Source organism: Pseudoalteromonas sp. Of11M-6 (assembly GCF_022347905.1).
GTDB lineage: Bacteria > Pseudomonadota > Gammaproteobacteria > Enterobacterales > Alteromonadaceae > Pseudoalteromonas.
The window spans coordinates 1-57,671 of sequence record NZ_JAKRFW010000017.1 but is presented as its reverse complement, the minus strand read 5'-3'; the positions used below and the strand labels follow the sequence as shown (position 1 = coordinate 57,671).

The following is a 57,671-nucleotide window of genomic DNA, read 5'->3' as shown; positions in this document are numbered from 1 at the left end:
TAACTAAATGGCACATTATCGATAAGATATCCGACACGCAGCAGGTTACGTTTTTTAATCACATCGATATTCGTCAAAGACAACTCACCACTTTGGTATGCTTTAGGGACATAGCTAAGCACATGAGCAGGGACGGTATCTGAGATCACCATATTAGCAATGGCCTCATCGGCCGATTTAGTTTGTTTACCGAGGTAATTATTTGCCGTAAAACTCAACAACATAAATGCTGGGAGTAGTGCAGATAGTAGCGTTAAATAATAAACCGAGCGCACGCGTTTTAGGTGTAATTGTCTACGGTTGATGAAAATACATAAAAATACAAATGCGAAGATATATACCACAGTGGTCGGTGAAACCACCTTTGCGGTGAGTATTGACATCGATAGATATAACTGATAAGTATCAGCCGGGACACGCAAGGTATCGAGCAAATAGGGAATAGCGATATGTACGTTAGCAAAGTAACTTAGCATCGCCGACAAAGACACATTAGGAATTTGTTCGATGCCGATTTGGTTGCCGGTAAGCCATGCTGCAAAAGAGACAAAAATGAGGGTCGTAAGCTTTCCTAAACTCGGGAAGGTATAAGCGATAGGCACTAACACCTCAGCGATGTGATCAGAGCTTTCGTCGCTTTGCTTAATTTTGCGTAAATGATCTTTGATCCCCTCGGTGATCACTGGCAATACAATAAAAACGTTTCCGGTACTAAATGCGGTGATCCATGCATTGCGCATAACCATGATGAGGTCGCGGTATTTAACAGGGGTGAGTGCGGCAACAAGCATAGGGAGTAGTACTAACATCAAATACACGCCGACACATAAAACGACAACCCAGTATACTTGCAATTCAGACAATTCTTCTGCGCTCATCGTACCTGCGGTGCTTGCAGTCATCGCAAAAATGCCGATAGGGAAGATGGCAATGATCTTCTTGGAAATCACCGACAGACCTTGACCGACGACTTCTAACACATCCAGTAAACGGTTTTTCTTTTGATTAGAAATAAGTGCCATACCTAGCGCAATACAAAATATGACTAAGGCAGGTACATTACCTTCCGCCATAGAAGCAAATGGATTAGCGGGAATATAATGTTTGACGAAGTCTACTTCGGGAGCAGCGGCGACCAGTGCCGGGGAGAAAAAGGTCCCGGCATCATGCGCTGGTAATGTCATAATAAAGCACCAGATCACAGCAAGACCTACCACCCAAATGGAGACCATGACTAGCGCCGCTTTTGCAAGAATACTTTTAACCTGTTCGGGATTAAATTTGCCTAAACCCACGATAAGGCTGACGACAATATAGGGGAGAATGGTGATTTGCATCAGGTTTACAAAACCTGTACCGATAGGTTTTAAAAATGATAACCGTTCACCGAAAACTAAACCAGCAAAAATGCCAAGTATGAGCGCCCAAAGCATCCAGTTAATGTTTTTTAGAAAATTAAGCAATTTAGTCATGTGCTCAGTCGAAAAAAGAGCGGTATTTTAATTAGCTTAGCTTAAAACTTACTGAATGTTTGAGCGATTTGATTACAAATTATCGAGTGTTTACTCAAAGTTCATAATCATCCCCATTTTTGGCACGATAACAGGCTTTTCCTGCTGGTTGTTGCACCCCGTGATAAAAGCTCATCCATAGTTTTTGTAGCTGGGTTTTAGTCTTTTTACCAACCACAGACGCCAGTGGCGTTTCGACGATGATATCTTCGATATGGGCGCTATCAAATTGGCCGAGCATTCCGGTGCGATTGAAGGTAATTTCAATATGTAAGCCATCGTCCTGTTTTAGCAAAACAGCCTCAGGCGTTTCTCGGTGACCGCAAAGCGCGACGAATTGGCTACAATTTTTTAAACCACAATGGGTGCCGTTGGCAAAAAACGCAAGCAGGTGATTGTAGTAAACCACATAGTCTGTCACCTCCATGTGTGAGCCAAACTCTAAAGGACATTGTTCATCAAGATACTGTTTTGCCAGCATTGACTGTTGCGCTTTCGTATCGTCAATTGGTTGCTCTGTATGCGGTTGTAATTGCGCTGCCATGATCCACCTCACTTGTTCATGTTGTCATAAATTGGGAAATATATTCTGGTTGTTTCGTGTACATTTTGAGTGTAAGTTAAATATTCAAATAATTTCACAAAAAGAATTTCACAGTGTGAATTTCACAAAAATGGGGTGTGAAATCATGGCAAAAGTTGCAAGCTTAATTAGAAAGTCTCACTTTTTGGGTACTAAAATAAGAAATCTAAGAAAGCGTAACCATCTGACTTTAGAAGATTTATCGGCTCGATGTGTTAAGCAAGATCCAACCAGCGCGCCTTCCGTTTCCTACCTGTCAATGATTGAAAGAGGCCAGCGTACACCAAGCGAAGCGATGCTCGAAAACTTCTCTAATGTATTTCAAAAACCGATTGAGTGGTTTTTAGACAGTCAACCTGAAGCACCGGAGATAGCGCCAGATAAAGGCAATTTCGGTGGGATAATGGGGATGGCTTTAGAGCCCAACTTTCTATTTGCCAAAGAGATATTACAAATTGCGATTCCAGAAATGCTATCCCAAGCGGGGATCAGTGGTAGGCAGTTTGCGCACCTTTTGATCCGTGCCCACCAAGAACACCATCAAAACCACTTTCCTGATTTAGAGCGAGCAGCCGATGAAGTGGGAGGTAAAAATCTCTATCTCAGCTGTGATGATCTCATGGCAATTTTGATAGCAAAAGGTCGAAAAGTGGAGTGGTTTGAGCAATCATCGCCTGACGGAGAGGGGATGATCACTTCTTATTTCAAAGAGCCAAACATGGTGTTTATAAATCGCGCATTGCACGCACATTCCGCGAGAATGAAATACGATTTAGCCGTTCATATTGGCCATGCCGTACTTCACAATAGTGAAGGTTTAGAATGTGTACTCACTACTGGAGAAAGTCGTAAAAGTAACGATAACCCCGATCATGATACTCCAAATGCTCAGGATATTTTGAGCGCGTGGCAGGATTTTGAATCGAGCTTCTTTGCAGGGGCCTTATTGTGTCCCCGTACACCATTTCGGCAGTTACTCGAAAGCCGAGGTTACGATGTACGCGTCCATGAGCAACTTGGTATTTCTGCTTCCGTCGCAATGCGCAGAATGACATCGGTTTCACCTTATCCACATTGGCATTATTTTGATGCTTATCAAGCCGGTAAACTCAAGGCGGTGTATCGGGGCAATGGCATTCCCTTACCTTGGGGCAATATGCGTAGCGTTGCCGATCCGTGTCAGCACTGGGCCGTATTTCGTAAATTTCATGATGATAGCAATAGTGCCAGTGCTCAGCTTTCGATCCTGAACGTCAATGGCAAACCGCGTCTGTATTGCTGTGAGTCAGTAAAAATTGTTGATGTTGCGAATCGTCCAAGGGTGCTGTGCGCGGGTCTTGATCTCAATCCTGCTATTAATGCACAAGGGATTGATGCTGACGCCTTGATTGGAGAGTTACAAAAAGCTTGTATTAGCCATGGTGGCGCGAGCGTGGTGCCCTATCATATGAAAACCCAATTACTCCGTGTCGCCAAGATTTTAAATATCCAGTGGATTGAAAGAGGACTTGAGGGCTCAGTTCGGGTGATTTGTACTCGAGGAAAAAGCTGCCCGAGAAAGCCTAGTTGTTATGCGCTCTCCTCCGTTAGCAATTGATATTGAAATTCTACCGTGTAATGGGCGTATAGCGCTAAGGCATAATATCTAGATCTAGGTGATGTTATGCCTTAGCCATTATTAGATTTTACTTCTAATTAAATCTCTGACGAGCAATCTGGCAGGGTGGATTGCCTGATTTACTCGCTCGCTTAAAGGTCTTGCTTCGCCAAGTAGAGTTGCAACTAAATGCTCAGTAACCAGCGGAGCGCTGCACAGTCCTCGTGCGCCAAAACCGGTAACAATATGAATTCCTTGATAGGGTAGTGCTGGATTTCCAAAACCATAGTGTTTTCCCTTTCTTAAATTGGCAAAGGCCGAGCAAAAGTCATCGTTATGCTGGACTTGACCAAGCATAGGCAAATGATCGTTAAAACAACAACGTACAGCGGCTTTTGCCGAGGTGACTTCGCCAAGACTCGCGGCTAACTCCGTGTCTTTGTAAAAGCGTTCAAGCTGGGCACGGTTAGCTGCATCATCTTCAGCTTTTATCTCTCGGCTTTTGCTGTTTTTTTCAAATGTCGCGCCCATACAATGTTGCCCATCCATTGCAGGAGTAAAGTACCCTTTATGGCAAAGTACGGTATTGAGTTTTTGTGATTCTTCTCCTGCATCAACATGAGAGACCTGACCGCGGACGCCGTGTAAAGGAACATGTTTGGTTTGCTCGAATCGGTCAGAGTGCTCACCGCCACAGACAAATACATCTGAAAACGGCCCAAACGTATTATCTTCACTGTGTAACAGCCAGCCGCTCTCGGTTTTTTCGAGCTTTTGTATGTCAGTATTAAAATAAGTCGAAACTGCTTTTAACGCGTGAGCTGCATCAAACACTGCTTGCGTTACCTCTGCAGGGTTTAGCCAACCGGCCTCTGGAATATAGAGTCCACCGTAGGGCAGCATGGTGTTTGCGATAGCTGAAGCCTGCTTGGCGTCGACGGCATGAATTAAATCATGTGGCCAAGTTGCCTTTTCGGCTAGGTTTTGATGTTGCGCTCGTTTGGCCTCACTAACGGACTGCAAGAGTACGCCACACCAATCGTGTGCGAAGTGGTAGCCTGTATTTGCAATATGCTGATAAAGGCGCTTTGCATATAAAAAGCTGTGGGCGTAAAGCTCGCTCGATGGCGTGTGATCTGCTTGCAGGTTTGGATATAGCGCGCCTTGACGATTGTGAGAAGCGCCTTTGGCTAACGCGTCGTCTTGGCAAAAAAGTGTTGCGCCAAGATCACGTTTACTAAGGTGATACAACAAACAACTTGAGGCAATACCGCCGCCAATAATAGCGATACTCTCTAGCTTACGCGGTGTGGTGCTGTAATACGCTGGAGTATTGGAGTTTTTATTGGCACGGCTCAGCGTTCCGACCACCATTTCGCGTTTGCGACCAAACCCTTTGACTTTTTTGCACGCAAAGCCGGCGTCTTGTAGTCCCCTGCGGACAAAACCCGCTGCGGTAAATGTTGCTAAAGTAGCGCTATCCCGGCTCATATTGGCCATGGCATCAAATAAGCTTTGTTGCCACATATCTGGGTTTTTACTCGGAGCAAAGCCATCTAAAAACCACGCATCGACAAATCCGGCTTGTTCGAAACTTAGTTGTGGTAAATTATCGTGAATATCACCAAACCATAAATCTAAGGTCACTTGACCATTATCAAACTCTAGGCGATGGCATCCTTCAAGGGCCATCGGATATTGCTGGCAGAGTTTTTCGGCGAGCGGGGCAAGCGTAGGCCAAGCTTGTAGCGCTTTAACTAAATCATCGATATGGATTGGATATTTCTCAAATGAGACAAAGTGGAGTTGGTTAACGCATGCGTCTTTGCTACGCTGGTTGAAGTGATACCAAGCGTTGAGAAAGTTTAATCCAGTACCAAAACCAGTTTCTGCGATGACAAATCGGTCTTTGCCATGATTTTGTAACCGCTCGTCGATATGGTTCTGAGTATAAAAGACGTAATGTGACTCAGCTAACCCATCATCGTTGGAAAAATAGACATCGTCAAAACTATCGGCAACAGGGGTACCAGCATCGTTGAAGTGTATTTGAGCGTTTTTTATCATGAAAGACTCTATGTTCGACTATTTGGGAACTATTTTACTGTCTTTCGACTCAATAGTCTGGTTGCATTTTTAGTTATTTAGGTTCAGAGTACATGTGTACGCTGGAAAGCTGACCACTTGGCGCTAAAATTCAGCGTATACTACGCATAATTTGTAATATCGAAGGGAATAAACCCATGAGAAGAGCCGTTATTACGGGGATCGGTGTTGTTTCGAGCATCGGCAACAACAAGCAAGAAGTTTTAGAGTCATTAAAAGCAGGTAAGAGCGGTATTGCTTTTAACCAAGAATTTGCAGACTACAACCTACGTAGCCAAGTGTCTGGTAAAATAGATATCGACGTAAAATCTCTCGTTGACCGTAAGGCACATCGCTTTATGGGGGACGCGGCAGCGTTTTCCTATATCTCGATGGCGCAAGCAATTGAAGATTCAGGGCTATCAGAAGAGCAAGTATCAAACGAACGCACAGGCCTTATCGTAGGTTCTGGTGGTGGTTCGTCTAAGTACCAAGTTGAAGCAGCTGATATTCTGCGCGAAAAAGGCGTAAAGCGTGTAGGGCCTTATATGGTTCCACGCACCATGGCAAGCACGACTTCTGCGTGTTTGGCAACACCATTTAAAATTAAAGGTGTGAACTACTCAATCAGCTCTGCATGTGCAACATCAGCACACTGTATTGGTAATGCTGTTGAACAAATTCAACTAGGCAAACAAGATGTTATCTTTGCTGGTGGCGGTGAAGAGCTACACTGGACATTGGCGATGGAATTCGATGCCATGGGTGCGTTGTCAACTAAGTATAATGAAACGCCTGAGCGCGCATCACGTACGTACGATGCAAATCGTGATGGTTTCGTCATCTCTGGCGGTGGCGGTATTGTGGTAGTTGAAGAGCTAGAACACGCACTTGCTCGCGGCGCGCACATTTATGCTGAAATCGTTGGTTATGGTGCAACATCAGATGGTTACGATATGGTAGCACCATCAGGTGAAGGCGCTGTACGTTGTATGAAACAAGCGATGCAAGGTCTTGATGCACCGATTGACTACCTAAACACGCACGGTACCTCAACACCAGTTGGTGACGTGAAAGAGTTAGGTGCTATTCAAGAGTTGTTTGGCGATAATTCTCCGGCTATTAGTGCAACTAAAGCGATGACAGGCCACGCACTCGGTGCGGCTGGTGTGCATGAAGCGATTTACTCTTTGCTGATGCTAGATAATGACTTTATTGCACCATCAATTAACATTGATGAATTGGACGAACAAGCACAAGGTTTAGACATTGTCACAGAGCGCCGTGATGGACCGCTTAACACCGTGATGTCCAACAGCTTTGGCTTTGGTGGTACTAACGCAACACTTGTGATGCAAAAGTACAAAGGTTAAGCGCTTTACGCTTAACTTAATATCAAGCACAAAAAAGCAGGCTTAGCCTGCTTTTTTCGTTTTGTTCGTATATTAAAATAAATTAACGTACATTGTGTTTCATCAAACGTTCTTTATCACGTGACCAGTCACGGTCTTTAATATCAGCACGCTTATCGTGTTGCTTTTTACCCTTCGCAAGATAGAACTCGAGTTTTACCCAGCACTTTTTCCAGTACATTGCTGTGGCTATCAGAGAATAACCATCACGCTCGGTTGCACCGATAAGACGTGAGATTTCACGTTTATTTAGTAACAGTTTACGATAACGAAGCGGATCACATATCACATGTGTAGAAGCACTATTTAACGGTTGAATTTGACTGGCCAACAAATAGGCTTCGCCGTTTTTGATATGGATGTAAGTATCTGAGATATTGACTTTACCGGCGCGGATACTTTTTACTTCCCAGCCTTGTAATTCGATACCTGCTTCGAACTTTTCATGTAGTGAATACTCATGACGCGCTTTTTTATTTAGCGCTATGGTATTGCTATTTGATTTACTTGAATTTTTCTTTGCCATAATGGCTTAGTCTACCTATAAATCCTGTTTTAAGACAGCGCTTTTTCATTAATGTGACGTATTTTTACTTAGTCAGTGGCTGCAAACAAGATAAATCTGCAAAACCTTGGTAAAATCCTTGTATTAAGATTTGGAGTGTCTATGCCACAGATAGAAAAAAGTGCTTTGGTGATGTATAGCACCAAGGAAATGTTTGAATTGGTCAATGATGTTGACGCTTATCCCGCATTTCTACCGCATTGTTCAGATGCAAAAGTTATCAGCAATGATGAACAAGGGATGACCGCGAGCCTAGAAATTTCAAAAGCCGGCCTAAAAAAGTGGTTTACCACAAAAAATGAATTTGATGGCAACCGAGTAAAAATGTGTTTAGTTGATGGGCCATTTAAGTCTTTAAACGGCTACTGGGAGTTTACCGCGCTTGATGAACAGGCTTGTAAGGTGAGTTTAAAGTTAGAGTTTGAATTTGCGAGCAAATTAATTGAGATGGCGTTTGGCAAGCTATTCAATGAAGTGGCCAAGAATATGGTATCTGCGTTTACCCAGCGAGCCAAAATTGTTTACGGAGCGAGATGATGATAAAGGTTGAAGTGGTATTTGCATTGCCTGACAGCGCGACGTCATTGTCGGTTGATGTGCCTGAGGGGACGTCAGCTGAGCAAGCGGTACTACAGTCAGGGATATTAGAAAGATGCCCAGAGATAGATGCGAATGACTTGACGCTTGGGATCTGGAATCGCACAGTAAAATTACATCAAGTAGTGAGTGACGGTGACAGAATAGAGATCTATCGTCCATTAATCGCAGACCCAAAAGAGGCGCGCAGACGCCGTGCGGAAAAAGCAAAAGAAGAGGGCCGTGCAAGCAAAGTTACCGGTGGGCGACCTGTCTCTTTAGGAGATAAGGAATAATTAACCTGAGCTTCGGATAGTTAATGCCTTTCTAGCAGCCAGTTTTAGCGCTAACTGCGTTGAATTCACTTCCAATAGCCAACTATTGGTGCGTAAATTCGCCTTGTTATCCCTAAAACTGTCTGGCTAGATAAGGGTATAATTTAATGTGGTATTAAAAACAATGAGTTAGCTCATTCCTTATCCAAACCTCAGGCTAATTAAAAAAGGGGAAATACCTTTCCCCTTTGACTACGAAACAATGTGTGCCCTTTGACTTTACGAGTCTAAAGGGGTGTTAAATTCTTCCGGCTCTTCGAAGTCGCCGCTCACGCGAACTAGTTTGTCATTCTCGAAATAAACGCTAAACGACTTTCTGACCTCTGAGTCTCTATCAATATTAAATACGTACTGGTAATGCCAGATATTGTTGTTAAAAGTATCTTTAGCAAGCGGTGTACCTAGCACATATAGCACTTGCTCTCTGGTCATTTGCACGCGAAGTTTATCTACATCTGACTGCTCTAAGAAATTACCTTGTGGCACGTTGATGCGATAAATCCAGCTTGAACAGCCAGACATAAATACCGTCATAACTACAGCACTGAGCCAAACAGAAAGGGTTTTATTAGACAGCATGAAATTGTGTATCCTTATTATCAGTTATTTGCATGATACCGATTGCACAGAGAAGGTAAAGTCTCTTAGCGGAATTGGACTGCACTAAGTGTAAAAAGTTCGCAGATAAGTTGCAAGAGCTGCCATGTGTGGTAGAAGTCATTGATAAGATTTTGAGGAGAGCCTGTTAGTGCTAGGAAAAATGTTACTTAACGAGCCCAATAAAACGGATCACCAAGCTATTTGGAGCTTATATATCCTAGAAACGCGCTTTGGTCATTGGTACACAGGAATAACAACCAATGTAGAGCGGCGCATAGAGCAGCATCAGGCTGGGAAGGGGGCAAAAAATTTAAAAGGTAAAGGGCCCTTAACGTTAAAATTTCAATGTGCTGCAGGTACTAAATCTCAAGCTGCAAAACTTGAGTGGCATGTTAAGCAGCTGACAAAAGCACAAAAAATTCAGCTGGTAGAGTCAAAAGGTGAACGAGTTAATGACAAAATAAAGTCATTGATGAGGTTAACCCCTGCCTGATACTTATTTAGATCCATATTCTCTAGTGTATCCCTGGTGGTGTGATGATGTTTATCTTCACCCATACCAAAATAAATATAGGGGATCCCTTGGCGATAAAAGGCGTAGTGATCGCTTGCTTTGTGCCAATCAACTCTTGGGTTATTTATATAACGCTCAATTTGTCGTTGTGACGATACTATGGTCAATTTTACTGAAGATTGCGCCTTGTTCTGGAGCTCAGATTTATATTCCTTGAAACCCGGTGAAAACAATGCAAATAAACGGTTGTTGTTATTTATTCCTAACATATCAAGGTTGATATTGAGCTCAACTTCTCGTTTAAGGTGCTTGGCATAATGTTTCGCTCCATGTAAGCCGCGCTCTTCTGCATCGGTTGCGACAAACAATATATCGCGAGCGCGATTTGTTTTACTAAGTTGCCTCGCAATGTGCAACATTGCAGCGGTGCCAGATGCATTATCATTGGCACCTGGATAATGTCTTTGTCCTGTGGTTCCTAAATGGTCGTAATGCGCGCTGATAACGATGGCCTTATCACATCGAGGTTGAGTGCAAGGTAAAATCGCCGTGACGTTGTGACCTGCGTCCTTACTAAAAATACCTGCTCTAAAGGTAAAGTGCTGATAGATCGGGTTTCCACCTAATTGCTCAAAAGCAGCAAAAATATATTGGGCACTGATGTTAGGCGATTGAGCACCACTTTTACGGCCTTGGTGACGAGCACTTGTGAGAGCTTGTAAATCTTGCACCAATATATTATCAACATTAGCAATACCTTGATGTCGCGACTGAGCCAATACATTCGTGGTACATATCGCGGCCAGCATCATGCCGATTAGCTTGAAAGAACATTTCTTCATTATTATTGTTATCTCTCATCGTTGTCTGTTAAATTCAATTGGTTACTAGCAACTCCTCTCAATAAGGCCAGTTTGCCTTCGTAGCGCGCTTTGTCGTGTTCGAAGACAGATGCTTTGTATGCCTTGTTGAGGTAATACTCTGCTTTTTTTCTATCGCCTTGCTCATAGGCAACTTTTGCCAGCCCAAAGTAGCTACCATGAACGTTGCGATCAAGTTGATAAGCTTTTTGATAAAAATGCTTAGCGCGATTTAACTCTCCTTGTTTAAAGGCTTCGTTCCCTAATACCAACATGTAATAAGGGTTGCTTTTTCTCAAATTATGGATATTTGCTTCAATAATGCTAGCTTCATGATCTCGTTCCGTCAGGTGGTAGAGTTTAGCAAGGTTACTTAGTGCATTTCGATTATCGTGGTTAATAGCAATGGCCTGATTATAGGCTCGCTCGGCGAGGTCGTACTGGTTTGTTATACGGTATAAAATACCGAGGTTCCCCCAAGCGCCGTCATGATAGGGATCGCTTTCTACGGCTGCCTTGTAGTAGCTATATGCCATATCTAAGTTACCACTAATCATTTCCATTGCTCCTTTGTTGTTATAGAACATAGATAAGATAGTATTTGTACTAATTGGTGAAGTACTAAAGTGTTGAGAGCGGCTATTAGGATCAAAATCAACAGTGACCGCAGTTGGTTTAACATATAAAGTTTTAACTGAGTCCTGTGTGATATCTACTTCAAAAATTTTGATGTTGACGTGGCCTGTTAGCAGGCTATAGCCTTGGCTCTCATCCCAATATTCAGGTATGTGTACTTGTTGAAATTGGCTGCGTAAGCCTAGCTGCTTAGCAATAGCGTGAGTTAGTATAGACAAGGACAAGCAGTTCGCGTTCATATTATTAAATGCTTGATTTGCAGTTAAATTTGCACCTGAAAGGTAAGAAAGTGAATCATCTCCACTACTTACCAAAAATCTCATCAGCATTTTAGCACGTTTAAGGCCTATCTCTCCGTTGTGAAAGTATTGTTCTAATTTAATGCGAATTTGGTTATTGAGTTGAAAGACGTCAGAATACGACTCAACTTTGTGAACAGTAAATTGGTGATTTGCATTAAGAATTGATCTATCAATCGTCGCTTTGGGAGTGCTATTACAAGCACTAAGTAAAATAATGCTAAGCACAATAATAGAGAACTGAATTACTATCTTCATACAACCTCCAGATTGGGCATTCGGCTAACTTTTAGTTATGGCTTAATTGCTTACCTTTGGCCCTTACTATTATTGAATTTAGACCATAATTGCAAAATTTGCGCGGTGTGATTGTTACACCATGTAACAAAGAGACAATTTGAAAGGGTAAGCCTACAAGGAAACATGCAGGCTTACTTTAGAGTTGAGCAGAGGTTAAAAGCTCGCGACGAGATCATCAAGCGCTTTTGCTGATGCAGCAAGACGCTGAATTGCTTGTTCCGTGTCAAGTTGCTCGTTCATCACGGCATCGCTAATTTCGCTAATTTGCTCGATGTTGCGGCCGACGTCCGCAACGACATTACTTTGCTCTTCTGTCGCTGTTGCGATAAGCGCGGTCATGTCATTTATTTGATTTGCGGTTTCCGAGATTTCCAACATTAACTCCACTGACGATTGCATCGTTTGAACACTTTGCTCTGCTTGTTCACTGGATTGTTGGATTTGGTTTACGACAGCGCCAGACACCTGAGTTAATTCAGATATCGTTGCTTGGATCTCGTCGGTAGATTGTGATGTACGGCTCGCAAGTGCTCTTACCTCATCTGCAACAACGGCAAACCCACGACCGTGCTCACCCGCTCGCGCAGACTCAATCGCAGCATTGAGTGCAAGCAAGTTGGTTTGTTCAGATATGCCTCTGATCACATCAACGATATTGGCAATTGACTGGGTTTTATCGGCCAACGTTGCGACTTGACCCGCCATATTTTCGATGTCACCTGCAAGCAAGTGAAGTGTTTCTTGGCTTTCTTGCACACCTTGACGGCTGCGCTTGGTTGACGCTTTACTTTCTTCTGTCAATTTTGCCGTGTTGGTCGCGCTGCTCGCTATCTCTTGTACTGTCGCACCCATTTCATTGATTGCCGCGGCAACAGACATGGTTTGAGACTTTTGTTCATCCAGAGACTGAGAGTTTTGCTGGCTCTGTTTAAACACGGCTTCGCTCGTCACGCGAATTGAACGGCTCTCTTCCGCAACCATGTGGATAGCTTCTTCGATCTTAGCCATAAACTGGTTGAAGCCTCCAGCCAAAGCATGAAGTTCAGGTTGTGCTGAGTCTGGTAAACGATAATTGAGTTTTGCGTCGCCGCTACCAAGCTGTTCAAATAAATCTGCCATCTTTTTAAGTGGCGCGCTTAAGTTCTTAGCCAGTAGCATACTAAAAAAGCTCGCCACTAGCGCAATCACTATCGAAAAACCAATGATTTGCCACTGCAAAGAAGTGATCCCACTATTGATTTCACTGGTTGGCACTTGGGCAATAACAAGCAAATCTGTGTTTGGAATTGGGCTCGCTGCAACTAAATTGGTTTCGCCACCCACTTCCAACTCTTTAACGACAAATCCACGTGTGGAGGTAAAATCGCGACTGTGCTGGCCGTAAAAGTCTTCAATTGAGGACTTTGCGACTTTGCTTGCATCTGGGTGCAATTGCACCGTACCTTGCCTATTAATGACGAAAACAAAGCCACTTTGCTCGATTTTCATATTAGCAAGCATGGCCTGCATATCATCAATACTTTTCGCAAGTCCAGCTAAACCAACACCGCTTAGTTGTTGATGGTTTACAAACATTTTTACATCGCCCGGCGCTTCTTGATAGATACTAATAGAGTATGGCGAGCCACTAGTGGTAAAGCCGAAAAACCAACCATCCTGCTCTCTATTTAGTACTCGCAGAAAGCCGTTTTGATTCCAATATTGATTGGTTTCGCGGTTAGCCCAAGAAGCCGTAACTAAGTCATACTGCGCCGCAATACGCTTGAGTTCGTTGATAAGAAGTTTTTCATCCAAAGTATTTTGCTTGGCACTTTGGGTGATTAATAAATTGCTTGAAAGCTGCTCGGCTGCATTTTTCAACGTGTCTATCTGCTTGCTTAATGATTTATTGATACTTTCTATCTTGCTTGGCAATTCAGATTGCATCATGCGTTCATTAATGAGCGTTTTGGCGCTGTAAAGCGAGGTAAACCCGATTAAACAAGCGACAGCAATCGCAATGAGACTACCCAGAAGGGTAATTCTTTGAGTAATTGTTAAACCTGTGTTTTGCATTCGATTTGTGTGTGTAATCCCGTGGAACCGATTATTCTAGCATAGTAAATAACCAGCTCGGAACAAGTAACAATCCAAGTCACAAAAAAATAATTTTGGTTTATAAAATAAAGTTAATCTCAGTATTTAGTGTTAACTGTATTTGAGTTAAATGGGAGGTTATGTTGAGAAACAGAGATAAAAGGCCACAATCTCAGGGTGGAAAGTGGCCTTGGTTACTAACAAGCGAACTAGTTTGCTATATTATTGACGCAAATTTATTTCTACTTACTAAACAATCTTTTTCATATCTGACATGTAACCGCGAAGGATTTCACCTATTTTTTCTACCGGATGGTTACGGATCGCACGGTTTACAGCGATGAGCTTTTGATTGTCAGCGTAATTGTCACTGTCTAACAAACCTTCACCAATCTCACGTTTTGTGATTGATTCCATAAATGGCTTCAATAGTGGTAGGCATGCGTGATTATACAGGTAACAACCATATTCTGCGGTGTCTGAAATAGTACGATTCATCTCGAACAGCTTTTTGCGCGCAATGGTATTCGCGATTAGCGGCGTTTCGTGTAGTGATTCGTAGTAAGCTGATTCATCAATAATGCCAGCCGCTGTCATGGTTTCGAACGCCAGCTCTACACCGGCTTTAACCATAGCAACCATTAGAATACCTTGGTCGAAGAAAGTCTGCTCTGAAATTTCAGCATCCGTATTCGCTTGCTTTTCAAACGCGGTTTTTGCGGTTTCTGCACGCCATGTAAGCAATTTATTGTCGTTTTCAGCCCAATCAGCCATCATACCTTCTGAAAATTCACCACTGATGATGTCGTCCATATGCTTGTTGTAAAGTGGGCGCATGATGTCTTTTAATTGCTCGCTCAGTTCAAATGCGCGTAACTTGGCGGGGTTAGACAGTCTGTCCATCATATTGGTGATACCACCGTGTTTTAGTGCTTCGGTGATGATCTCCCAGCCATATTGTACAAGCTTTGATGCATATCCAGGTTCGATGCCTTCTTCTACCATTTTGTCAAAGCATAGTAGTGAGCCAGTTTGCAACATACCACATAGGATGGTTTGCTCACCCATTAGATCTGATTTTACCTCAGCAATAAATGATGACTGCAATACGCCAGCACGATGACCACCGGTTCCCGCCGCATATGCCTTAGCTTGCGCGAGACCTTTACCCTCAGGGTCGTTTTCAGGGTGAACTGCAATCAGCGTAGGTACACCAAAACCGCGTTTGTACTCTTCACGTACTTCTGTGCCAGGACATTTTGGTGCAACCATGATTACGGTGATGTCTTCACGCACTTGCATACCTTCTTCGACGATATTAAAGCCGTGAGAATAAGCAAGTGTTGCGCCTTTTTTCATTAACGGCATTACTGCGTTTACAACTGAAGTATGTTGTTTGTCAGGCGTTAAGTTTAGAACCAAATCAGCTTCAGGAATGAGTTCTTCATAGGTGCCAACAATAAAGCCGTTTTCAGATGCATTAAGAAACGATTGACGTTTTTCTTTAATTGCTGAAGGACGTAGTGCGTAACTGACGTTCAAGCCAGAATCTCTTAAGTTTAGACCTTGGTTCAAGCCTTGTGCGCCACAACCAACGATGACCAGTTTTTTACCAATCAGAACGTCGACACCTTGTTCGAATTCTTTTGGATCCATGAATTCACATTGAGAAAGCTGAGCTAATTGCTCACGTAAAGATAAAGTATTAAAGTAATTCGACATGATATTTCCTGATTCTGTAGAAATAGATTGAAGTCAGAGTAGGGCGAACTTTTGATTGCGTAAAATGATATATTTGAACTATAGTGTTTCAAAAGGTGAAATACTATGAATCACAAACAACTTAAATATTTTTTGGCACTTGCAGATACGCTGCATTTTTCTCGGGCGAGTGAACGCTGTTTTGTAAGTCCTCCAACATTAAGCCGTCAAATCAAACAGTTAGAAGAGGAGGTTGGCGCGCCTTTATTCCTACGAGATAATCGCACCGTTGAGCTGACTCAGCAAGGCAAAGCGTTTGTTCATTACGCGCAAGCGACGTTGGCAAGCTGGCGGCAGTTTAAGAGTGAATGCGTTGACGATGATAAGCCTTTGACTGGTGAGCTGAGTTTATTTTGTTCAGTGACCGCGACTTACAGTTTTATTTATGACCTTTTTTCCAAGTTTCGCCATCTGTACCCGCAAGTAGAGTTAAATCTTATTACTGGTGATCCCGCGCATTCAATAGCGGAAGTGGCCAGTGGTAAGGAAGATGTTGCGGTCGCGGTGAAGCCAAAACATCTACCAAACGGTATAGAGTACTTGCCAATCGGCCGTTCGAGATTGGTGTTCATTGGCCCAACGATGGACTGTCCGCTTAAGTCTATTATTGATGAATACAGTCATAGTGAAATGCCGTGGCAGAGGCTGTCTTTTATTATGCCAGAGCAAGGTGTGTTAAAAGATCGAATTGATAACTTTTGCAAAAAACACAATTTTGTTCCTAAAGTTTATGCGCATGTTTCGGGCCATGAAGCTATGGTTGCGCTTGCGAGTTTAGGGTTTGGTATTGCGTGTGTCCCCGAGATAGTAATTAGTCAAAGTCCATTTAAGAATCAAGTTCAGCTTTTGCAGCTTAGATCGGATGAAATTGAAATTGGACTTGTAACTAAGAATAAACGGTTATATGACCCAGTTGTTAAAGCACTTTGGGATACGGCAAAAGGATTATTTACGCTGTAAAGCATCCATTCAGGTTGCGTGACTACACTGTGTTCATCCATGTTGAATGAATGAGGTGCGTCCGTGTCCACTATCTTGGTTGCACAAAGCAATAACAATATATTGACATCACAACAAAAAATGCTTGAAGAGCAAGGCTATACTGTTGAGTTGTTGAGGGAATTAGGTCAATTGAACGGTTTTTCAGGGAAATCTATTAACGGTATCGTGCTTGATCAAGCTATCGCATCCGTACCAACCTGCGATTCAATCAGCCAATTTAGACAAAGATTTAAAGCTCCCGTGATCGTCAGTCTTGACAGCGATGACGAGGATGTTCACAGCCTGTTTTTAGAGCTCGGTGCTGACGAAGTTATTTCCAAAGATGCAAAGCCTAGATTATGGCGAGCTCGACTTGATGCAGTGTTAAGAAGGCAAGCTGCAAACTCGCAGTTTGACGATGAGCCAGAGCAATTAACCTTTGGCCAGCTGCATATCGACAAAAACACCAGGCGCGTGAGTTATGGGCAGGAGCGCATTGACCTCACAACCCATGAGTTTGAGTTGCTATGGTTACTTGCGAGCAATGGCGGCAAAGTAGTGAAACGTGACTTTGTATACGAGCAGATCCTTGGCAAATATTATCGCCCAGATACTCGGACAATAGACGTTCGAATCTCTCGCTTGCGTAAAAAGCTACACGATAATCCGAGTCGTCCAGAGAAGATCAAAACGATTTGGCGTCAGGGTTACTTATTTGTTACCGACGTTTGGAACTAAAAAGTAACAATTTGATTTAACGCAAAGATACTTCGGATTTTTCGAATGTTCAATTCGGAGAAATTTGTGAAACAGGTTTCTGATACAAAGGGATAACGTCATTTTTATGATGTTATCCCTTTGTTTTATATGGAGTATCTGCATTCTCTTTCACGAGTGATAGCGCTGGAGTAGTTAGCTGTTACGTAGCATTTTTAAAAAAATTGTTATTTATACAATGCAAATAATATTGATTGCTATTTAGGTGTGTGTATACTTTACACCTAGTTATGAAAATATAAACATAATTAGTCTCAAAGGAACAATTCAATGGCACTTAAAAAGTCTCTGTTAACGACTGCTATTCTCGCTGCAACTTTAGGCCTCACCGCATGTGGTGGCTCTAGCAGCAACTCAAATGACAACGATGATAACAACACAACACCACCTCCAGCCACCAATGCTGCACCTACTATTACCGTAGACAGTGCATCAGTATCTGAGGATATGCTTGGCGCAGCGGTTGCAAATATCTCTTTTTCTGACGATAGCGATGAAGTAAGTGCATTGACACTAACCATCTCTGACAACCGTTTTGAAATTGTTGACGGTGCGGTTAAGCTCAAAGCTGCAAACGCACTAAACTTCGAACAGGTTGAAGGCGGTAAAGTATCGGTAACTATCACGGCAACTGACAGCAAAGGCGAAAAAACAGAAGTTGAAGCTGAAATTGCTGTTCAACAAATTGCTGAAGAAAACAAAGCGGGTGTAAACCGCTATGCCTTTAATAACACACAAGGCGAATCTTCAGTTTCTTATTCTGGCCAAATCGCACGTCACGCAGCTATGGTTCATATTAAGAGCCTAATGGGTAAGCTTAATAATGAAACTGTGGGTAATGCGGCGGAGCAAAAAACAGCTGAAGCGGCAATCACTGCGATTAAAACCTTCTTGATGCCGACAGACACAGTGGTCTTGGATGAAACCCTTGATTTCGCTGTTGCCGCAAACGCTGCACAAACCACATTAGGACAAATTTCAAGTTCACTGAAAAACGTCGCTGGCGAAGGTGGTAAAATTGCGGGACGTGATACCTCTAATATGCATAAAGCATGGGAAGAGGACGGTGTCATGGCTGGTTGGGTTAACTTTGGTACACAGCCAAAAACACCTGAAGGTTTAGCCCTACACTATTTAGACCTGCTACAAGCGCAACTTCAGCAGTTTGAAAATGGCTCAACAATCAAAGCAGAGCATAATGGCACAGCTATCACGCTGAACAAACTATATGTAACACCGGAAGGCCTCGATCTTGCCCAGCTAATGCAAAAACACTTAAACGGTGCAGTGTCGCTTTCTCAAGGTGCGGATGATTATCTAGATGATTTACTCATTGGTGAAAAGTCAGCTGATAACGCGACATTAGCGGATGGCAAAAGCTACACAGAACTTGAACACAAGTTTGATGAAGGTTATGGCTATTTCGGTGCTGCTGTTGATTATCTAGACTATACAGATGATGAACTTTCAGCTAAAGGTGGCCGTGAAGCGTATGCAAGTGGTTATCATGATTTGGATAATGACGGCAAAATCGATCTACTATCTGAATTTAACTTTGGTAACTCAACAAATGCAGCAAAGCGTGACCGTGGCACTAAATCTAACGCTAACCCAACGGACTTAACTGCTCAAGCCCAGTTGGCATTTATTGAAGCGCGTAAACTTATCAATGCTAATGTTGGTACTAATGTTGCGCAGTGGTCAGATGAAGATAAAGCACGTTTAGAAACATTGCGTAATCAAGCGTTGCTAGCATGGGAAAAGTCTATCGCTGCAACCGTTGTGCATTATATCAATGATACAATCTCACATGATGACGGCGATTTAGACGATATTGCATCAGGTGATTTTGATGCCGATCAATTCTATGCGGTAGCAAAACACTGGTCAGAAATGAAAGGTTTCGCGTTAAACTTCCAGTTTAATCCGTTTTCTCCTGTCTCAGATACTGCTTTTGCTGAAATCCATAACCTGATGGGTGACAAGCCTGAATTCGCGGCAGATAAAGTGGAAGCTTATAAGACTGCTTTATTGGAAGCGCGAGAAATCATTGCCAATGCATATGGTTTCGATGCTGAGAATGTTGCCAACTGGTAATCTAAATTTTCGTTTATAACGTTAAAAGGTTAGCCGTTAATTCTGCTAACCTTTTGTTGTATATAGATAATAGAGAATGCAAATGAGAGTATCTAAACGTTTAAGTGCTGCTGCCGTCGCTGTGGCTTTGGTATTGTCTGGTTGTGGTGAAAGTACTTCAAGCAGCCAAGGATCTGGAGTGAAAGATAATAACTCTGGAACGGATAACCCAACTCTACCCACGCAATTTGATGAAGCGGCCTTGGTAAGTAACCTTGTGAATAATGTGCTTACCCCTGCAATTGAGCAATTCAATGAACTTGCTGTAACACAACAACTTGAAGTTGCGAGTTATTGTAGTGCTGAAAAAGCGCTGGCTGAAAATACCGCCGCGTTAAAGCAAAACGCTCAACAAAGTTGGCGCAGCGCAATGGTGGGGTGGCAGTATGTTGAATTGATGCAAATGGGTCCACTTACTGCCAATAGTAAAGAGCTTAAAAATAATATTTATGTTTGGCCCGCTACAGGCTCTTTATGTGATATCGACTTGGATGTAGTGTATTTTGAAGATGGCGTTATTAACGGTAATGCTAGCAATCCTTATAATATCTCTGAGCGTACTGCAAACCGTAAAGGCTTAACTGCCTTAGAGCACCTTCTATTCAATGCCAATCTTGACCATAACTGCTCGTCAGTGAATGATGCGTTGGCACCATGGAATAGCCGTTCGACTCAGGAAAGAGCAGTTGCGCGTTGTGAGTTTGCGACGGAAGTGGCTAAAGACATTGAAGCACAGAGTAATATACTCCTGTCTCAGTGGACTGGAGAAAATGGCTACGCAGCTAAACTTGTTAATGCAGGACAACCAGGCTCGCCGTTTGACACGCCTCATTTAGCACTTAATGAAATATCAAAGGCGCTATTTTACATGACCGAAGAGCTAAAAGACGGCAAAATAGCGACGCCGTTAGGCCTAGGTTTTCCGAACGCATGTGGTTTAGAAGCTTGCCCAGAAGCGGTGGAGTCGCCAATTGCAGAACATTCTAAAGAGAATTTACTTGTTAACATCAGAGCATTTAGAAACATCTTCACTGGTAATGGCCAAGATGCTGAGAATACATTGGGCTTTGATGACTTTTTAGATGCTGAGAATGGTAGTGATGTTAAAGAGCGTATGCTTGCAGGGCTTGCTGATGCAGAAGCCACGTTGCTTGCGATGAATGCGAGTCTTAAAGTTGAGCTTGCGGGTTCTACAGAGCAAGTGACGCAAACGCATACAGACGTTAAAAAAGTGACGGATGATTTAAAGACTGAGTTTATCGAAAAGCTCGCCCTAGAACTTCCACAAACTTCGGCAGGTGACAATGACTAAGCGCATGAACATGAAGAAATCTTTATTAGCGGTAGCGGTAATTTTTGCACTACCTCAAGCGCAAGCAGCGGATGACAATCAAGATATTGAGCATATCTCTATTATCAGCCATCATGATAAATTGCGAAAAGAAGCCGGTTCTGCAACCTTGTTGTCAGAGGCGCAGTTGGCAGAATACGAGTATGATGATATTCACCGTATTCTTTCTAACGTACCCGGCGTTAATATTCGTGAAGAGGATGGTTATGGCCTGCGACCAAATATCGGGTTTCGTGGTGTAACACCTGAGCGAAGCAAAAAAATCACCATAATGGAAGACGGTGTGCTTATTGGCCCAGCTCCTTATTCTGCGCCGGCTGCTTATTATTTCCCGGTTACGACTCGTATGACAGCGGTTGAGGTGTTTAAAGGACCTGCGGCTATCAAGCATGGCCCGCAAACAGTTGCTGGTGCACTTAACTTAGTGACTCGCCAAGTGCCAGAGTTTACAGAAGGCGGTATTGATGTTGCGGCTGGCAGCGACGGTTATTCCAAAGCACATGGTTACTACGGTTCAGTAGTAAATAATGTCGGCTTCTTATTCGAAGCGGTAAATCTACAAGCTGATGGTTTTAAAGAGCTTGATGGCGGTGGTGATACGGGGTTTGAGAAGAACGATATCTTAGCCAAGTTTAATTATAAACTTTCACAAGGCGAGCTAAACCATACGTTTGGCTTAAAGCTCAGCTATGCCGACGAGTTGTCCGATGAAACTTACCTTGGTTTAACGGATGCAGATTTTGCTGAAAATCCGTATCGTCGATACGCAGCGTCTCAGCCTGCAGAGATGGATACCAAGCACACTCAGGTAATGTTATCCCATGTACTTGATGGCAAAGACTTTAACGTTACGACAAGGCTGTACCGTAATGACTATGAGCGAGCTTGGCTTAAGCTTAATAGTCTAGGTAGTAAAAGTGGACCATCCCTTTCAAAAATCATGGCAAACCCAGAGGCTTTCGCAAATGAGTACGCTGTGATCACAGGGGCACGGGACTCTGTCGTTGCAGGTTCAAATATCTTTTTGAATATGGGGACTAATGACCGTGAGTATTTCTCACAAGGTCTTCAAGTCGATGCCAATACGAGCTTTAGCCTGTTTAACTTAACCCATGATATTGCTGTTGGCGTGCGTTTTCATGAAGATGAAATTGAGCGCAAACATTTTGAGCAAGCATACGCAATGGAAGGTGGTTCACCTGTGTTGCTAGAGGGTTTAAAGCAGTTTACCTCGCTGAATACTGAAAATACTAAAGCGTGGTCGGTATATCTAGAAGATAAAGTACAACTTGATGCGTTGACTTTGGGCCTTGGTCTTCGTGGCGAGCTGATGGACATGTCTTACCAAGATAATAAAGATGCCGATGTTTGGATTGATAAAACCACCCGTATTTGGCTACCTAGCCTAAGTGGTTTCTATCAGCTTTCTGATGATGCCGGTCTTTTATTTGGTGTGCACCAAGGTTTTGTGCCTTCTTCACCCCAACAAGATCCGGATATAGAGCTTGAGAAGAGTGTTAACTACGAATTTGGTGGGCGCTTTAATGATGGTGTGACGCAGTTTGAGATTGTGAGCTTTTTCAACGATTATGAGAATCTGAACGAAAGCTGTGGTCAGTCTAACTGTGGTGTCAATGACCAACAAGATCAGCAATTCAGTGGCGGTGAGGTGGATGTTTACGGTCTCGAAATGCAGTTTGCACAACGTTACCCTTTGAACCTTCAACTGGATATCCCTTATAGTCTCACCTACACCTATACGAAAGGTGAATTCCAGAATGAGCGTGCGACAACGTTCGCACAATGGGGTTATATTAAAAATGGTGATGAGCTTCCGTATTTACCATCTCATCAAGCCACTTTTAACATCGGCCTTGCAGCAAGTGATTGGAAAGTTAACGTAGCCATCAAATACATCAGTGAGATGAGCGAAGCTGCTGGTAGAAGCACTGAAGACTTTGAGCTTGTCCTTGAAGGCGCAAAGGTGCCCAGCACAACGATCGTTGATGTATCCGCAAGTTACGAGCTAGGCCAGTATGGTCAAGTCTATGCTAAAATCGACAACTTGTTCGATGAAGCAGAAATTGTTAGTCGTCGTCCGTATGGCGCGCGCCCAGGCAAACCAAGACAATTTAGTTTAGGTTATAAATACCAGTTTTAACTGATTGTCTATGCGGCTCTTGAGTAAGAGCCGCAGCTTCATGGCGGCTTGTTGCTAGAGCTATGGAGCTGTTCCAAAGATATGTGAATTCATTATTTCTTTTTGATGGAAATGACTATGTTAGAGCAACTATGGCAAAGCATTACTGAACTCCCAGGCTACTTGTTCGATGCCAATAAAAGAGTGTATTTGCCATACTTGTTTAGTGCCATTTTGATGGCTGTTCCTGTTTATATCGCCACAGAAAAAGCGCGCTCTGGTAGAGGTTTTTTAAAGTTTCTGTTTCCCAAGCAAGTCTGGTGGTGCAAAAGCGCCAAGCTCGATTACTGTTTATTGATCACAAATCGGTTGATAAAGGCGGCGACGTTTACGCCTATCGTGTTGACTATGGTACCGGTGGCGCTAGGATTATCCGGTGGACTTGAAGCGCTCTTTGGTCCTGCGTTATATCTAGAAGCGCCAGAATGGGTAGTGATTGGACTATTTACGTTATTTTTGTTTATAGTCGATGACCTCACTCGATTCCTGCTGCATCTGATCCTACATAAAATCCCATTCTTTTGGGAGTTTCACAAGGTTCACCATTCTGCAAAAGTCTTGACCCCCTTTACCATTTATCGCTCACATCCCGTTGAAAGTTACCTGTACGCCTGTCGTATGGCATTAACTCAAGGAATTGTGGTTGGAGTAGGGTATTATGTATTTGGCAGCAGCTTGAGCATGTACGATATTCTGGGTGCGAATGCGTTTGTCTTTTTGTTTAATATTTTTGGGGCCAATTTAAGGCATTCACATATATGGCTGAGTTGGGGTGACAAGCTAGAAGATTGGTTTATTAGTCCTGCACAGCACCAAGTACATCACAGTGACAATCCAATTCATTTTGATACCAATTTAGGCTCAGCACTTGCCATTTGGGATCGTATGTATGGCTCGCTTATTAAGGCCTCGAGTGCGGGTAAAATTACCATTGGAGTTGGGCAATATGATGCGGGACATGATTCACTTACCGCGATTTATTTGAAGCCATTTAAGCAGGCTTGGAAAACCTTATTACCGAAGAAAAAAAGTAACCCACCACTTAAATCATCTCAGGGTGACTAGATCTTCACTATTCAGAACTACATATTTGCAATGAATTAATTTCGGTATGGGAGAGTTCTTCAAAGGTGAAGCTCGTGCTTGGAAGGGGAAAATAGGCTGACGACGGGCATTGTCAGCCTATGTGGGAGAGTAGGCTCCCTAAATCTTTACTAGTGTAGTTGTGATGAAGGCTTGCTGCGGAAAAAGCCTAGTTCATTTAACTTTTCAATTAGTTTTGGATCGTCCAACCGGTTCGGGGTTTCTTCATCCCTTAAATAGTGATCGTTTGGTACGGAATGCATATCGAGCATTTTATGAAATAGGATATTGCGAATTGCCAACGCTGTCATACCACCGTCCTGAATTGCATCCAGCCTTTCTTGGAGGTCTGAAAAAGGCGCAGCCTTGACGTCATCCACTACTGCAGAAAATTGACCATTAGATTTATTCTTAATCATAAAACCCCCAAAAGTATAGCTTGTTCACAATCCAGTGACACGATGTTCAAAAGGCATTTGGTATCAATTTTTTGTTCATAAAATAGATACTTACGCCATGTCCGATGTGATCAGTTTACTCTGAAGTGAGGGCAAATTACCATCTTGGATGTAAAGCTTTGTAAATCGAATAATGAGTGGAATGAAATAATAAGATGGACGTCTAGATGTAACACGATGATCTGAATATGAAAATAGTTCTCAGTACCAATTATGATACTGAGAACCAATACTAATTTAAGTAAATAATTTCTCTTTTACGTGTTCTGCAAAGCCACTACCCGCTTCTAAATAGAAGTTGTAGGTAGAATTCACACCCATTTCTTCTAATTCTTTCTGTTGATCTGGGTAGTTTGCAATGGCGGTAACTTGGCCGTTGTAGCCTGATGCTTTGAGCTGCTCGAGTGCATAAATATTCTGCATATGTTTAGGCATCGCGAGCATAACCATTTCTACTTCAGAATGATTTACACGCTGCCAAAAATCAGGGTCGGTTGCGTCAGCAGTTAATACCCTGCGCCCCCGGGAAACATGTTTTTCAACTACTTCAGGCTTAATATCTACACCAGCAACGGTATCTGGGAAGCTGGCCTGTATTGTTTCGTAAGCACCCGTTCCAATCCTTCCCATACCAAATATAACGATCTTGGTGTCGGTAAGATTTACCGGAAGCTCTTCTTCTAAACGGTCTTGGTTCTCAAACTTTAATAACCAAGGCTCTAATTTAACGTAGATTTCGTTTGAACGTTTGTTTAGCGGAGACGCGATCACAAAAGTAATAGAAACAGCAATAGCAACTACTGCTAGCCAGTCAGGAGCAACCGCACCAGAAGCAGATGCAACGGCACACACGATAAGACCAAACTCGCTATAGTTAGTGAGTGTGAAAGCGCTCAATAGCGATGTACGAGCACGCAATTTGAACATATTGGTGAAGAGATAATAAAGTGAGACTTTAATCGGTAGAACAATTACCAGTAGAATCGCTATTAAAAGTGCGTCCAGTGTAATCGTGGCATTCAGACCAATATTCAAGAAAAAACCAACAAGCAAGATGTCTTTTACATTCAATAGTGATTTTGATAACTCACCGGCTTTTTTATGTGGGGCGAAAATCATACCCATGATCAGCGCACCGAGATCACCTTTTAGGCCCGCAAATTCAAAGGCATGATAACCTGCGACTAACGCAAAAAAGAAGCCAAAAAGAGGGAGTAGCTCACCATGCTTTGAGCGGCTTAATACCCAAAACATAGCTGGACGTACAAGCGGTAGCACCACAAGCAGTGCCAGTGCCCAAATATTGGGTACTTTGCCCGTACTGACGGCGAGAAAGATAACCGCAAAGATATCTTGCATAACCAAAATACCGATTGAGATTTTACCGTGAAGACTTGCCATTTCACCACGTTCTTCCAGCACTTTTACCGCAAAAACGGTACTGGAAAAGCTAAATGCAAAACCAACCAATAAAGCGCTTTGCCAGTCTAGATCAGTAAATAAAGGTAGGCTCATCGCCCCTAGCATCAACAACAGGCTAGCGAAAAACGCTGTACTGGTAATAATATGCATACTCGCTGGTGCCCAAACCTGAGGCTTTATCAGGTTACCAACTCGTAATTTTAAACCTATGCTAAAAAGCAGCAGCGTTACACCAAGATCTGCAAGTTGAGTAAGTAAGTCTGTGGTTTTATGGCCAAGTAGATTTAAGACAAAGCCCGCCATCAAAAAACCAATCAAAGGAGGAAGCTTTAATTGATAAACAGAAAATCCGCATGCAAATGCGACAGCAAAATAGAGCAGTTCCATAACTTTAAATTTTTATCCAAGATATGAGCAGTGTACCAAAACCTCCTGATATATAAATTATAAATTTTCGCTGACAAGTTGGAAAAAATATGGTTATGATGCAGGTAAGGACATACCGGACAGGAGACGTAATGTTTAAGAAGATCCTAGCATCTGTCGGTATCGGTGCGGCAAAAGTAGATACTGTATTGGAAACAGAGCATTTGCACCCGGGACAGAAATTTCAAGCGCAAATTGTAGTAAAAGGCGGTGACGTTAGCCAAGAAGTAACAGGTTTAGAACTTGCGCTAATGACAAGAGTTAAGGTTGAAGGGGAAGACGGAGAATATTTTAGTAATCATGTTATTGACCGTTGGCGTGTAGGTAATAATTTCACGATAGGCCCAGGCGAAGAAAAAGTTATTCCTTTTGAAGCTCGACTTCATTCAGAAACACCAATCACAGAAATCAATGCGGGCTTCAACCGCTGTCATGTTTGGATTGAAACTGGCTTAGACATTGATTTAGCCATCGACCCATCAGACAAAGATGCTTTACACATTTATCCAAATGAAGCAGTGAAAGCATGTATGACAGCGATGGAGCGTTTAGGCTTCCATTTAGTGAAAGCGGATGTAGAAAAGGGCTATTTACGAGCGTCTGAGTTTCAGTCTGTTTCTGGTTGTTACCAAGAACTAGAATACCGACCAAACTCACGTGCATTATTTGGACTACAAGAAGTTGAGCTTTCGTTTGTACCTGAAGCACATCGAACTCATGTACTGATAGAGTTGGACAGAGCGTTTCGAGGGGATGGATACGTCGATCTCACAATTGAGCACGATCACGTCAATATCTCTCAATTGTGCGATCAGTTGGAGCGGCTGTTCTCATAATCACTTAATTTACTCTAAAACGCCCAGCTTTGTCTGGGCGTTTTTGTTTTAAGCATAACGATACCAATCGGTCTTAATAAAGCTAATTGGTATGACAGAGAAGAAAATGAATTGGAAAATTAGAAGTTATGATGCGCTCACTAAAGATGAGCTTTTTGAGATTTTAAAGCTAAGGGTAGAGGTATTCGTTGTGGAACAGGCATGTCCCTATCCAGAAATTGACGATACCGATAGGGCGCCTGAAACTCAACATCTGTTTTTGGTCAAAGATGAACAAATTTTAGCGTATGCACGTTGTTATAGAAAATCCGCAACTACTGCATCCATTGGCCGTGTTATTGTTTCGTCAACGCTGCGAGGGCAGGGCGTTGCACATGACCTTATGCATCGCGCGATTGCTTGTTGTGATACGGGTATTACTCATGAGGCTTTAGTTATCTCTGCGCAGTGTTATTTAGACAAGTTTTATACTGGGCTCGGCTTTGTGAAGCAAGGTGAAGATTATCTAGAAGATGGGATCCCGCATCAGGATATGTTATTTGTGAAAAAGTAAAAGAGGCTATGCGTAGCCTCTTTTTATGAGCGAAATTATAGTGAATTTAAAAATACCGCAGCAATGGCAATTGGACAAACGAAGCGGATGTACCAAGGCCATACTTTCCAGAAGAAACTACTGCCAACTTCCGGGCATCCTGATTCAATTTCTTTAAGCAGTTTTGCTCTGTGCCAAATCCAACCGACAAATACACAGCACAGCATGCCAAGTAGTGGCTGACCAAACTTCGTTGTCAGGCTAACAATAAAACCGAACAGCGTCTCGATGTTTACCAAAATGGTGAAGCTCACGGCTGTTACCAAGGTGCCGATGATCCAGGTGGCCTGTACTCTGCCTAGTGCAAAACGTTCAACAGCATAGGAAACAGGCGCTTCTAACATCGAAATAGACGAGGTGAGTGCGGCAATACTCATCAGAGCAAAGAAAGCGAAGCTTACCACCAGGCCAATGCTACCCATGCTATCAAACAATGCTGGCAATACCTGAAACACTAAGGTGTCTTCATTTAGCAGTGAGCCGTCAGCTGCAAAAATCTCTACGCCTTGCGCTTGCGCGACATACATGGCGGGAATGATAAGTAAGCCGGCAACGAATGCGATAAAAACGTCAATTAAGGTAACCATTGCACCAAGTGAAACTAGATTCTCTTTTTTACTTATGTATGAGCCGTAAATGATCATCACGCTGGTACCGAGCGAAAGCGAGAAAAATGCTTGCCCTAGGGCATCAACGAGTAACTGTGGATTAAGCACAGAAGAAAAGTCAGGAACAAGATACACCTTAAGACCTTCAACAGCACCTTCTTGGGTTAATACATACGCAATTAATGAGAATAAAATACCGATAAGTGCAGGCATCAAACGCTTTGACCACTTTTCAATCCCGTTTTCTACGCCTTTACTAATTATAAGCACGGTGAGTGCAATAAAGGCGGCTGTAAAGACGATGTTGCGCGACATAGACGAATCAGCAAGCCAAGATTGCGCTTGAGTCATTGAGGCAACTTCCGCGATGGGTTCAAGTGTTGCGCTAAACATCCACCCTGCCACGATTGCATAAAAACTTAAAATAAGACCCGCACAAATGATACCGCCGAACCCGACAACAAAAGCAAGCTTACTTTGCCATGCTGTATTTGTTAGTTTGCGCAGTGAAGATACGGCATTTGCTTGACCGTGACGACCAATGACGAGTTCTGCCATTAGTGCTGGATAGGCAAGACAAAAAGCCAAAACCAGATAAACTAAAACAAATGCAGCACCACCATTGGATGCCGTTTGTGTTGGAAACCCCCAAATGTTTCCCAAACCTACCGCCGACCCTGCGGCGGCCATAATAAAACCAAAGCGAGAGCTGAACTCTCCTCGGACATTGCTCATAATTATTATACTTCTCTAAAAATTTCTAACGGCGCTGACAATCTACTGTAATTAAAAAGAAATAAAAAGAGTAAATTACCTTGATTTAGCGCAAGTTTTAGCCTGATATTTAGCCGTAATTAAGTTGTTGCACTCAAAAATCAAAGCTTAGCTTATAAGCTAATGTTTTCACGATTATTTCTATATGAGATAAGTCACCGTGTAGCGACTTATTTACAATAATTATTTTTCTTTACAGGGTAGCGAAAGCACAAATTTTGCGCCACCTAATCGCTCTGACTGGCTAACGGTGGCTGTACCATGATGCCAATCCATGACTTTTGCAACGATTGCAAGGCCTAAGCCGTAGCTTTTACCTGCACGGTTACGGTGAGTTTGCTCTTGAAAGAAAGGACTAAAGACTTTATCCCAATTTTGTCTCGCGATCCCAGGGCCATCGTCTTCAACGGTAATAATGAGCCAATGCTCGGTATGGTGTGCACTTAATAACACACTGGCAGTGGCAAAGTCACAGGCATTGCTGATCAAATTACTTATCGCTCTTGCAAGCCAATGTAAGTCGCCATGGATCATTAATTGTTCAGGAATTTCTACGCGACCAGACAACTGGTTCTTTTGTAGCTTTGGTTGCATTTGCTGCATTAGATCTTGACCATAGCGAGATAGAGTCGTTACTTCATGTTTGAGTAAATGAGACTTTTGTTCAAGCGTCGCAAAAGATAGATAGCTCGAGAGCATGTCCTCCATTTGATCTAAATCTTTTTCCATGCGTGCTAAATAATCGTGAATGGCATCGATATCACTTTCATCTAAAGCTGCATCTAAGCCAAACCTTAAACACGCAACAGGTGTCCGAATGTCATGAGAAAGACTGGAGGCCATTAGCTTATTCTCAGCCATCAACTTCTCTATTTGGCTTGCCATTCGATTAAAGGTATTTTCCAAGTCGCGGATATAGGTGAAATGATTGGGGGCGATGCGCGCGCTTAGGTTACCGCTGGCAAAGTGCTTTGCTGCAGTATTGAGAACGATCAAACGTTTAACTAACGGAGAGAGAATGAACCATAATATTGCGCAAATTCCACCGTAGAAAAATAATGTTAGCAATACGTCGTAATCAGCCTGTTCAACCTGAGGTTGCCATTCAAGTTCAACGTAGTCAGGCGCCATTTTAGGGGTTGTTTTTAGAAGGTATACATTCTCGTTTTCTATTACTAACCCATCAGGTTGTAACATCTGTTGCTTTAACTCGAGCGGCATGGCTAGCGTTTCGCCATCTTTATAGCTAATATTGATGTCAAATTGTTTGGCAATCAAAGCCGTTGCGTCTTCTCGTTTTCCCTGTTCAATATCTGCAACTTGCTTGGCAAGACCTGTAATCAGTTTGCTTTGCCACTCAAAACTATCTTCTAAGGGAGCGGTTTGCTGATTATAGGTGTCGATCACCCAACCCAGAGCGAAGATCGAAATTAACGCACCAGCGAGTAAGTAGATATAGAGTTTTTTCACGATATTAGCTTGCGACCTTCATTACCAAGCTGATGGCACGAGTAGATACCCTTTACCCCACACCGTTTTAATTTTTTCTGGGTTTTGAGGATCATCATTAAACTTTTTACGTAGGGCAGAAATGAGCACATCGACGCTTCTGTCGAGGCCGTCATATTCTCTCCCTTTTGTCGCTTTAAAAACCGCATCGCGAGAGACAACTTCACCAGCGTGACTGGCTAAAAATTGCAGTAGTAGGTATTCGGCACTAGAGACGATGACTTCTTGACCTGCAACACTGACTTTGCGAGCTTGAGTGTCGATACATAAATGTCCCACCACGAGTTCGTGATTGGCAGCTTGATGATCTTGTGGTTTTTCTTGTGCAGCGCGAACATTCGCTTTTATACGAGCGAGTAAGGCGCGAGGACGCACAGGCTTGATTACATAATCGCTAGCGCCAACTTCCAAACCGATGACTTCATCCATTTCTTCATCTTTGGCTGTGAGCATAATAACAGGCTTGCTATAAAACTGACGTAAGTCACGGCATACGCTGATACCGTCCTTACCGGGGAGCATAAGGTCAAGTAAAACAAGGTCGGGGTCTAGTGACTTAACACGTTCAACGACTTCATCACCGCGGTAGCAGCAATGTGTTTTGTAACCTTGATTATCAAGATATTCAGCGACCCATTGCGCTAATGAAGTGTCATCTTCAACCAATAAGATTGTGCCGTATTGCTCCATGTCTTTACTCCGAACTTTTTATTTTTCTGCGTCGAGTATAATTCTAAAAGCGTCATTGTCTGTAAATAAGTGTAGCGCCAGCCTGCAGTTGACCTCTGTCAAACTGGCGAGTACTTATGTTACTTAACGTTTAGCTTTTCAATTAAACTCTCGGCCAAGTGTTTTTGCATATCCGCTGTTAGCGCTGATACTTCGGTTTGGGTACATGCACCAGCGGTTTTCTCGAGCGGCGAAACCGTTTTAGTTACCTTGTAAGGAGGAATATCAACGGGCTTTTCGCCACGTTGACGGCGCGCCTCGTCGGTATTTTGGGCCACAATAAACGACAGTACATCGTGCTCGTTTTCTATTTCTTCCACTTCAGTAAATGTGAATTGTAAAGGGATCCCTTGAAATCCAGCGCTATCTACTGATGATTTGGCAAACCAGACAACATCTGACGAAGCTTGGTGTGCTAGACGCATACTGACTGAAGCCACAATATTAGTGCATTGAAATGCTGGCGAATTTTGAGCAAGTTCAGCAATATGTGGATGTGGGTTTCTTGGCCTATCCAGTGCGTACGTTTTAGTGGCTGCAAATTCCAAATCAAGTTGATGAATTGTTAGCGTGTAGTTTGCGTTTTTAGCTGCAACAACTTTCAGGCCTTTTTTCTCAAGTAAAGCAACAATCTGCTTTCTCAGTGTATCAGTCAAGCTTACCTTATCGGCATTGATGTAGACTGTGTCACCTTGAGCAAGTGGGTGAGCGGGCAATTGCACTGATTTAATTCGTGCAGAATTAAGTTCGGTACTATAGCTGATTTGATAAACAGACTTTTTTAGTAGTGGCTTCTTAGGTACATCTAACTTTGGCGCTAATGGCGCTGTGGTGACACATCCAAAAAGTAGACTTGTACATAGAGCTGCTAGCACTAAACGCATTAAAATACCTCAATTAAACAGTTATTTTCTTATATTTAGTGAGTTCCGCCAATTCATCATGTTAGTATGGCGGGCGAGTGTTAATGAAATGAGTCATTATGAAGTCGCTAATTCTCACATTAGTTTGTTTTTTTTGCATTAGTTATCCAAAAATAACGATTGCAAAAACCCCAAACCAGCAATGGTCACAATTTTTAAAGAGCTATTCTAAGCAAGTCGAGCGCAAACTAAAAGAAAAATCGGTGCCCGGTGCTGCTTTATCCGTCGTGCATGTCGAGCACGGCAGCTACGCAGAAGGTTTTGGCAAGACAAAAAGTCGACAAGGAAGTGTGGTCAACGAACAAACTCGCTTTCGCTTGGCATCGGTTTCAAAAACGTTTGCAGGAAGTCTAACGGCTAAATTAGCGAGCGAAGGGTATTTTAATATTGACGATCGAGTGGCCAGCTACTTGCCGCAAGTCGCCAAAGGTGATTATAGCCAACTTAAGCTCTATCATTTGTTAAGTCACTCGAGTGGCTTAGTGCCCAATGCCTACGATAATTTAATCGAGTCTCGCATGGACTACCCACAAATTGTTGAGCGCTTACTGCAAGTCAAAGCGTTATGTCAGCCCGGTGAGTGTTATGGTTATCAAAATGTCATGTTTAGCTTGATTGGAGATGTTATCGAGCAGGCGACGAATATCAGTTACAAAACTTGGATGGAAGAGTTTGTTTTCGCGCCACTTAATATGCATGACGCCGGCCTTGGCTACGAGCAAATGACAAAAAATGATAATTTTGCGTGGCCGCATGTCAGAGGGCGAAAGCGTTGGCATACCGCTAAATTAAAGCCGCATTACTATAAAGTACTCCCTGCAGCTGGTGTAAACGCTAGTGCTGCTGATATGGCGCAGTGGTTAAAAGCACAATTAGGTCTGTATCCAAGTGTCCTATCACCGGATGCTCTGAGTAAGCAATCAGTGCCGTATACGTTGACGAAACGAGAGCTACGCAGACGCGTTTGGCGTGGTCATGTAGAAGAAGCCTATTATGGACTTGGCTGGCGAATTTATCGTTACGATGGCAAATTGCTCTATTATCATAGTGGCTGGGTGCAAGGTTATCGTACCGATGTGGTGATTATTCCAGAGCTTGGTATTGGGTTTAGCCTACTGTTAAATGCAGAGAGTGGCATTATTAATCAGTTAACAAACGACTTTATTGTTGACGCATTGGCGCTTGAGAAGAAATTACTGCCTCAGGTGAGTGAGCAGGAAATTAAGAAAGTAAAAGCAGAAGAAGCGAGTTTATTACAAGAGATTGCGACGTCTTCTGGTGAAAACGTCGCAGACAACAAAGGTTAGTTACGAGGTAACTGGATCTTTTTGTCTTCGCTTTGGCGGTACAACACAATGATATGGCCAATGGTTTGTACTTTATGTGCATTTGTTTCACGAACAATTGCTTCAAAAATCAGTTTCTTAGTTTCACGATCATTGGTTGGTACTTTTACCTTGATAAGTTCGTGAATGTTCAGGTTTTGCTCAATTTCAGCCATGACGCCTTCGGTTAGGCCGTTTGCGCCTAGAAGAACAACTGGGTTTAAAGAATGAGCTAGCCCTTTTAGGAACTGCTTTTGTTTATTTGATAAGGTCATATTGATACAATCTTATTTATTAAAAGGCTTGAATTATCGATATTCTAACGCCATCTAGACAATATTACTAATGAGTTGTAGTTAATATGGCAAATAAAAAACATTCCGCCAGTTCGAAACGTTGGTTAAAAGAACACGTAGAAGACCCGTATGTGCATGAAGCCCAAAAACGTGGCTATCGTTCACGAGCGGTTTTTAAGCTGGAAGAAGTCCAGCAAAAGGATAAATTGATTCGTAAAGGAATGACGGTAGTTGATTTAGGGGCTGCTCCGGGGAGCTGGTCGCAGTATCTCGCAGAGCAGGTAGATATTGGCGGACAAGTTATTGCTTGTGATATCTTACCGATGGACTCATTAGCGGGTGTCGATTTCCTTCAGGGAGACTTCAGAGAAGAAGCGGTATTAAATGCATTATTGGATAGAATAAACGGCAAGAATGTTGATGTAGTTTTTTCTGATATGGCACCAAATATGAGCGGAAATATGTCAACCGATCAATCTGGCAGTATGTATCTGGTCGAGCTAGCATTAGATATGTGCCATCAAGTGCTAAAACCAAACGGTGCATTTGCGGTTAAAGTTTTCCAAGGAGAAGGCTTTGATCAATTTGTACAAGAGGTACGTAATTGTTTTAAGGTCGTAAAGATCCGTAAACCAAAAGCGTCTCGTCCTCGTTCACGCGAAGTATATGTAGTGGCGACGGGCTACAAACTGTAGTACAGTTGGAAAGCATCAAGTTGAATTTGAATTTTTTTGGATACAAGAGGTTAACTCCTTGAGCGATATGGCTAAAAATCTAATACTCTGGTTAGTGATTGCAGTAGTGCTAATGACTGTGTTCCAGAGCTTTAACGGTGGCGAACAATATGATCGCCAAACGAGTTACACACAATTTGTAAAGGATGTGCGCAATGGCTCTGTAAGAGAAGTCAGTATTGATCGTCAAACAGGCGTAATTAGCGGCGTTCGTTCAAGTGGCGATCGTTTTCAAACAGTAATTCCATTAACTGATTTGGATTTGGTTAATGACTTACTTAAGAACGACGTAAACATCAAAGGCGTTGCACCTGAAGAGCAATCTTTCCTTGCAAACATCTTTATTTCTTGGTTCCCAATGCTTTTGCTTATTGGGGTATGGATTTTCTTCATGCGTCAAATGCAAGGCGGTGGCGGCAAAGGCGCAATGTCGTTTGGTAAAAGTAAAGCTCGATTAATGAGCGAAGACCAAGTTAAGACAACATTTGCAGACGTCGCTGGTTGTGACGAAGCGAAAGAAGATGTTACTGAGCTAGTCGACTTTTTGCGTGACCCGTCAAAGTTCCAAAAGTTGGGCGGTAGCATTCCGAAGGGCGTGTTGATGGTTGGTCCTCCAGGTACGGGTAAAACCTTACTTGCTAAAGCCGTTGCTGGTGAAGCAAAAGTACCATTCTTTACCATTTCCGGTTCTGACTTCGTAGAAATGTTTGTTGGTGTTGGTGCATCTCGTGTTCGTGACATGTTTGAACAGGCAAAAAAAGCTGCGCCTTGTATCATCTTTATCGATGAAATCGACGCGGTAGGCCGTAAACGTGGCGCTGGTATGGGCGGTGGTCACGATGAGCGTGAGCAAACACTTAACCAAATGCTTGTAGAAATGGACGGCTTTGAGGGTAACGAAGGTATTATCGTTATCGCTGCTACTAACCGTCCTGATGTACTAGATCCTGCATTATTACGTCCTGGCCGTTTCGACCGCCAAGTCGTGGTTGGTCTTCCGGATATTCGTGGTCGTGAACAAATCTTAAACGTTCACATGCGCAAAGTGCCATTAGACGATAATGTTGAAGCGTCTGTAATTGCACGTGGTACACCGGGCTTTTCCGGTGCAGACTTGGCAAACCTTGTGAATGAAGCCGCACTGTTTGCCGCTCGGGGCAACAAGCGTAAGGTAAGTATGGCGGAATTTGACGCCGCGAAAGATAAAATCATGATGGGTGCTGAGCGTAAGTCCATGGTGATGAGCGAGCAAGAAAAGGAAATGACGGCATATCACGAAGCTGGTCACGCGATTGTTGGTCGTTTAGTGCCTGAGCATGACCCAGTGTATAAAGTGTCGATTATTCCACGTGGTCGCGCATTAGGTGTAACTATGTACTTACCAGAGCAAGACCGTGTAAGTCATTCTAAGCAACACCTAGAGTCTATGCTTTCAAGTTTATACGGCGGTCGTATCGCTGAAGCGCTGATTTACGGCGATGACAAAGTAACGACAGGCGCGAGCAACGATATTGAGCGCGCGACCGATATTGCTAAGAAAATGGTTACTCAGTGGGGCTTAAGTCCGAAACTTGGTCCACAGATGTATTTGGAAGAGCAAGGCGAAATGTACATGGGTGGTGGTTCTCACCGTATGTCAGGTATGTCGGATGAAACCGCCAAGCTTATTGATGCTGAAATTAAAGATTTCATTGATCGCAACTACCAACGTGCGGAGCAAATCCTAAAAGATAATATGGATATTCTTCACACCATGAAAGATGCGTTGATGAAATACGAAACGATTGATGCATTGCAGATTGATGATCTAATGGAGCGTCGTGATGTTCGTCCACCAAGGGATGCACATGACATTAAGCCAGAGAAAAAAGTAGAATCTGCAAAAGTAACAGACATAAAGCCTGAGCCTAAAGCTGAAAAACCAGCAGAAGAGCAGTCAAACGAGACATCATCAAACTCAGAGCTTGATGACAAATCGTAAGATTAGGTAGAATACGACAGCCCCGAGCAATCGGGGCTTTTTTGTATCAGTTGATATAAGTTTTATGACATTCGATGCGAGAACTTAAATCAACTGCTATAAGCCTTTCGTTATCACCAAACTTAGACTACAGAAAATAGGTATAGAATGTACGAGTTACGTTTACCCAAAGGGCGCACCCTTAGTTTAGATAAGCCTCAGGTTATGGGGATTTTAAATGTTACTCCCGACTCATTTTCTGACGGTGGACATTTTACTCACCTTGATAGTGCGATCGAGCAAGCAAATTTAATGCTTTCACAAGGCGCTACCATCTTAGACATAGGTGGAGAGTCCACTCGTCCCGGCGCGCCAGACGTCCAATTAGAAGAAGAATTACAGCGCGTGATACCGGTTATTAAAGCAATTCGCGCACACTCTAACTGTGTGATTTCGGTAGATACCAGTAAAGCCGAGGTGATGAAACAAGCAATAGAGGCAGGCGCTGATATCATTAATGATGTTCGAGCGTTGCAAGAGCCAGAAGCGCTCGAAGTCGCAGCTCAATACAGTGATGTACCAATTTGTTTAATGCATATGCAAGGTCAACCTCGCTCAATGCAAAATAACCCTCATTATGATGACTTATTTTCAGACATCAGTCAGTTTTTCGAAGCTAGGATCAGTGCGTGCAAGCAAGCTGGGATTGATACCAATCGGCTGATTTTAGATCCTGGTTTTGGCTTCGGTAAATCTCTAGAGCATAACTTTCAGATATTAGGAGGGTTGGACAAGTTTCACGCTTTCAATTTGCCTATTCTGACAGGCCTCTCTAGAAAGTCCATGTTTGGACAACTACTCACTCGGGAAACGCATGAGCGTGTAGCTGCGAGTCTAGCCGGTGCGCTGATATGTGCGCAGAAAGGCGCGCACATAATTCGTGTTCATGACGTAAAAGAAACAAGCGACGCGCTTAATGTATGGCTAGCGTCGGTCAATGGAGTTACTCAATGACAACAAGAAAGTACTTCGGTACGGATGGTGTAAGGGGCATGGTGGGCGAGTTCCCAATTACGCCTGAATTTGCAATGAAACTAGGTTGGGCGGCTGGAAAAGTGCTGTCTGAGCGTGGTACCAAAAAGGTAATTATTGGCAAAGATACCCGCATTTCTGGCTACCTTCTTGAAACCGCGTTAGAGGCTGGGTTAATTGCCGCGGGGATCAATGTGATTTTATTGGGGCCTATGCCGACACCTGCTGTTGCTTACTTGACGCAAACGTTCAGAGCTGAGGCTGGTATTGTGATCAGTGCATCTCATAATCCATACCATGACAATGGCATCAAGTTTTTTGGTGGCGATGGTAAAAAGCTCCCTGACGAGGTGGAACTTGCAATAGAAGCAAAGCTGGATGAACCAATGACGTGTGTCGCGTCTGAAAAACTCGGTAAAGCTAAGCGCCTAGAGAGTGCGGATGGTCGCTATATCGAATTTTGTAAAGGCCAGTTTCCTAAAGAGCTATCGCTTGAAGGGTTGAAAGTAGTGCTGGACTGCGCAAATGGCGCGACTTATCACATTGCACCAAGTGTCATGCGTGAACTAGGTGCGGATGTGATCACAACCGCATGTGAACCTAATGGTGTCAACATCAACGAAAAATGCGGTGCAACGCATGTCGAAGCGTTGAAAAAAGCCGTGCTTGAACATCAAGCGGATGTTGGTATTGCTTATGATGGTGATGGTGACCGAGTCATGATGGTCGATCACGACGGTCATGTATTTGATGGTGATGACATCGTCTATATTATCGCTTGCCAAGCTCATGCCGATGGCACATTAGGTGGCGGTGTTGTAGGTACGGTAATGTCTAACATGGGGCTCGAAAACGCCCTTAAATCACGCGGAATTGCGTTTGAGCGTAGTAAGGTCGGTGACCGCTATGTAATGGAGCTTCTTGGTGAGAAAGGCTGGAAAATCGGCGGCGAAAGTTCAGGTCACGTTTTAAATCTGGATCTGATCAGCACCGGTGATGGCATTGTCTCTAGCTTACAAGTGCTTGCTGCCATGGTTGCGCAGAATAAAACATTAAAAGATTTGGGTGAAGGTTTTAGCAAATACCCAATGAAGATGATTAATGTGCGCTATAGCACTAAAGATGATCCAACCGAGCAGGACGCTGTTAAAGCGGTTGTCGCTGAAGTTGAAACTCAGCTTGCCGGAAAGGGCAGAGTGCTATTGCGTAAATCTGGTACAGAGCCAGTGGTTCGCGTCATGGTTGAAGCTCAGCAACAGAAGCAAGTTATCGATTTTGCCCAAAAAATCGCTGAAGTTGTTGAATCTGTGAGCAATTAAACCAAAAATTAAATTTATTTCTTGTAACTTCGGGTGAGTAGAGTTAGTATCTCACCCGCTTTCTACTGCGGAGTATCGTATGACAACTAGAAAGCAAATTGTTGCTGGTAACTGGAAAATGAATGGCTCAAAAGCCCTTGTTGACCAAATATCAGAAGCAGTAAGCAATCAAGCATTTCAAGCAAATGTTATTATTTTTCCTCCTGCTATGCTTATTGAGCAAGCAGCAAGTAAAGGGCTTACTGTCGGAACTCAAACTGTTTCGGAATATAAAGAAGGCGCATATACTGGAGAAATTCAGGCGTCCCTAGCAAAATCGCTAGGTGCAACATATACCTTAGTTGGTCACTCAGAGCGGCGAGCTATTTACGGCGAAAGCGATGAAGATGTTGCGAACAAATTTGCACATGCTCAAGAACAAGGTTTGACACCAATCTTATGTGTTGGTGAAACCGAAGAAGAAAGAGAAAATGGGCAGACAGAGCAAGTGGTTGCTAGGCAAATAAACGCAGTTATCACCAAATTAGGTGTAGCAGCGCTAACAAACTCTGTGATAGCATACGAACCTGTTTGGGCTATTGGTACTGGTAAAACAGCATCTCCTGAGCAAGCGCAAGCAGTACACAAATTTATACGTGATTTGCTTTCAGACAATGACAAGCAAATTGCACAATCACTGCAGCTCCTTTACGGTGGCAGTGTTAATGAACAGAACAGTGAATTGTTATTCGCACAAGACGATATAGACGGTGGACTTATAGGTGGCGCAAGCCTAAAACCTGAGAGTTTCGCAGCTATATGCAGAAGTGCAAAAGGATAAGTAAATGTACGAAATTTTAATGGTTGTTTACTTAATTGTGGCATTAGCATTAATTGGTATGGTGTTAATTCAACAAGGTAAAGGCGCAGATATGGGCTCTTCGTTTGGTGCAGGTGCATCGGCGACAGTTTTCGGCTCATCAGGCGCAGGCAACTTTATGACCAAGACAACAACAATCTTAGCAACGATATTCTTTGTACTAAGTATTGTTCTAGGTAACCTAACTACGGGTCAGATTAAAAAGACTAATGAGTGGGAAAACCTAGAGGCACCAGCTGCTGCAACAACAGTTCCAGCAACAAATGATGTACCAGCGACAGAAGAAAATCCAGCTTCTGACGTACCTAATTAATCATTAGGAAATACACCGAATTTGCGAATGTGGTGGAATTGGTAGACACGCCATCTTGAGGGGGTGGTGGCTTCGGCCGTGGGGGTTCAAGTCCCCCCATTCGCACCAAATAAAAAAACCAGCTTAGGCTGGTTTTTTTTCGTCTGCCGTTTGCCACTAAGCCTAATACCAATTAGTCTTATCATTCACAGCTTCGCTAATAGAAGCTATTTCAAACAAACTAAAACCACGGCAAAAACCTAGGCTGAAGTTTCACTTTAGTAACATATAATCCTACTATCTAGTATAATTAATTGTTCTGTAACGATTTTTTATTAAAATTAATATTTCTAATATTGGTTTTATTATGGTTACAAAAACCCTAAAAGTAATTTTTATTAAATAAATATTTCAATTTGCCCAAGTTGTGACTATAATACCCCTCCAGAGGAAAGAGATGCCCCTAGTGCATCTTTTTTTATGCCCAAAATTTGTAGTGTTTAAGTCTATTTAGATTTAACGGATTACTGGGCTAGAGGTAATGACACTTAGCTTGTTACTTCTCTAGTTGTGACCTCTCGCAACTAGCACACACACGGTGATTCCTTTGGAGATTATATGATTACAGTTTTACCTCGCCTTGGTTTATCTGCGATTTCAGCTGCAGTGTTAGCAGCAGTAGCCCTTCCTAGTACAGCATTGGCTGAACAAGCTAATGTAGAGCAAGAAAAACAAGTTTTTGAAAAAATAGAAGTGACTGCTCGTAAACGTACTGAAAGCTTGTTCGAAACGCCTACTGCGATTACTTCTATCGGTGCTAGTGATATTGATAAAGCCAATATCAGCAATCTAGACGATATTGGTAAGTTCGTTCCAAACTTAAATATTACTCGCTATGGTGTAGGTAACGCTGCACATGCTTCTGTATTTATCCGTGGTATTGGTCTACAAGACCATGTGATCACAACGGACCCAGGTGTTGGTGTTTACGTTGATGGCGTATACCTTGGCCGTCAGATGGGTTCTAACCTTTCACTGCCCAATGTTGAACGCGTAGAGGTACTACGTGGTCCACAAGGTACACTGTACGGCCGTAACACATTAGGCGGTGCGGTAAATGTGATCACTAAACAACCTGGCGCTGAAGAAGTTGCACGCGTTGAAGCTAAAATAGGTTCTCGCGGTCGTTTAGCGACTGACCTGTATACAAGCCAGACGTTAACAGACACACTGAGCTTTTCTGCAAGTGCTTCTTATAAAGAGCGCGACGGTGTAGGTAAAGCAATCAACTTAGCAAATCCTGAAAAGGAAATCGGCGAAGAGCAAGAGTTTAGTGGCCGTTTAGCACTTAGATGGCTAGCAACGAATGATTTAGTTGTCACCGCTGCATTTGACGGCGTTGAGAACGAGTCTGGTCAATCACCGTATACTATTGAATTAACAGGTCCACTTGACTCAAATGACCCTTTCAATGGTGACTTCCCATTGCTAGATGAGTCTATGTTGCCAAACAATCCTGATGATTTGGCAACAACGGTTGCTGGCATTGAAAGCACAGATTATTCTGGTTGGGGTGGGTCAGTGACTGCTGATTGGCAAGCAAGTGATGTTTACTCTGTTAAATTTATCGCAAGCAAGCGTAGTTCTGAATATACCGGTGGCCTAGATGACGATGCGGTAGCACTTAATCTATCTGAATTCCCAGAAGAGGGCGGTGCAGATCAGTACTCATTTGAACTACAACTAAACGGTACTTATGACTCTTGGGATTTTGTATCGGGTCTTTATTACTTTAACGAAGACGGTTTTACCAGCTCTGGTCCGTTCGTATTTAGCCCGTGGAACACACCAAATGGCTTATTAAACGATGGTCAGACAGCTTCTTTTGGTGGCTACGGTTACTTTGATATCAACCAAGAAACCGATGCCTATGCGGCTTATATAAATGCAAGCTTTGACGTGACTGAGCTGTTCAGCATAGGTGGTGGTTTACGTTACTCTGAAGACAAAAAAGAGGCAAACGCACTATTCCCAAGCTTTGGTGCTCGTAAATATGTAAGCGCAGACTTTGACGAAGTGACGTGGGACCTGAATGCGTCATACCAGTTAACTCGTGACATCAATGTTTACGCGCAGGTCCAAAAAGGGTACCAAAGTGGCGGCTTCCCACCACGTCCATTTGGTGGTCCAGATCAATTCGCTGCGTTTGATGAAACTAAAGCGATTAACTACGAAATCGGTTTCAAAGGCCAAGTGCATGACAACGTATCTATGATGGTTGCTGCATTTGTAACGGATTACACCGATCTGGCGTTACCTTTCAACGACCCGACTGCTGGCGGTGGTTTCGTCACTATCGTGGAAAATGCAGGTGAGTCGAAAGCACAAGGTATTGAACTTGAAACGACAATCGCAATTACTGATGATTTCTCAGTACGCAGCTCAATCGGTTACCTAGACTCAGAAATTACCCATGTTGATGAAGGTGTTATTGGTATTGGTAAAGGAGATGCGCCAGCACTCACACCTCGATGGACTGTGATGGTGGCACCATCTTACTTCCATGACTTAGAGCATGGTGCAACGATTGCAGTTAACGCGAGCTACTCGTACCGCTCAGACATGCAAGGTCAGTCTGTAACACGAGCAAGCGAGCATATTGATTCTCGCGAATTGTTAGGCTTTAACATCTCATACACCAACGCTGAAGGTGATATGGAAGTAACGCTATACGGTGAAAACGTGCTAAACGAAGTGTACGATGTAGGTCGTCTACAGCAAAGTGGCTTTGTTGGTGTCATGCGCAGCAATGACCGCAGTGAGTTTGGTATTAAGTTCAAAAAAGAGTTCTGGTTAGATTAATCCAACCCTAGCTTGAATATAGAAAAAGCCGTTTAGTTTCTAGCTAAGCGGCTTTTTTATTGTAGCTACCCCGTCCTAAATTATGTGGCAACATTTCAAACTCATTCAGAATACGTAAAATAATTGATATAGCTGCTTGTTTACATTGTAGTTGACCTATGGGAGTTTAGTGATAGGCGGTATTTCTAGCCCAGTTTTTAGTCGTGTTGAGCTAATCATATCGCGGTTTTAATTAACTATGATTGTTTACTATAACGTGAAGACTATTCGCGACGTCGAGTCTATTTGAGCGTTGATATTTTAAATATAATTAAGGAGAAGAAGTTGAGCAATACTATGTTAGAGGAAGGAAAGGAGATCCTAGCACAGCAGTCTTTTAGTTTGTTGTTGGGCGCTGAGTTGGAGGTGTTTGAGGTTGGCGTTGCTGAGTTAAGTCTCGCTATTCGGGATGATCTTAAACAAAACTATGGTTTTGCACATGGCGGCGTGGTTAGCTATCTAGCTGATAATTGTATTACTTTTGCTGGTGCATCGGTGCTGGGCAGCTGTGTTACCTCAGAGTATAAAGTGAATTATGTTAGACCCGCTATTGGCGATAAGCTAATTGCGAAGTCAACCGTGTTGTATTCGGGTAAACGTCAGGCGACATGCGAATGTAAGGTATATGCGCAAAGCGGTGACGAAGAAAAGTTGGTGGCGGTTTCTCTTGGCACAATAACTAAGGTTTAGGGTAGCAGGCGGTGTTCTGAAGTGTATTTGATTAGGTCTTTTTAGCGCTACCAGCCTCAGGCATTTGATATAAGCGGGCAGCGCTATGTTAAACGCTTAGTTACAGCAACTAGAACGTATACGCAACGCTAAACTTTACACTCCTTGGCATGATATAGCGGCCGTTAGGTGAATCTGGGTTACGTGGATCCCCCTCGGTGATCCCTTGTTTATCAGTAAGATTATCTACCGCTAGTTGTAATTTTACGCCCTCTGTTGGCTCTACGATAAGGCCAATATCAAGCTTTTCGTAGCCCTCTAACACGACAGTATTTTCATTATCGCCAAAACGGTCATCTACAGCTGAGAGTGTGCCATACAAGGTGGCATACATACCTGATACTTCAAAGTCGTAGCTTGGTGTAACGCGCAGCATCCAATCTGGTTGGCGCTGTGCTTTATTTCCCTCATTTGTTGGGCTTTCAGTAATTTCAGTGTCTTGCCAAGTGGCATTCAAGTTTATCGATAAACCCGATTCATGGTTGTAGCTGTAATCAAGTTCTACACCGGTTGCTTCATTGGTTAGAATTTCCGCAGGTATACCTGGGCGTCTTACAAACGTGTCGCCTTTTACTTCGTTGGTAAATAAAGTAACAAAGAGGTCGCCGGTTTCACCCATATATTTATAGCCAAGCTCAGCTTGTGTGACTTCTTTAATCAGCGACTCGCCCGATTCATAGGTACTATAGTTGTCTCTGAAGTCGTCGAAATAAGGCATTTTGTAGCCTTTGTTCATACGCACAAAAACACCTGAATCTAAGCTCAAACTATAGTCAGCGCCTAAGGTCCATGAAGTCTTGCGCTCATCATAGTCAACCGCTTTTGTGATCACTCCGTCTAAATCTTCATCTACAGAGTATTCTACCTCGTGCTGCTCACTACGCAGGCCTAAGTCTAATTTAAGCGCTTCAGTAGCTTGGTAACTATGAGTGGTATAAACTGCCCATGTCGTGGCATCACCAGAACTGTTAATGTCGTAGTTGAAGGCGCAACCGGCAACATCGCTATTACACGCGATACCATTCAATGCTTCGCCACCTTGTTCCAAAACGTGGTAGGCGGTATTGCCTAAGCTCCACCAGTCTTTTGCAGAAGTAGTTGCTGTATAAATACCAAAGGCACTTGACCAATCACCAAAGGTTTTGCTTAAGGCTAAGTCATTGGTGAAAGCTTCGATATCTTTTAATACAACCCAGCGACCATATTGTTGTACCATGGTATCACCCGCGTATTCATCGCCCGTGACGCTACCTGTTGCGGTTTCACCATTGTCCGCCACTTCACTTAAACGCATGGCACTGCCAGCAGGCACAAGGCCTAGTGTATTTGCATCGCCTTGCGTTAAGCTAAAGCGGTCATTTAACTGCCAACCATTTTTGAATTCTACTTTTAAGCTACCTCCAGAAACATGGCCTTTCCAGCCGCGACCATCACCCATATCTACGCTCATCGGTGCATTTTCATCACCGACATAAATAATAGCTTTGCGATTATTCGTTCCCAGCTGAGTAAAGCCCGCATCCACACCCTCAACATTAAGTGGGGTTGGCAGATACCATGCGCCTCTGTCATCAGTTTGACGGGTATAAAGGTTAAATTCACCATCAGCAAACTCTTTGGTTAGGTTTATGGTAAATTGATGGCCTTTTTCTGAGGTAAAGCCCGCATCACGGATCCCAGAAGAGCGTTTGATATAGCCGCCAACCATGTAGTAAAGATCATTGGAGATCTCACCACTTAACACGCCGTCAATGCGGTTAAGACCATAGTCTGTGGTGGTATATTTAAACGTCCCTTCGGTGTCGGCTTGGCCGCGTTTAAGTTGAAAGTTAGTTGTTAAGCCCGGCTGACCATTAGACACCACGGGGTTTGGTCCACCACGCAGGCCTTCCATCATACTGATGGTTTCATCGAGTCTGAAAATCGAGGTGTTTTCTAAAAATGAGAGCGTTGGCGCGGGATATATAGGACTGCCTTGCAAACTAACCGTTAAGAATGGCGCATCCCCACCGCCTGGAAAGCCGCGAACAAAAACGTTGGCACCGGATTCACCTCCTGAACTTTCAACCCAGATCCCAGGCACCGCTTTAAGCAAGTCAGCGGTACTTTTGGGGGCGAGCTTATCAATTTGCACGGCATCGATGTTAGTCACAGCAAAGCTTGCATCAATTTTTCTGATCCCTGCGCCACCAGGTGTACCTGACACAATGATGGTTTCTACTTTTTCTTTGTTATTGTTCGGTTGTTGTTCAGCCTGAGCTGATGCGCTTAACGCAAGCGTTATAGCTGCAGCGATCAAGCTTAAGGAGTTAGTTTTTATCACGGCTAAAGCCCTCTTGTTGTTGTCATAGACTGGTATTTAACGACTGTCTATTTTTTAAAATAGATCTTAATGCAAACGTTTGCAATGATGTTGTTTAAAAATTTGTCATAAAATGATGGAAGGCGTTACAAATTTACAGTGATTGCTTATCTTTTCTGCTTGGTTAGGGTAGGAGATTCAATTAGTTATGGTTTAAGTATCAAAAAATTGTAAGAATAGCGATGTAATAACGTGTGCTAAAAAGGGGTTTGCGATGGGAACAACACAATTAAAGCTATCAGATCTAGCAAGGCTAGCTGGAGTCTCTACCTCCACAGCTTCCCGTGCACTCAATGATAACCCTCTGATAAAAAAGGAAACTCGAGAGCGCATTCAGGCGCTTGCAAAAGAGCATCACTTTAGCGTTAACGCGGCGGCTAGTCGCTTACGGATGCAAAAAACCAAAGTCATTGCCGTTATTATCAATCTCGAAGCCGAAACCAAACAATCCGTCGACGACCCATTTTTACTTAAAGTAGTGAGCGATATTAATCGTGCGGTGAACCGAAAAGGGTACGAGTTATTACTCTCTAATTCTTATATGGCAGGGGAAGACTGGCATGGTTATTTTATTTCTGGCCGTCGAGCCGATGGAGTTATCGTTGTCGGGCAAGGCAAGGAGCAAGCACGAATTGAACGTGCTGCAAGAGCTGGCACGCCGATCGTGGTATGGGGCGACCCTAAAACTTCTGCAAATTATCCTATCGTTGGTAGTGACAATTTTATTGGTGGCCTTAGCGCAACGGAGCACTTAATTGCCAAGGGAGCGTCTAAACTTCTATTTTTGGGCGATCCGGGTCATGCCGAACTTGGTGAGCGCTATCGCGGATTTTGCCATGCGGTGGAAAAAGCCAAGGTAGAAGCGCAAATGATTAAAATCGACATTACTTCAGAGGCTGCCTACGCGAGTATAAACGCTTTGTTGCGAGCACAAGGATTAACCTTTGATGGGATCTTTGCGTGTAGTGATATGGTCGCGCTTGGGGCACTAAAAGCGCTAAAAGAGCGTTACGTTAGCGTACCAAATGACGTACGAATAGTCGGATTTGACGACATAGCCATGGCACAGATCAGCTTCCCTGCGCTATCTACGATTAAACAAGACACCAATGCAGCGGCACAGTTATTGGTGGAAAAGCTGCTCTCTCAGCTAAGTGGTGAGACATGTGCGTCTCAAGAGGTTCCGTCCTCATTGGTGATCAGACAGTCTAGTTAAAGCAGCACAATATGCGATAACAATCATTAGCTTAAATTGTTTTGATGTGATTTGAAATGCAAACGATTGCAAAAATAAGAAAGTCTGTCTAGACTAAAAAGGAATCACAGTGTTTTAACGAGAATAACAATGAATCGAGCACGTATCATACTTGCCATGGCCGTTAGTTACTTCCTATTTGCTATTTTGCTCAATAGCGTAGGGACGGTCATCTTGCAGTCTATTCATAGCTTTGGCATTACAAAAGCGCAGGCCGCCACCTTAGAGGCATTTAAAGATCTTCCCATCGCCATCGTTTCATTTCTGGTTGCGTCGGTTATCCCCAGGGTTGGATTTAAAATTGCTTTGACCGCAGTGCTCGCGGGCGTGGCATTGATTTGCAGTATCACACCTATGGTCGCTGAGTTTTGGATTCTTAAACTAGTATTTGCTTGCGTGGGTGCGGCATTTGCGGTGGTCAAAGTGTCGGTTTATGCGCTCGTTGGCCAAGTCACTGAAGGAAGCAACCAACATTCAAGCCTGCTTAATTTTATTGAGGGCGTGTTTATGTTAGGGGTCCTCGGCGGTTATTGGATTTTTGCGGCGTTTATTGACAGCGGCGATAACTCTCTTGGCTGGTTAAACGTCTATTTCGTGTTAGCTGTGCTGAGCGCGTTCACCGCATTTATTGTTTGGATCTCCCCAATTGCAAAGCCAGAGCCAACGCAAGCCACCGAGTCTAGTGTCTCTGCATTTATAGCGATGTTAAAGCTTGTGGCTAAGCCCCTTGTGCTGGTATTTGTGATTTCCGCATTTTTATACGTATTGATAGAGCAGAGTATAGGCACTTGGCTGCCTACTTTTAATAATGAGATCTTGTCATTACCGGTGAATATTAGCGTGCAAATTACCAGTGTTTTTGCTGCTTGCTTAGCACTCGGTCGGCTCGGTGCCGGCGTTGTGCTCACCAAAGTACATTGGTATGTGGTGTTAAATGTTTGCCTTGCCGCTATGGCAGGATTAGTGATTTTAACGTTACCGATGACTGAGGGTATTGAGAAAACGCTTATTTCTTCGTTATTTGACGCACCCCTTGTGGCTTTTCTCATGCCGCTGATCGGTCTTTTTATGGCGCCTATTTATCCAGTGATTAATTCGGTAATGCTAAGTAGTTTACCCACTACACAGCACGCGTCGATGACAGGGCTAATCGTTGTATTTTCAGCGCTGGGTGGTAGCACGGGTTCAATGATCACAGGTTTAGTATTTCAACATTTTGGTGGTCAACAAGCGTTTTATGGGGCACTTATTCCCATGCTGGTGATTGCAATGTGTTTATATTTCTTTAAATCGATGAGTGAGTCTAGCCAATCAAATCATGCTCACACGCCAAGTCAACAAAAGGTGAGCTGAGGTTTTACATGCAGTACCAATCAAACTTTTATTCCACAGAGATTTTTAAGGCGGTGCAAAGCGCTGGCCTGTTTTCAGACAGTAAGGTTTTTGCAGATGCCATCGCAAAAATTCCGCTCGCAGAGATAGAAAACCAGTATGTGATGCAAAAGCCGACGGGAGAGGCATTACTTAGATTTGTGCATGCGCATTTTGACTTTGTTGCCAACAAAGAATTAAATGCCTTACCCGATTTTACGAGTGCGCAGCAGTATATCAGTGCGCTGTGGTCGCGTTTATCTAGAAAGCCGAGCACCGTTGCTAAGGGCTCCTTGCTACCTTTACCCCATCCGTATGTTGTACCGGGTGGACGTTTTAATGAGATTTATTACTGGGATAGCTACTTTACGGCACTTGGGCTTTTGGATGCGAACAGAGGCGATCTCGTTGCGGGAATGTTAGATAACTTTGTGAGTCTTATTGATCGTATTGGACATGTACCTAATGGCAATCGAGATTATTACCAAAGTCGCTCCCAGCCACCTGTAACGGCATTAATGGTTGATTTACTGTGGCAGGAAAAATCCCATGATAAGCAGTGGCTGTCGCGAGTTACTCAGGCATTACTGAAAGAGCATCAGTTTTGGCAGACCGGAGAGGATTTGAGTTGCACGGATAAAAAAGCGCAGTACCGAGTCGTCAACATGCCATGTGGGGGCAAACTGAATCGCTACTGGGATCCGCTTGCAGCGCCGCGCCCAGAGTCTTTTATTGAGGATATAGAATTAGCCGCAGCGGTTACGGACAGCGAAACCTTTTATCAGCACATTCGTGCGGCTTGTGAGTCGGGGTGGGACTTTAGTAGCCGTTGGTTAGCAAACGCTGACGATTTAGCGAGCATTCGTACAACAGACATTATCCCTGTGGATTTAAATGCACTACTAGTATTGCTTGAGTCGCAAATCGCACGTTGTTTTGAGAAATTAAACGAGCTAACGCAAGCGCAGTACTATGCCAATTTAGCGTCAAATCGCAGTGCACTGATACAGAAATATTGTTGGTGTGATAAAGAAGGCTGGTTTTACGATGTGGATCTTAATGATTATGCGCGTACCTCCGTTGAATCTCTAGCGGGCGTTGTGCCTATGTTTGCAGAGCTGGTTACACCTGAGCAGGCAGAGCATATTGGCAAAAAACTCGAGGCAGAGTTTTTGCAGCAAGGTGGATTGGTTAGTACCTTAGTCACTACTTCACAGCAGTGGGACAGTCCTAATGGCTGGGCACCACTGCAGTGGTTTGCGGTGTCAGGTTTAAGGGCATATGGTCAAAATCAACTCGCGAATAAGATTATGCAAGCATGGCTTTATGCTGTTGAAACCGGCTTTGAGCAAACCGGCTGTTTGCTTGAGAAGTACAATGTGGTTGAACCGGATAAACAGGCTAGTGGCGGAGAATACGTGGTGCAACAGGGTTTTGGCTGGACTAACGGAGTAACCAGTCGTTTTTATCGGCTTTTAGTGCCTGAAGTTGATAGTCCTTCGGCGTGATATTAAAGGCTTGTTTAAACGCTCGACTGAATTGACTTGGATGCTTAAAGCCGAGTGCAAAACTAATTGCGGTGATCTGAATTCCTGCTTTTAGTTTTGCCTTTGCTTCAGTTAGTCTCCGTGCTTGGAGCCACTGCTGTGGCGTCGTCGAAAATGACTTTTTAAATTGATTGAAAAAGCGACTTCTACTCATGCAGCTAAGTTTACAAAGCTTCTCTACATCTAGTGGTTCGTCTAAATGAGTCTCCAAATAATGCATCGCTTGATACAAACCGTTATGATCAGGCGTTTGTTTTACTGCGCCTAACAGCAGATCTCGGCTTTGTTGCTGTAGTAGTCTTGCAATTAGTTCGTCCATTGCCAAATCGATAAAGTACCCCCGCTCAGCCTCATTCTCACTGAACAGATGGAGCAATCGCCCCAAACAGTGCTGGGTTTGCCAGTTATGCTCAGTGTGCACCAGCTGCTTTTGATAATTAAAATCACTAGGAAGCGAAAGCGCTAACTTCTCGCTCACGGTATTAATTTTCTCTCGACTGATCTCAATTGCTAAACAGGTGGTGGGAGCGGATAAGCTGGCGTCGGGAAAGTCTATAAATACGGTTTGTTCTGGTGCCAATACGAAGCTTTGATGAGGTAAAAAGGGTTGGTGATAGTCGCAACTGTCTACGTGCATCACTTTTTTACCAGTGATCATCGCACAAAACAACACTTCATTAGAGGCGAGTTTGACTCTATTGGTACTTTCGTATGTGTCATAGACGCTAAGCTCTACCTGATTGGCGGCAAAACTTATTTTGTTTTCAACTAAGCGTTCGATACGACTGCGATGTTTAGAGATCTGCAAACAATGCACTCCTTCTCGGTTACTTTTGGACTGTGCGTATACATTCCGAGACCCTAAGTTAAGTTTTTAAAGGTGAATTTGACTAATGTCAAATATTAGTAAAAACAAAACTGGGACGAATGAAGCCCAAATAAATAACACAAGTTGCAGAGGTAAAAATGATATACGCAAATCCAAATACTGAAGGTGCAGTCGTCAACTTTAAGTCGCAATATCAAAATTTTATTGGTGGTGAGTGGACGCCACCCGTTGACGGCCAGTACTTCGACAATATTAGTCCTGTTAATGGCGAAGTGTTTTGTCAGATCCCGCGTTCAAATAATGCAGACATTGAACTGGCGCTTGACGCCGCCCATGCTGCAAAGGCGGCGTGGGGTAAAACTTCGGTCACTGAACGAAGCAATATATTACTCAAAATCGCAGACCGAATAGAAGCAAACCTTGAATACCTAGCGGTAGCCGAAACGTGGGATAATGGTAAAGCTGTACGTGAAACGCTAGCCGCTGATGTTCCGCTTGCTGCTGATCATTTCCGCTATTTTGCAGGTTGCATTCGTGCTCAAGAAGGAGCCATAGGTGAAATTGACGAGTCAACCGTGGCCTATCATTTTCATGAGCCTCTGGGCGTTGTGGGGCAGATCATCCCATGGAACTTCCCATTACTTATGGCCGCTTGGAAACTGGCACCCGCTCTCGCAGCTGGAAACTGCGTAGTGCTAAAACCTGCGGAGCAAACGCCTGCGTCTATTTTGTTGTTGATGGAATTAATCGCTGATTTATTACCAAATGGTGTGGTTAATGTTGTAAATGGTTTCGGGAAAGAGGCTGGTGAAGCGCTTGCTACGAGTACACGTATCGCAAAAATTGCGTTTACAGGATCGACTCCTGTGGGCTCTCACATCCTAAAATGTGCTGCTGAAAATATCATTCCCTCAACGGTGGAGCTAGGGGGTAAGTCGCCTAATATCTACTTTAGTGATGTGATGCAAGCTGACGATGATTACCTAAGTAAGTGTATTGAAGGCGCGGTGCTGGCCTACTTTAACCAAGGAGAAGTATGTACTTGTCCATCGCGATTGCTCGTGCAAGAAGATATATACGATGACTTTATAGCCAAAGTCATCGAACGCACTAAGGCGATTAAACGCGGCAATCCGCTTGATACAGAAACCATGGTTGGTGCACAAGCCTCACAAGCTCAATTTGATAAAATTCTTAGCTATATTGATATTGGCAAGAAGGAAGGGGCTGAAGTGTTAATCGGTGGCGAAGTCGCAGAGCTTGGCGAGGGTTATCATAAAGGCTTTTATATTCAGCCGACGCTGTTAAAAGGGCATAACCAAATGCGGGTATTCCAAGAGGAAATATTTGGTCCGGTGATCTCTTTATGTACTTTTAAAGATGAAGCGGAGGCGTTGGAATTGGCGAATAGCTCTGAGTTTGGTTTAGGTGCTGGGGTGTGGACTAGAGATATGAATCGCGCATATCAATTTGGTCGCCAAATCGAAGCGGGTCGCGTGTGGACTAACTGTTATCATATGTATCCTGCACACGCGGCATTTGGTGGTTATAAAAAATCAGGTATTGGCAGAGAAACTCACAAAAAAGCGCTGGATCATTACCAACAAACCAAGAACCTCTTGGTGAGCTATAGCACCAGTCCTTTAGGCTTTTTCTAATTTAATTATTATAGAGGTATTGAGTACTGACCATTGTGACAGTACTCAACCAGTCACCCGGTTAAGAAACGACTTTTAATGGCGTCGCTTGTTTATTAGCAAATGCTATCCTATATTCGAGTCCTTTGCCGGGCTCGCTGACGGTGTGTACATCTCCATCTAACCCTTGAGTCACCAAGTTATAGATAATATAAGCGCCAAGTCCCATACCGCCACTTCCTCTTTTGGTGGTATAAAATGGCTCGAATAACTTACTTAATTCAAGCTCCGACATGCCTTTACCATTGTCTTTATAAATAAGCTCAATGTGTTCATCATGTTTAAAGAATTCAATGGTGATCTCACCTTGTTCCGACTCTTTAAAGCCATGTGCAATGGAATTTGCGACTAAATTCGAAATGATCTGAAAAATAACACCGGGATAGGTCGTGGCGATAAGGCCGGGATCGCAATGAAACTTGATTTTATGGTCATGCTTTTTAATCTCTGGATTGAGCGCCGCGATGATCTCTTGAACATAATCATGGACATTAAAGGCCCTCACTTGCTCGCAAGATTGATCGACAGCGACTTGCTTAAAGCTATTAATTAAATTCGCGGTGCGTTGGAGGTTTTTTAATAGCAATTTGCAAGCGCCAGTTGAATCTGAAATAAAGTCCTCCAATACTCCGGTAGAGAGCACTTTGGTTTGGTACTTCATGGTGAGGTCGTCTAAGTGCTGCTGTAGATAAGTGGTGGAAGTGATGCCAATCCCGATGGGGGTGTTGATTTCGTGTGCAACACCCGCAACCAAATCGCCAAGCGATGCCATTTTCTCTCGTTCAAGTAATTGCGTATGAGTACGGTTGAGATAGGCAACGGTTTCTTCTAGCTTTTGATTGGTCTCGACTAGTGAGCGAGCGCGCTCACTCACTAACTCTTCTAACTGCTCTTTATGTTGTTTTAACTCTTGTAAGATTTGCATTCCTTCAACTAGTAAAAACCCTAAAGCGACGATATAGGCCATTAACCTTAAAATATGCCAGCCCCACCAAGCGGTATCCCACAACTTGGATTGCTCGAACATAATAGCGGCTGCGCCAAATAGGAAACAATGTAAGCAAAAGAGCAAATCGCTCACATTATGAGAGTCGCGATATACAAGGAGAATTTTAACTGCGGCGACAAAAAACATAGTACCGCCAATGACGTCGAGCGCCATCGCCGTACCAGTAAAGTGACCTTGCTCAACCATGTGTGGTAAATCCGTAGGGTAAGCTAGGCTCATGGTGCCGATGATGATAGCGGCTGTGCATGCGCTGATCAGCCAATAGCGGTTTTTAAACCAAGTAAATCGGCTGTGAGCAAGCAGGGTGATAAAAGTGAGACCACCAAAGAAAGTCGCGATACTGTGAAGCCAAACGAAGGTTTGGCCAACATTTACGGCGGCATGGAATCCATCTAAGATCCCCATTACCAGCAGCGCCGTGGCGATTTCGATATTAAAACTTGTACCGGTGTTGTACTTTTCAAAAAATAACAACGCCAATGCAATGAAAAGGGCGACAGCGGAGCCGAAGGTTTCAACCACTGCATGCGCTTCTATCAGCGGCCAAGTTATATTATTAAGAAGCGTACTGCTCAGTAAAAGGGATGCGCCGTGGATAGTTAAGCTAACACCTATGATTATCCAGATCACAATGTGGGTGTTTTTATTTATATTCATGGAGGCTATTCCTTCGATTCACCTCCTTAAATCTAGTACATTTATTATGTAGATAAAGCATGCTGAGCATTTTTATCAGCTGGTATCAAGGTGCCAGCTGATACTTTCCAATGTTACTCGTTTCCAGAAGTGATGAGCTCGTCAGCCAAACTTGTTAAGTCAGGTAGCACGTAATCTGGTGTCTTTGCCAGTGGGTAGAGCTGCTTTTGTGGTCTTGCAATAAATGCTGTGTGCATGCCCGCGGCTTTTGCGCCGGCAACATCCCAGCCGTGAGCCGCCACCATTAGCGCTTGGTCTGGACGAATATTTAATTGCTGTAACGCCCATTCGTAGGCTCTAAGGTCGGGCTTATACACTTTGATGTCTTCAATACTCAAGCGTTGGTCAAAATAGGTAATTAGACCGGCATTTTCAAACTGCGCTTTAACCCCCGCATTCGATGAATTGGTTAAACTCACGAGTTTAAACCCAGCTTGCTTGAGCCGCTTTAGCGCGGGAATGACGTCTTTATGCGGGGGCAAAGAGAGCAGGGCGGGCACGATTGCTTGTTTAGCTTGTGCGTCAGTTATCGTTAGGCCTTTGTTTTTTGCAACCATTTGTAGCGCGGCAACGCCTATCTTGCCAAAATCTTGATAATCACCACTTACTGTAGTCACTAACGAGTGATGTAGCATAGTGGAAAACCAAAGGGCTAATAGGGACTCATCGCCACCTAAAACTTGGCTAACCGGCTTATTCATTGACTCTAAATCAAGTAAGGTTTCATTGACATCGAAGAAAATAACTTCCGGGCGTTCAACCTTTGAGTTGGCTTGGCTAATATTCGGCATTAGGCCTCCTAACATAACGAATAGACTAATTAAGGTGCGTTTCATTGATAATTCCAATTTAGTTGCGATGAGAAGCAGTATATTTATTTGATAAATTTAAACAAAGCGCGCATATTCGAAAACAAGATTCGAAAAAACTAAATCGACATGTATTCAATCGCTGAACTCGAAACATTCTTAGCTATTATTAAACATCAAGGAGTGGTTAATGCTGCGAAGCAATTGAGACTCTCGCCTGCGACAGTTAGTCATCGTCTTAACAAGTTAGAGCAACATTTAGGCATGACTTTGCTGTTTAGAGATAGTCGTACGCTTACATTGTCCCCAGCCGGAAGTACTTTTAGAGAGCGGGTGGAGCATATATTAGAGGCGCTTTATGATGCTGAGCACGAAATAGGTGCAAGGGGCTCAGCGGTGAGCGGGTTACTTCGTGTCACTATGCCGCCTTGGGTGTTTTCACAATTTGTGATGCCAAATCTAAGTAAATTTGAGCAAGCGCATCCGCAATTAGCACTCGATTTCCTGATCAACGATCAGTTTGTAAACATAGTTGAAGGTGCTCAAGATGTAGCGATACGCGTTGGACAATTGGCTGATTCTGGGTTGTTGGCGAGAAAACTATGCGATAACCATCGGATATTATGTGCAGCGCCGAGCTATATTGACCGCTATGGCATGCCTGATAATATCAGCGAATTACAAAACCACTTTTTTGTATGCTTACCTTGGCAACGAGAATTTAAGTTAAAAGAACCAAACGGTAGAATTGTACACTTTAACGCAAAAACTCGTTTTACGATTTCAAACTCAGACAATATGACTTCTGCTGCCCTAGCTGGGCATGGTATTGCAGTTAAATCTCACATTGCCATCAGAGATAACCTAAAAAGAGGTGAGTTAGTGCCTATAATTCCAGGTTGTCTCGAAAGTGACGACGCACCTATTTGGTTTGTCAGGCCTCAGCACTCGCTGAAGACACGCAAGGCAGAGGCATTCTATGAATTTATGAGGGCATTGTTCGAAAATAAGGGCTAATACTTTAGTCTGCTTGTGCTTTTAAACTAATAACTCTAAACTCCGTATTAAAATTAGAAACTAGCCAGCTTGATGATTGTAAAATCGAACTGGTAACACTGATAGCAAACGGAGCTGCTATGTTCAAATTCATTTCTTGGATTTTTTCTGTCACCGCATTTTCACTTACTCTATTCTTTATCGTGCAAGGTAGTTATATGCTTTGTTTAGTCATGCTACTTGCTGGATTGATAGCATTGCCAAAACATGAAAAAGAATTGCAACCACTAGGTATGAGATTACATGCTAAGCATTTTTCTCGGGAGTCTCGTTCACTTAGCTCAAAAGAGGTAATGAACTTTTTATTAGCATGCTCATTGGCTGGCGCTAGCCTTGCGTATCAATGGCATGTGGTAACAATATAGACTTTACTGAACTTAATATCTTGAGTGTTTATATACAGCCATGATCCGAGTTTCTCTTAATGGGATACTCGGATATTTTTCAATGCTACCCCCGAGATAGGGTTAGCCTGATATCACAAATAGTATAAAACATACATGATGTTTAAAATCCGCTCACTAGCTGTTAGATTGGTTTTAACTACCATAGCATGGAAGAGCAATTGAATGTCACAGCCGTTAAAATCCTCATCAATACGTGTTCAAGAGTTCCTAGCCAGTCATGGGCATAACTTCACCGTTACAGAGCTTGCAGACTCTACTCGTACCGCGAAAGATGCTGCAAATGCGATTGGTTGCACTGAGTCTCAAATCGCCAAGTCTCTGATATTTAAAGATAGCAATACTGAAAAGGCGGTCTTGATAATTGCTTCTGGTAGCAACCAAGTGTCCGTGAAAAAAGTGGAAGCAGCAATTAGGACCTGTTGATCTTTCAAGTTTGTTTTTGCAGCAGTTTGATTGGTATTTATACAAGGCAGAGCCAGCGTAGCATAGTCATTCTATGTAAGTCTGGCGATAAAGACTTTGTGCTCCTGCAAAGTCACCTTACCCCACATCCTTGTGGGGCAACACAGAGAAAATGCTAATCAAGCGCTGCCCTTTGGGTTCATCTGAGTGCGCTTTGTTCATTGTTGCTCAACTTTTGCCTAGATTACTAGGCGGCAAGTCGAGCGTCG

General features: G+C 43.3%; 49 protein-coding genes and 1 tRNA gene (1 of these 50 running past the window's edge). 30 read left to right on the top strand and 20 right to left on the bottom strand.

Features of this window, described 5'->3' with window-relative positions:
• Both MHN32_RS10935 and MHN32_RS10930 read right to left on the bottom strand, forming a co-directional pair.
• Positions 1-1,472, bottom strand: partial view of a cation:dicarboxylase symporter family transporter gene (locus MHN32_RS10935; RefSeq protein ID WP_239421716.1) — the 5' portion only. The gene continues 715 nt to the left of window position 1, outside the view; 1,472 of the gene's 2,187 nt are visible here — the first part of the coding sequence; the start codon lies at positions 1,470-1,472; the stop codon falls past the left edge of the window.
• A 94-nt stretch (positions 1,473-1,566) separates the two neighbouring features.
• Entirely contained in the window at positions 1,567-2,055 is a 489-nt protein-coding gene (locus MHN32_RS10930; RefSeq protein WP_102057025.1) for a malate synthase, read from the bottom strand.
• A 145-nt stretch (positions 2,056-2,200) separates the two neighbouring features.
• Between MHN32_RS10930 and MHN32_RS10925 the strand changes: the two genes are divergently transcribed.
• Positions 2,201-3,691 (top strand): DUF3612 domain-containing protein, encoded by a 1,491-nt coding sequence (locus MHN32_RS10925; protein WP_211866452.1) that lies wholly within the window; start codon positions 2,201-2,203, stop codon positions 3,689-3,691.
• A gap of 81 nt (positions 3,692-3,772) precedes the next feature.
• On the opposite strand, the gene mnmC is transcribed toward MHN32_RS10925, so the two are convergent.
• Positions 3,773-5,758 (bottom strand): bifunctional tRNA (5-methylaminomethyl-2-thiouridine)(34)-methyltransferase MnmD/FAD-dependent 5-carboxymethylaminomethyl-2-thiouridine(34) oxidoreductase MnmC, encoded by a 1,986-nt coding sequence (mnmC, locus tag MHN32_RS10920; protein WP_211866450.1) that lies wholly within the window; start codon positions 5,756-5,758, stop codon positions 3,773-3,775.
• Positions 5,759-5,934: 176 nt separating this feature from the next.
• Here mnmC and fabB point away from each other — a divergent pair, with 176 nt between their 5' ends.
• Positions 5,935-7,149 (top strand): beta-ketoacyl-ACP synthase I, encoded by a 1,215-nt coding sequence (gene fabB / locus MHN32_RS10915; RefSeq protein ID WP_010379118.1) that lies wholly within the window; start codon positions 5,935-5,937, stop codon positions 7,147-7,149.
• 82 nt (positions 7,150-7,231) lie between these two features.
• Here fabB and smpB read toward each other — a convergent pair whose 3' ends face one another.
• Complete coding sequence (smpB, locus tag MHN32_RS10910) at positions 7,232-7,714, bottom strand: SsrA-binding protein SmpB (protein ID WP_010379116.1); 483 nt, start codon at positions 7,712-7,714, stop codon at positions 7,232-7,234.
• A 141-nt stretch (positions 7,715-7,855) separates the two neighbouring features.
• Here smpB and MHN32_RS10905 point away from each other — a divergent pair, with 141 nt between their 5' ends.
• Both MHN32_RS10905 and MHN32_RS10900 read left to right on the top strand, forming a co-directional pair.
• Positions 7,856-8,290 (top strand): type II toxin-antitoxin system RatA family toxin, encoded by a 435-nt coding sequence (locus MHN32_RS10905; protein ID WP_010605103.1) that lies wholly within the window; start codon positions 7,856-7,858, stop codon positions 8,288-8,290.
• On the top strand, positions 8,290-8,625 hold the full coding sequence (locus MHN32_RS10900) for an RnfH family protein (protein ID WP_102057020.1): 336 nt from the start codon (positions 8,290-8,292) through the stop codon (positions 8,623-8,625). Before MHN32_RS10905 ends, MHN32_RS10900 begins: the two co-directional genes overlap by 1 nt.
• A gap of 258 nt (positions 8,626-8,883) precedes the next feature.
• Here the strand turns inward: MHN32_RS10900 and bamE are convergent, their stop codons facing one another.
• Entirely contained in the window at positions 8,884-9,243 is a 360-nt protein-coding gene (gene bamE, locus MHN32_RS10895; RefSeq protein ID WP_010605101.1) for an outer membrane protein assembly factor BamE, read from the bottom strand.
• A 181-nt stretch (positions 9,244-9,424) separates the two neighbouring features.
• Between bamE and MHN32_RS10890 the strand changes: the two genes are divergently transcribed.
• On the top strand, positions 9,425-9,757 hold the full coding sequence (locus MHN32_RS10890) for a GIY-YIG nuclease family protein (RefSeq protein ID WP_102057019.1): 333 nt from the start codon (positions 9,425-9,427) through the stop codon (positions 9,755-9,757).
• On the opposite strand, the gene MHN32_RS10885 is transcribed toward MHN32_RS10890, so the two are convergent.
• The 4 genes from MHN32_RS10885 to ilvC form a co-directional block, all read right to left on the bottom strand.
• A complete protein-coding gene (locus MHN32_RS10885) occupies positions 9,685-10,620 on the bottom strand; it encodes a M20/M25/M40 family metallo-hydrolase (protein ID WP_102057018.1) in 936 nt (311 codons plus the stop codon). The genes MHN32_RS10890 and MHN32_RS10885 overlap by 73 nt on opposite strands.
• 8 nt (positions 10,621-10,628) lie before the next feature.
• The gene (locus MHN32_RS10880; RefSeq protein WP_239421715.1) at positions 10,629-11,831 is read right to left on the bottom strand and encodes a tetratricopeptide repeat protein; all 1,203 of its coding nucleotides are present in this window, start codon (positions 11,829-11,831) and stop codon (positions 10,629-10,631) included.
• A 195-nt stretch (positions 11,832-12,026) separates the two neighbouring features.
• A complete protein-coding gene (locus MHN32_RS10875; protein ID WP_239421714.1) occupies positions 12,027-13,928 on the bottom strand; it encodes a methyl-accepting chemotaxis protein in 1,902 nt (633 codons plus the stop codon).
• Positions 13,929-14,198: 270 nt separating this feature from the next.
• Positions 14,199-15,671 (bottom strand): ketol-acid reductoisomerase, encoded by a 1,473-nt coding sequence (ilvC, locus tag MHN32_RS10870; protein ID WP_239421713.1) that lies wholly within the window; start codon positions 15,669-15,671, stop codon positions 14,199-14,201.
• A 105-nt stretch (positions 15,672-15,776) separates the two neighbouring features.
• Between ilvC and ilvY the strand changes: the two genes are divergently transcribed.
• The 6 genes from ilvY to MHN32_RS10840 all read left to right on the top strand — a co-directional run bounded on the left by ilvY (position 15,777) and on the right by MHN32_RS10840 (position 24,220).
• Positions 15,777-16,670: an HTH-type transcriptional activator IlvY gene (ilvY, locus tag MHN32_RS10865; protein ID WP_010605095.1), complete on the top strand. Its 894-nt coding sequence runs from the start codon at positions 15,777-15,779 to the stop codon at positions 16,668-16,670.
• 63 nt (positions 16,671-16,733) lie between these two features.
• A complete protein-coding gene (locus MHN32_RS10860; protein ID WP_010373828.1) occupies positions 16,734-17,429 on the top strand; it encodes a response regulator transcription factor in 696 nt (231 codons plus the stop codon).
• Positions 17,430-17,738: 309 nt separating this feature from the next.
• Complete coding sequence (locus tag MHN32_RS10855) at positions 17,739-19,565, top strand: DUF4856 domain-containing protein (protein WP_239421712.1); 1,827 nt, start codon at positions 17,739-17,741, stop codon at positions 19,563-19,565.
• Positions 19,566-19,647: 82 nt separating this feature from the next.
• The gene (locus tag MHN32_RS10850; protein ID WP_239421711.1) at positions 19,648-20,916 is read left to right on the top strand and encodes an imelysin family protein; all 1,269 of its coding nucleotides are present in this window, start codon (positions 19,648-19,650) and stop codon (positions 20,914-20,916) included.
• On the top strand, positions 20,909-23,116 hold the full coding sequence (locus tag MHN32_RS10845) for a TonB-dependent receptor (RefSeq protein WP_239421710.1): 2,208 nt from the start codon (positions 20,909-20,911) through the stop codon (positions 23,114-23,116). Before MHN32_RS10850 ends, MHN32_RS10845 begins: the two co-directional genes overlap by 8 nt.
• Positions 23,117-23,233: 117 nt before the next feature.
• On the top strand, positions 23,234-24,220 hold the full coding sequence (locus tag MHN32_RS10840; RefSeq protein WP_239421709.1) for a sterol desaturase family protein: 987 nt from the start codon (positions 23,234-23,236) through the stop codon (positions 24,218-24,220).
• A 149-nt stretch (positions 24,221-24,369) separates the two neighbouring features.
• Here the strand turns inward: MHN32_RS10840 and MHN32_RS10835 are convergent, their stop codons facing one another.
• Positions 24,370-24,657, bottom strand: a complete 288-nt coding sequence (locus tag MHN32_RS10835; protein ID WP_088530338.1) for a hypothetical protein — start codon at positions 24,655-24,657, stop codon at positions 24,370-24,372.
• Between the two features lie 276 nt (positions 24,658-24,933).
• Positions 24,934-26,505, bottom strand: coding sequence for a cation:proton antiporter family protein (locus MHN32_RS10830; RefSeq protein ID WP_174168689.1), 1,572 nt, complete (start codon positions 26,503-26,505; stop codon positions 24,934-24,936).
• 131 nt (positions 26,506-26,636) lie between these two features.
• On the opposite strand from MHN32_RS10830, the gene MHN32_RS10825 reads away from it, so the two are divergent.
• Together MHN32_RS10825 and MHN32_RS10820 are read left to right on the top strand one after the other, a co-directional pair.
• Positions 26,637-27,380, top strand: coding sequence for a sporulation protein (locus MHN32_RS10825; RefSeq protein ID WP_010605088.1), 744 nt, complete (start codon positions 26,637-26,639; stop codon positions 27,378-27,380).
• A 106-nt stretch (positions 27,381-27,486) separates the two neighbouring features.
• On the top strand, positions 27,487-27,933 hold the full coding sequence (locus MHN32_RS10820; protein ID WP_237116557.1) for a GNAT family N-acetyltransferase: 447 nt from the start codon (positions 27,487-27,489) through the stop codon (positions 27,931-27,933).
• A 35-nt stretch (positions 27,934-27,968) separates the two neighbouring features.
• Here the strand turns inward: MHN32_RS10820 and MHN32_RS10815 are convergent, their stop codons facing one another.
• The 4 genes from MHN32_RS10815 to MHN32_RS10800 form a co-directional block, all read right to left on the bottom strand.
• Positions 27,969-29,315, bottom strand: a complete 1,347-nt coding sequence (locus MHN32_RS10815; protein WP_010605086.1) for a sodium-dependent transporter — start codon at positions 29,313-29,315, stop codon at positions 27,969-27,971.
• Between the two features lie 222 nt (positions 29,316-29,537).
• A complete protein-coding gene (locus MHN32_RS10810) occupies positions 29,538-30,824 on the bottom strand; it encodes a HAMP domain-containing sensor histidine kinase (RefSeq protein WP_010605085.1) in 1,287 nt (428 codons plus the stop codon).
• Positions 30,825-30,845: 21 nt separating this feature from the next.
• A complete protein-coding gene (locus tag MHN32_RS10805; RefSeq protein WP_010605084.1) occupies positions 30,846-31,553 on the bottom strand; it encodes a response regulator in 708 nt (235 codons plus the stop codon).
• A gap of 119 nt (positions 31,554-31,672) precedes the next feature.
• Complete coding sequence (locus tag MHN32_RS10800) at positions 31,673-32,476, bottom strand: hypothetical protein (RefSeq protein WP_239421708.1); 804 nt, start codon at positions 32,474-32,476, stop codon at positions 31,673-31,675.
• A 98-nt stretch (positions 32,477-32,574) separates the two neighbouring features.
• On the opposite strand from MHN32_RS10800, the gene MHN32_RS10795 reads away from it, so the two are divergent.
• Positions 32,575-33,822: a serine hydrolase domain-containing protein gene (locus MHN32_RS10795; protein ID WP_010605082.1), complete on the top strand. Its 1,248-nt coding sequence runs from the start codon at positions 32,575-32,577 to the stop codon at positions 33,820-33,822.
• Here the strand turns inward: MHN32_RS10795 and yhbY are convergent.
• The gene (gene yhbY, locus MHN32_RS10790) at positions 33,819-34,115 is read right to left on the bottom strand and encodes a ribosome assembly RNA-binding protein YhbY (RefSeq protein ID WP_010373854.1); all 297 of its coding nucleotides are present in this window, start codon (positions 34,113-34,115) and stop codon (positions 33,819-33,821) included. The two genes, MHN32_RS10795 and yhbY, sit on opposite strands and share 4 nt — an antisense overlap.
• A gap of 86 nt (positions 34,116-34,201) precedes the next feature.
• Between yhbY and rlmE the strand changes: the two genes are divergently transcribed.
• The 9 genes from rlmE (at position 34,202) to MHN32_RS10745 (ending at position 43,923) form a co-directional block, all read left to right on the top strand.
• The gene (rlmE, locus tag MHN32_RS10785) at positions 34,202-34,831 is read left to right on the top strand and encodes a 23S rRNA (uridine(2552)-2'-O)-methyltransferase RlmE (RefSeq protein WP_010605081.1); all 630 of its coding nucleotides are present in this window, start codon (positions 34,202-34,204) and stop codon (positions 34,829-34,831) included.
• 67 nt (positions 34,832-34,898) lie between these two features.
• Positions 34,899-36,851: an ATP-dependent zinc metalloprotease FtsH gene (ftsH, locus tag MHN32_RS10780; RefSeq protein ID WP_239421707.1), complete on the top strand. Its 1,953-nt coding sequence runs from the start codon at positions 34,899-34,901 to the stop codon at positions 36,849-36,851.
• A 147-nt stretch (positions 36,852-36,998) separates the two neighbouring features.
• Entirely contained in the window at positions 36,999-37,844 is an 846-nt protein-coding gene (gene folP, locus MHN32_RS10775) for a dihydropteroate synthase (protein WP_235367660.1), read from the top strand.
• Complete coding sequence (glmM, locus tag MHN32_RS10770) at positions 37,841-39,181, top strand: phosphoglucosamine mutase (protein WP_010373858.1); 1,341 nt, start codon at positions 37,841-37,843, stop codon at positions 39,179-39,181. Before folP ends, glmM begins: the two co-directional genes overlap by 4 nt.
• Positions 39,182-39,260: 79 nt before the next feature.
• A complete protein-coding gene (gene tpiA, locus MHN32_RS10765) occupies positions 39,261-40,001 on the top strand; it encodes a triose-phosphate isomerase (RefSeq protein ID WP_010605078.1) in 741 nt (246 codons plus the stop codon).
• Positions 40,002-40,005: 4 nt separating this feature from the next.
• On the top strand, positions 40,006-40,353 hold the full coding sequence (gene secG, locus MHN32_RS10760) for a preprotein translocase subunit SecG (RefSeq protein ID WP_010373860.1): 348 nt from the start codon (positions 40,006-40,008) through the stop codon (positions 40,351-40,353).
• Positions 40,354-40,376: 23 nt separating this feature from the next.
• Positions 40,377-40,461, top strand: a tRNA-Leu gene (locus MHN32_RS10755).
• Positions 40,462-40,950: 489 nt separating this feature from the next.
• Positions 40,951-43,194 (top strand): TonB-dependent receptor, encoded by a 2,244-nt coding sequence (locus MHN32_RS10750; RefSeq protein ID WP_239421706.1) that lies wholly within the window; start codon positions 40,951-40,953, stop codon positions 43,192-43,194.
• Positions 43,195-43,518: 324 nt separating this feature from the next.
• The gene (locus MHN32_RS10745; RefSeq protein ID WP_010373862.1) at positions 43,519-43,923 is read left to right on the top strand and encodes a PaaI family thioesterase; all 405 of its coding nucleotides are present in this window, start codon (positions 43,519-43,521) and stop codon (positions 43,921-43,923) included.
• A 109-nt stretch (positions 43,924-44,032) separates the two neighbouring features.
• On the opposite strand, the gene MHN32_RS10740 is transcribed toward MHN32_RS10745, so the two are convergent.
• Positions 44,033-46,285, bottom strand: coding sequence for a TonB-dependent receptor (locus MHN32_RS10740; protein ID WP_239421705.1), 2,253 nt, complete (start codon positions 46,283-46,285; stop codon positions 44,033-44,035).
• 253 nt (positions 46,286-46,538) lie between these two features.
• Here MHN32_RS10740 and MHN32_RS10735 point away from each other — a divergent pair, with 253 nt between their 5' ends.
• The 3 genes from MHN32_RS10735 to MHN32_RS10725 all read left to right on the top strand — a co-directional run bounded on the left by MHN32_RS10735 (position 46,539) and on the right by MHN32_RS10725 (position 50,458).
• On the top strand, positions 46,539-47,540 hold the full coding sequence (locus MHN32_RS10735; protein ID WP_010605074.1) for a substrate-binding domain-containing protein: 1,002 nt from the start codon (positions 46,539-46,541) through the stop codon (positions 47,538-47,540).
• 129 nt (positions 47,541-47,669) lie between these two features.
• Positions 47,670-48,932, top strand: a complete 1,263-nt coding sequence (locus MHN32_RS10730) for an MFS transporter (RefSeq protein ID WP_239421704.1) — start codon at positions 47,670-47,672, stop codon at positions 48,930-48,932.
• Between the two features lie 8 nt (positions 48,933-48,940).
• On the top strand, positions 48,941-50,458 hold the full coding sequence (locus MHN32_RS10725; RefSeq protein ID WP_239421703.1) for a trehalase family glycosidase: 1,518 nt from the start codon (positions 48,941-48,943) through the stop codon (positions 50,456-50,458).
• On the opposite strand, the gene MHN32_RS10720 is transcribed toward MHN32_RS10725, so the two are convergent.
• Positions 50,394-51,305, bottom strand: coding sequence for an AraC family transcriptional regulator (locus tag MHN32_RS10720; protein ID WP_102057000.1), 912 nt, complete (start codon positions 51,303-51,305; stop codon positions 50,394-50,396). The genes MHN32_RS10725 and MHN32_RS10720 overlap by 65 nt on opposite strands.
• 158 nt (positions 51,306-51,463) lie before the next feature.
• Here MHN32_RS10720 and MHN32_RS10715 point away from each other — a divergent pair, with 158 nt between their 5' ends.
• A complete protein-coding gene (locus tag MHN32_RS10715; RefSeq protein ID WP_239421702.1) occupies positions 51,464-52,984 on the top strand; it encodes an aldehyde dehydrogenase family protein in 1,521 nt (506 codons plus the stop codon).
• Between the two features lie 61 nt (positions 52,985-53,045).
• Here the strand turns inward: MHN32_RS10715 and MHN32_RS10710 are convergent, their stop codons facing one another.
• Both MHN32_RS10710 and MHN32_RS10705 read right to left on the bottom strand, forming a co-directional pair.
• Positions 53,046-54,689: a HAMP domain-containing sensor histidine kinase gene (locus tag MHN32_RS10710; protein ID WP_239421701.1), complete on the bottom strand. Its 1,644-nt coding sequence runs from the start codon at positions 54,687-54,689 to the stop codon at positions 53,046-53,048.
• A gap of 113 nt (positions 54,690-54,802) precedes the next feature.
• Positions 54,803-55,519 carry a haloacid dehalogenase type II gene (locus tag MHN32_RS10705; protein WP_239421700.1) on the bottom strand — a complete coding sequence of 239 codons (717 nt, stop codon included), beginning with the start codon at positions 55,517-55,519 and terminating at the stop codon, positions 54,803-54,805.
• A 147-nt stretch (positions 55,520-55,666) separates the two neighbouring features.
• On the opposite strand from MHN32_RS10705, the gene MHN32_RS10700 reads away from it, so the two are divergent.
• The 3 genes from MHN32_RS10700 (at position 55,667) to MHN32_RS10690 (ending at position 57,423) form a co-directional block, all read left to right on the top strand.
• Complete coding sequence (locus MHN32_RS10700; protein ID WP_239421699.1) at positions 55,667-56,554, top strand: LysR family transcriptional regulator; 888 nt, start codon at positions 55,667-55,669, stop codon at positions 56,552-56,554.
• Positions 56,555-56,673: 119 nt separating this feature from the next.
• Positions 56,674-56,958, top strand: a complete 285-nt coding sequence (locus tag MHN32_RS10695) for a hypothetical protein (protein WP_010605066.1) — start codon at positions 56,674-56,676, stop codon at positions 56,956-56,958.
• Between the two features lie 204 nt (positions 56,959-57,162).
• Positions 57,163-57,423: a YbaK/EbsC family protein gene (locus MHN32_RS10690; RefSeq protein WP_237116545.1), complete on the top strand. Its 261-nt coding sequence runs from the start codon at positions 57,163-57,165 to the stop codon at positions 57,421-57,423.
• Positions 57,424-57,671: the final 248 nt, after the last annotated feature.

Excerpts from the sequence above, each read along its gene's own strand:
- MHN32_RS10715 (WP_239421702.1), top strand. The coding sequence starts at position 51,464 with ATGATATACGCAAATCCAAATACTGAAGGTGCAGTCGTCAACTTTAAG.
- ilvY (WP_010605095.1), top strand. The coding sequence starts at position 15,777 with ATGAATCACAAACAACTTAAATATTTTTTGGCACTTGCAGATACGCTG.
- MHN32_RS10850 (WP_239421711.1), top strand. The coding sequence starts at position 19,648 with ATGAGAGTATCTAAACGTTTAAGTGCTGCTGCCGTCGCTGTGGCTTTG.
- MHN32_RS10815 (WP_010605086.1), bottom strand. The coding sequence starts at position 29,315 with ATGAGCAATGTCCGAGGAGAGTTCAGCTCTCGCTTTGGTTTTATTATG.
- fabB (WP_010379118.1), top strand. The coding sequence starts at position 5,935 with ATGAGAAGAGCCGTTATTACGGGGATCGGTGTTGTTTCGAGCATCGGC.
- MHN32_RS10875 (WP_239421714.1), bottom strand. The coding sequence starts at position 13,928 with ATGCAAAACACAGGTTTAACAATTACTCAAAGAATTACCCTTCTGGGT.
- yhbY (WP_010373854.1), bottom strand. The coding sequence starts at position 34,115 with ATGACCTTATCAAATAAACAAAAGCAGTTCCTAAAAGGGCTAGCTCAT.
- MHN32_RS10710 (WP_239421701.1), bottom strand. The coding sequence starts at position 54,689 with ATGAATATAAATAAAAACACCCACATTGTGATCTGGATAATCATAGGT.
- MHN32_RS10820 (WP_237116557.1), top strand. The coding sequence starts at position 27,487 with ATGAATTGGAAAATTAGAAGTTATGATGCGCTCACTAAAGATGAGCTT.
- MHN32_RS10750 (WP_239421706.1), top strand. The coding sequence starts at position 40,951 with ATGATTACAGTTTTACCTCGCCTTGGTTTATCTGCGATTTCAGCTGCA.
- rlmE (WP_010605081.1), top strand. The coding sequence starts at position 34,202 with ATGGCAAATAAAAAACATTCCGCCAGTTCGAAACGTTGGTTAAAAGAA.
- MHN32_RS10705 (WP_239421700.1), bottom strand. The coding sequence starts at position 55,519 with ATGCCGAATATTAGCCAAGCCAACTCAAAGGTTGAACGCCCGGAAGTT.
- MHN32_RS10830 (WP_174168689.1), bottom strand. The coding sequence starts at position 26,505 with ATGGAACTGCTCTATTTTGCTGTCGCATTTGCATGCGGATTTTCTGTT.
- MHN32_RS10835 (WP_088530338.1), bottom strand. The coding sequence starts at position 24,657 with ATGATTAAGAATAAATCTAATGGTCAATTTTCTGCAGTAGTGGATGAC.
- MHN32_RS10700 (WP_239421699.1), top strand. The coding sequence starts at position 55,667 with ATGTATTCAATCGCTGAACTCGAAACATTCTTAGCTATTATTAAACAT.
- MHN32_RS10845 (WP_239421710.1), top strand. The coding sequence starts at position 20,909 with ATGACTAAGCGCATGAACATGAAGAAATCTTTATTAGCGGTAGCGGTA.
- MHN32_RS10800 (WP_239421708.1), bottom strand. The coding sequence starts at position 32,476 with ATGCGTTTAGTGCTAGCAGCTCTATGTACAAGTCTACTTTTTGGATGT.
- MHN32_RS10805 (WP_010605084.1), bottom strand. The coding sequence starts at position 31,553 with ATGGAGCAATACGGCACAATCTTATTGGTTGAAGATGACACTTCATTA.
- MHN32_RS10730 (WP_239421704.1), top strand. The coding sequence starts at position 47,670 with ATGAATCGAGCACGTATCATACTTGCCATGGCCGTTAGTTACTTCCTA.
- MHN32_RS10900 (WP_102057020.1), top strand. The coding sequence starts at position 8,290 with ATGATAAAGGTTGAAGTGGTATTTGCATTGCCTGACAGCGCGACGTCA.
- MHN32_RS10905 (WP_010605103.1), top strand. The coding sequence starts at position 7,856 with ATGCCACAGATAGAAAAAAGTGCTTTGGTGATGTATAGCACCAAGGAA.
- MHN32_RS10890 (WP_102057019.1), top strand. The coding sequence starts at position 9,425 with ATGTTACTTAACGAGCCCAATAAAACGGATCACCAAGCTATTTGGAGC.
- MHN32_RS10735 (WP_010605074.1), top strand. The coding sequence starts at position 46,539 with ATGGGAACAACACAATTAAAGCTATCAGATCTAGCAAGGCTAGCTGGA.
- bamE (WP_010605101.1), bottom strand. The coding sequence starts at position 9,243 with ATGCTGTCTAATAAAACCCTTTCTGTTTGGCTCAGTGCTGTAGTTATG.
- mnmC (WP_211866450.1), bottom strand. The coding sequence starts at position 5,758 with ATGATAAAAAACGCTCAAATACACTTCAACGATGCTGGTACCCCTGTT.
- secG (WP_010373860.1), top strand. The coding sequence starts at position 40,006 with ATGTACGAAATTTTAATGGTTGTTTACTTAATTGTGGCATTAGCATTA.
- MHN32_RS10885 (WP_102057018.1), bottom strand. The coding sequence starts at position 10,620 with ATGAAGAAATGTTCTTTCAAGCTAATCGGCATGATGCTGGCCGCGATA.
- MHN32_RS10880 (WP_239421715.1), bottom strand. The coding sequence starts at position 11,831 with ATGAAGATAGTAATTCAGTTCTCTATTATTGTGCTTAGCATTATTTTA.
- MHN32_RS10930 (WP_102057025.1), bottom strand. The coding sequence starts at position 2,055 with ATGGCAGCGCAATTACAACCGCATACAGAGCAACCAATTGACGATACG.
- MHN32_RS10695 (WP_010605066.1), top strand. The coding sequence starts at position 56,674 with ATGTTCAAATTCATTTCTTGGATTTTTTCTGTCACCGCATTTTCACTT.
- MHN32_RS10795 (WP_010605082.1), top strand. The coding sequence starts at position 32,575 with ATGAAGTCGCTAATTCTCACATTAGTTTGTTTTTTTTGCATTAGTTAT.
- MHN32_RS10725 (WP_239421703.1), top strand. The coding sequence starts at position 48,941 with ATGCAGTACCAATCAAACTTTTATTCCACAGAGATTTTTAAGGCGGTG.
- ftsH (WP_239421707.1), top strand. The coding sequence starts at position 34,899 with ATGGCTAAAAATCTAATACTCTGGTTAGTGATTGCAGTAGTGCTAATG.
- MHN32_RS10840 (WP_239421709.1), top strand. The coding sequence starts at position 23,234 with ATGTTAGAGCAACTATGGCAAAGCATTACTGAACTCCCAGGCTACTTG.
- smpB (WP_010379116.1), bottom strand. The coding sequence starts at position 7,714 with ATGGCAAAGAAAAATTCAAGTAAATCAAATAGCAATACCATAGCGCTA.
- tpiA (WP_010605078.1), top strand. The coding sequence starts at position 39,261 with ATGACAACTAGAAAGCAAATTGTTGCTGGTAACTGGAAAATGAATGGC.
- ilvC (WP_239421713.1), bottom strand. The coding sequence starts at position 15,671 with ATGTCGAATTACTTTAATACTTTATCTTTACGTGAGCAATTAGCTCAG.
- MHN32_RS10690 (WP_237116545.1), top strand. The coding sequence starts at position 57,163 with ATGTCACAGCCGTTAAAATCCTCATCAATACGTGTTCAAGAGTTCCTA.
- glmM (WP_010373858.1), top strand. The coding sequence starts at position 37,841 with ATGACAACAAGAAAGTACTTCGGTACGGATGGTGTAAGGGGCATGGTG.
- folP (WP_235367660.1), top strand. The coding sequence starts at position 36,999 with ATGTACGAGTTACGTTTACCCAAAGGGCGCACCCTTAGTTTAGATAAG.
- MHN32_RS10855 (WP_239421712.1), top strand. The coding sequence starts at position 17,739 with ATGGCACTTAAAAAGTCTCTGTTAACGACTGCTATTCTCGCTGCAACT.
- MHN32_RS10825 (WP_010605088.1), top strand. The coding sequence starts at position 26,637 with ATGTTTAAGAAGATCCTAGCATCTGTCGGTATCGGTGCGGCAAAAGTA.
- MHN32_RS10925 (WP_211866452.1), top strand. The coding sequence starts at position 2,201 with ATGGCAAAAGTTGCAAGCTTAATTAGAAAGTCTCACTTTTTGGGTACT.